General features: G+C 61.6%; 55 protein-coding genes and 1 tRNA gene (2 of these 56 cut by a window edge). 34 read left to right on the top strand and 22 right to left on the bottom strand.

Annotated elements, in window-relative coordinates:
- Positions 1 to 92 carry the beginning of a Flp family type IVb pilin gene (locus AC25BC_RS22680; protein ID WP_062943054.1) on the bottom strand. The gene continues 97 nt to the left of window position 1, outside the view, so only the first 92 of its 189 coding nucleotides appear in the window; it begins with the start codon at positions 90 to 92; the stop codon falls past the left edge of the window.
- Between the two features lie 380 nt (positions 93 to 472).
- Between AC25BC_RS22680 and AC25BC_RS22675 the strand changes: the two genes are divergently transcribed.
- From AC25BC_RS22675 to AC25BC_RS22645, 7 genes are all read left to right on the top strand, one after another.
- Positions 473 to 877 carry a pilus assembly protein N-terminal domain-containing protein gene (locus AC25BC_RS22675; RefSeq protein WP_064653455.1) on the top strand — a complete coding sequence of 135 codons (405 nt, stop codon included), beginning with the start codon at positions 473 to 475 and terminating at the stop codon, positions 875 to 877.
- 115 nt (positions 878 to 992) lie between these two features.
- Positions 993 to 1628: a TadE/TadG family type IV pilus assembly protein gene (locus tag AC25BC_RS22670; RefSeq protein WP_113546574.1), complete on the top strand. Its 636-nt coding sequence runs from the start codon at positions 993 to 995 to the stop codon at positions 1626 to 1628.
- Positions 1628 to 2209 (top strand): TadE/TadG family type IV pilus assembly protein, encoded by a 582-nt coding sequence (locus AC25BC_RS22665; RefSeq protein ID WP_113546575.1) that lies wholly within the window; start codon positions 1628 to 1630, stop codon positions 2207 to 2209. The genes AC25BC_RS22670 and AC25BC_RS22665 overlap by 1 nt, the downstream gene beginning before the upstream one ends.
- A gap of 204 nt (positions 2210 to 2413) precedes the next feature.
- Positions 2414 to 3634, top strand: coding sequence for a phosphopentomutase (locus AC25BC_RS22660; RefSeq protein WP_128438458.1), 1221 nt, complete (start codon positions 2414 to 2416; stop codon positions 3632 to 3634).
- Positions 3631 to 4599 carry an adenosine deaminase gene (locus tag AC25BC_RS22655; RefSeq protein WP_128438457.1) on the top strand — a complete coding sequence of 323 codons (969 nt, stop codon included), beginning with the start codon at positions 3631 to 3633 and terminating at the stop codon, positions 4597 to 4599. The genes AC25BC_RS22660 and AC25BC_RS22655 overlap by 4 nt, the downstream gene beginning before the upstream one ends.
- Before the next feature lie 93 nt (positions 4600 to 4692).
- Complete coding sequence (gene upp / locus AC25BC_RS22650) at positions 4693 to 5322, top strand: uracil phosphoribosyltransferase (RefSeq protein ID WP_012759721.1); 630 nt, start codon at positions 4693 to 4695, stop codon at positions 5320 to 5322.
- Positions 5323 to 5447: 125 nt separating this feature from the next.
- Entirely contained in the window at positions 5448 to 6017 is a 570-nt protein-coding gene (locus tag AC25BC_RS22645; protein ID WP_113546578.1) for a TIGR02281 family clan AA aspartic protease, read from the top strand.
- A gap of 6 nt (positions 6018 to 6023) precedes the next feature.
- Here AC25BC_RS22645 and deoA read toward each other — a convergent pair whose 3' ends face one another.
- The 9 genes from deoA to AC25BC_RS22600 form a co-directional block, all read right to left on the bottom strand.
- Positions 6024 to 7331: a thymidine phosphorylase gene (gene deoA, locus AC25BC_RS22640; protein WP_128438456.1), complete on the bottom strand. Its 1308-nt coding sequence runs from the start codon at positions 7329 to 7331 to the stop codon at positions 6024 to 6026.
- 1 nt (position 7332) lies between these two features.
- On the bottom strand, positions 7333 to 8109 hold the full coding sequence (gene deoC, locus AC25BC_RS22635; RefSeq protein WP_113546580.1) for a deoxyribose-phosphate aldolase: 777 nt from the start codon (positions 8107 to 8109) through the stop codon (positions 7333 to 7335).
- A 113-nt stretch (positions 8110 to 8222) separates the two neighbouring features.
- Complete coding sequence (locus tag AC25BC_RS22630) at positions 8223 to 9023, bottom strand: purine-nucleoside phosphorylase (protein WP_113546581.1); 801 nt, start codon at positions 9021 to 9023, stop codon at positions 8223 to 8225.
- Positions 9020 to 9409: a cytidine deaminase gene (locus AC25BC_RS22625; protein WP_128438455.1), complete on the bottom strand. Its 390-nt coding sequence runs from the start codon at positions 9407 to 9409 to the stop codon at positions 9020 to 9022. Before AC25BC_RS22625 ends, AC25BC_RS22630 begins: the two co-directional genes overlap by 4 nt.
- A gap of 1 nt (position 9410) precedes the next feature.
- Positions 9411 to 10382: an ABC transporter permease gene (locus tag AC25BC_RS22620; RefSeq protein WP_113546582.1), complete on the bottom strand. Its 972-nt coding sequence runs from the start codon at positions 10380 to 10382 to the stop codon at positions 9411 to 9413.
- 10 nt (positions 10383 to 10392) lie between these two features.
- On the bottom strand, positions 10393 to 11496 hold the full coding sequence (locus AC25BC_RS22615; protein WP_128438454.1) for an ABC transporter permease: 1104 nt from the start codon (positions 11494 to 11496) through the stop codon (positions 10393 to 10395).
- A gap of 7 nt (positions 11497 to 11503) precedes the next feature.
- Positions 11504 to 13015 (bottom strand): ABC transporter ATP-binding protein, encoded by a 1512-nt coding sequence (locus tag AC25BC_RS22610; RefSeq protein WP_128438453.1) that lies wholly within the window; start codon positions 13013 to 13015, stop codon positions 11504 to 11506.
- 88 nt (positions 13016 to 13103) lie between these two features.
- Positions 13104 to 14096 (bottom strand): BMP family lipoprotein, encoded by a 993-nt coding sequence (locus AC25BC_RS22605; protein ID WP_012759713.1) that lies wholly within the window; start codon positions 14094 to 14096, stop codon positions 13104 to 13106.
- Positions 14097 to 14391: 295 nt separating this feature from the next.
- Positions 14392 to 14709: a hypothetical protein gene (locus tag AC25BC_RS22600; RefSeq protein WP_128438452.1), complete on the bottom strand. Its 318-nt coding sequence runs from the start codon at positions 14707 to 14709 to the stop codon at positions 14392 to 14394.
- 229 nt (positions 14710 to 14938) lie between these two features.
- On the opposite strand from AC25BC_RS22600, the gene AC25BC_RS22595 reads away from it, so the two are divergent.
- Positions 14939 to 15028, top strand: a tRNA-Ser gene (locus AC25BC_RS22595).
- A gap of 103 nt (positions 15029 to 15131) precedes the next feature.
- Here AC25BC_RS22595 and AC25BC_RS22590 read toward each other — a convergent pair.
- Positions 15132 to 15608: an Lrp/AsnC family transcriptional regulator gene (locus tag AC25BC_RS22590; protein WP_128438451.1), complete on the bottom strand. Its 477-nt coding sequence runs from the start codon at positions 15606 to 15608 to the stop codon at positions 15132 to 15134.
- Positions 15609 to 15649: 41 nt separating this feature from the next.
- Here AC25BC_RS22590 and AC25BC_RS22585 point away from each other — a divergent pair, with 41 nt between their 5' ends.
- From AC25BC_RS22585 to AC25BC_RS22575, 3 genes are all read left to right on the top strand, one after another.
- Positions 15650 to 16270 carry an RBBP9/YdeN family alpha/beta hydrolase gene (locus AC25BC_RS22585; protein ID WP_128438450.1) on the top strand — a complete coding sequence of 207 codons (621 nt, stop codon included), beginning with the start codon at positions 15650 to 15652 and terminating at the stop codon, positions 16268 to 16270.
- A 246-nt stretch (positions 16271 to 16516) separates the two neighbouring features.
- Complete coding sequence (locus AC25BC_RS22580) at positions 16517 to 16726, top strand: KTSC domain-containing protein (protein ID WP_128438449.1); 210 nt, start codon at positions 16517 to 16519, stop codon at positions 16724 to 16726.
- A 413-nt stretch (positions 16727 to 17139) separates the two neighbouring features.
- Positions 17140 to 17379 carry a CrpP-related protein gene (locus tag AC25BC_RS22575; protein WP_012759709.1) on the top strand — a complete coding sequence of 80 codons (240 nt, stop codon included), beginning with the start codon at positions 17140 to 17142 and terminating at the stop codon, positions 17377 to 17379.
- Here the strand turns inward: AC25BC_RS22575 and pncB are convergent.
- The 7 genes from pncB to AC25BC_RS22540 form a co-directional block, all read right to left on the bottom strand.
- Positions 17361 to 18665 (bottom strand): nicotinate phosphoribosyltransferase, encoded by a 1305-nt coding sequence (gene pncB / locus AC25BC_RS22570; RefSeq protein WP_012759708.1) that lies wholly within the window; start codon positions 18663 to 18665, stop codon positions 17361 to 17363. The two genes, AC25BC_RS22575 and pncB, sit on opposite strands and share 19 nt — an antisense overlap.
- Positions 18666 to 18852: 187 nt before the next feature.
- Entirely contained in the window at positions 18853 to 19200 is a 348-nt protein-coding gene (locus AC25BC_RS22565; RefSeq protein ID WP_017995701.1) for a hypothetical protein, read from the bottom strand.
- Positions 19201 to 19287: 87 nt separating this feature from the next.
- A complete protein-coding gene (locus AC25BC_RS22560) occupies positions 19288 to 20247 on the bottom strand; it encodes a 2-hydroxyacid dehydrogenase (protein WP_128438448.1) in 960 nt (319 codons plus the stop codon).
- Between the two features lie 8 nt (positions 20248 to 20255).
- A complete protein-coding gene (locus tag AC25BC_RS22555) occupies positions 20256 to 21893 on the bottom strand; it encodes an ABC transporter ATP-binding protein (RefSeq protein ID WP_017995699.1) in 1638 nt (545 codons plus the stop codon).
- Positions 21890 to 23038, bottom strand: coding sequence for an ABC transporter permease (locus AC25BC_RS22550; protein WP_012759704.1), 1149 nt, complete (start codon positions 23036 to 23038; stop codon positions 21890 to 21892). The genes AC25BC_RS22555 and AC25BC_RS22550 overlap by 4 nt, the downstream gene beginning before the upstream one ends.
- Positions 23038 to 24126: a microcin C ABC transporter permease YejB gene (locus AC25BC_RS22545; protein ID WP_017995698.1), complete on the bottom strand. Its 1089-nt coding sequence runs from the start codon at positions 24124 to 24126 to the stop codon at positions 23038 to 23040. The genes AC25BC_RS22550 and AC25BC_RS22545 overlap by 1 nt, the downstream gene beginning before the upstream one ends.
- A 150-nt stretch (positions 24127 to 24276) precedes the next feature.
- The gene (locus AC25BC_RS22540; protein WP_017995697.1) at positions 24277 to 26109 is read right to left on the bottom strand and encodes an extracellular solute-binding protein; all 1833 of its coding nucleotides are present in this window, start codon (positions 26107 to 26109) and stop codon (positions 24277 to 24279) included.
- Between the two features lie 312 nt (positions 26110 to 26421).
- Between AC25BC_RS22540 and mepA the strand changes: the two genes are divergently transcribed.
- The 6 genes from mepA (at position 26422) to AC25BC_RS22510 (ending at position 32484) form a co-directional block, all read left to right on the top strand.
- On the top strand, positions 26422 to 27498 hold the full coding sequence (gene mepA, locus AC25BC_RS22535; protein WP_017995696.1) for a penicillin-insensitive murein endopeptidase: 1077 nt from the start codon (positions 26422 to 26424) through the stop codon (positions 27496 to 27498).
- 127 nt (positions 27499 to 27625) lie between these two features.
- The gene (locus AC25BC_RS22530) at positions 27626 to 28006 is read left to right on the top strand and encodes a methylglyoxal synthase (RefSeq protein WP_017995695.1); all 381 of its coding nucleotides are present in this window, start codon (positions 27626 to 27628) and stop codon (positions 28004 to 28006) included.
- Between the two features lie 17 nt (positions 28007 to 28023).
- Positions 28024 to 29049 carry a glucokinase gene (locus tag AC25BC_RS22525; protein ID WP_017995694.1) on the top strand — a complete coding sequence of 342 codons (1026 nt, stop codon included), beginning with the start codon at positions 28024 to 28026 and terminating at the stop codon, positions 29047 to 29049.
- Between the two features lie 150 nt (positions 29050 to 29199).
- Complete coding sequence (locus AC25BC_RS22520; RefSeq protein ID WP_113546588.1) at positions 29200 to 30987, top strand: ABC transporter ATP-binding protein; 1788 nt, start codon at positions 29200 to 29202, stop codon at positions 30985 to 30987.
- A gap of 15 nt (positions 30988 to 31002) precedes the next feature.
- On the top strand, positions 31003 to 31827 hold the full coding sequence (gene dapB / locus AC25BC_RS22515) for a 4-hydroxy-tetrahydrodipicolinate reductase (protein WP_017995692.1): 825 nt from the start codon (positions 31003 to 31005) through the stop codon (positions 31825 to 31827).
- Between the two features lie 21 nt (positions 31828 to 31848).
- Positions 31849 to 32484 (top strand): 2,3-bisphosphoglycerate-dependent phosphoglycerate mutase, encoded by a 636-nt coding sequence (locus AC25BC_RS22510; protein ID WP_012759696.1) that lies wholly within the window; start codon positions 31849 to 31851, stop codon positions 32482 to 32484.
- Positions 32485 to 32523: 39 nt separating this feature from the next.
- On the opposite strand, the gene phnF is transcribed toward AC25BC_RS22510, so the two are convergent.
- Positions 32524 to 33261: a phosphonate metabolism transcriptional regulator PhnF gene (phnF, locus tag AC25BC_RS22505; RefSeq protein ID WP_012759695.1), complete on the bottom strand. Its 738-nt coding sequence runs from the start codon at positions 33259 to 33261 to the stop codon at positions 32524 to 32526.
- A 118-nt stretch (positions 33262 to 33379) separates the two neighbouring features.
- Here phnF and phnG point away from each other — a divergent pair, with 118 nt between their 5' ends.
- The 14 genes from phnG (at position 33380) to phnN (ending at position 45547) form a co-directional block, all read left to right on the top strand.
- On the top strand, positions 33380 to 33856 hold the full coding sequence (gene phnG, locus AC25BC_RS22500) for a phosphonate C-P lyase system protein PhnG (protein ID WP_012759694.1): 477 nt from the start codon (positions 33380 to 33382) through the stop codon (positions 33854 to 33856).
- Positions 33856 to 34464, top strand: a complete 609-nt coding sequence (phnH, locus tag AC25BC_RS22495; protein WP_012759693.1) for a phosphonate C-P lyase system protein PhnH — start codon at positions 33856 to 33858, stop codon at positions 34462 to 34464. The genes phnG and phnH overlap by 1 nt, the downstream gene beginning before the upstream one ends.
- Before the next feature lie 4 nt (positions 34465 to 34468).
- Positions 34469 to 35575, top strand: coding sequence for a carbon-phosphorus lyase complex subunit (locus tag AC25BC_RS22490; protein WP_012759692.1), 1107 nt, complete (start codon positions 34469 to 34471; stop codon positions 35573 to 35575).
- Positions 35572 to 36447 carry an alpha-D-ribose 1-methylphosphonate 5-phosphate C-P-lyase PhnJ gene (locus tag AC25BC_RS22485; RefSeq protein WP_012759691.1) on the top strand — a complete coding sequence of 292 codons (876 nt, stop codon included), beginning with the start codon at positions 35572 to 35574 and terminating at the stop codon, positions 36445 to 36447. The genes AC25BC_RS22490 and AC25BC_RS22485 overlap by 4 nt, the downstream gene beginning before the upstream one ends.
- The gene (gene phnK / locus AC25BC_RS22480) at positions 36444 to 37220 is read left to right on the top strand and encodes a phosphonate C-P lyase system protein PhnK (RefSeq protein ID WP_003544413.1); all 777 of its coding nucleotides are present in this window, start codon (positions 36444 to 36446) and stop codon (positions 37218 to 37220) included. Before AC25BC_RS22485 ends, phnK begins: the two co-directional genes overlap by 4 nt.
- 26 nt (positions 37221 to 37246) lie before the next feature.
- Positions 37247 to 37954 (top strand): phosphonate C-P lyase system protein PhnL, encoded by a 708-nt coding sequence (gene phnL / locus AC25BC_RS22475; protein ID WP_003544411.1) that lies wholly within the window; start codon positions 37247 to 37249, stop codon positions 37952 to 37954.
- Positions 37951 to 38568, top strand: coding sequence for a DapH/DapD/GlmU-related protein (locus AC25BC_RS22470; protein ID WP_012759689.1), 618 nt, complete (start codon positions 37951 to 37953; stop codon positions 38566 to 38568). Before phnL ends, AC25BC_RS22470 begins: the two co-directional genes overlap by 4 nt.
- Before the next feature lie 117 nt (positions 38569 to 38685).
- On the top strand, positions 38686 to 39531 hold the full coding sequence (gene phnC / locus AC25BC_RS22465) for a phosphonate ABC transporter ATP-binding protein (protein WP_032996508.1): 846 nt from the start codon (positions 38686 to 38688) through the stop codon (positions 39529 to 39531).
- 86 nt (positions 39532 to 39617) lie between these two features.
- On the top strand, positions 39618 to 40523 hold the full coding sequence (phnD, locus tag AC25BC_RS22460) for a phosphonate ABC transporter substrate-binding protein (protein WP_012759687.1): 906 nt from the start codon (positions 39618 to 39620) through the stop codon (positions 40521 to 40523).
- 128 nt (positions 40524 to 40651) lie between these two features.
- Positions 40652 to 41611, top strand: a complete 960-nt coding sequence (gene phnE / locus AC25BC_RS22455) for a phosphonate ABC transporter, permease protein PhnE (protein ID WP_012759686.1) — start codon at positions 40652 to 40654, stop codon at positions 41609 to 41611.
- A 7-nt stretch (positions 41612 to 41618) separates the two neighbouring features.
- The gene (gene phnE / locus AC25BC_RS22450) at positions 41619 to 42962 is read left to right on the top strand and encodes a phosphonate ABC transporter, permease protein PhnE (protein ID WP_012759685.1); all 1344 of its coding nucleotides are present in this window, start codon (positions 41619 to 41621) and stop codon (positions 42960 to 42962) included.
- Positions 42963 to 43102: 140 nt separating this feature from the next.
- Positions 43103 to 43798 carry a DUF1045 domain-containing protein gene (locus AC25BC_RS22445; protein WP_012759684.1) on the top strand — a complete coding sequence of 232 codons (696 nt, stop codon included), beginning with the start codon at positions 43103 to 43105 and terminating at the stop codon, positions 43796 to 43798.
- A 13-nt stretch (positions 43799 to 43811) separates the two neighbouring features.
- Entirely contained in the window at positions 43812 to 44951 is a 1140-nt protein-coding gene (locus tag AC25BC_RS22440; RefSeq protein WP_026157533.1) for an alpha-D-ribose 1-methylphosphonate 5-triphosphate diphosphatase, read from the top strand.
- On the top strand, positions 44948 to 45547 hold the full coding sequence (phnN, locus tag AC25BC_RS22435) for a phosphonate metabolism protein/1,5-bisphosphokinase (PRPP-forming) PhnN (protein WP_206642361.1): 600 nt from the start codon (positions 44948 to 44950) through the stop codon (positions 45545 to 45547). Before AC25BC_RS22440 ends, phnN begins: the two co-directional genes overlap by 4 nt.
- Before the next feature lie 113 nt (positions 45548 to 45660).
- Here the strand turns inward: phnN and AC25BC_RS22430 are convergent, their stop codons facing one another.
- Both AC25BC_RS22430 and polA read right to left on the bottom strand, forming a co-directional pair.
- Positions 45661 to 48006, bottom strand: a complete 2346-nt coding sequence (locus tag AC25BC_RS22430) for a DNA translocase FtsK (RefSeq protein WP_012759681.1) — start codon at positions 48004 to 48006, stop codon at positions 45661 to 45663.
- A 254-nt stretch (positions 48007 to 48260) separates the two neighbouring features.
- Complete coding sequence (gene polA, locus AC25BC_RS22425) at positions 48261 to 51260, bottom strand: DNA polymerase I (protein WP_113546637.1); 3000 nt, start codon at positions 51258 to 51260, stop codon at positions 48261 to 48263.
- A gap of 544 nt (positions 51261 to 51804) precedes the next feature.
- On the opposite strand from polA, the gene AC25BC_RS22420 reads away from it, so the two are divergent.
- A complete protein-coding gene (locus tag AC25BC_RS22420) occupies positions 51805 to 52221 on the top strand; it encodes a MarR family winged helix-turn-helix transcriptional regulator (RefSeq protein ID WP_003544385.1) in 417 nt (138 codons plus the stop codon).
- A gap of 118 nt (positions 52222 to 52339) precedes the next feature.
- Here AC25BC_RS22420 and AC25BC_RS22415 read toward each other — a convergent pair whose 3' ends face one another.
- Positions 52340 to 54679: a bifunctional diguanylate cyclase/phosphodiesterase gene (locus tag AC25BC_RS22415; RefSeq protein WP_012759679.1), complete on the bottom strand. Its 2340-nt coding sequence runs from the start codon at positions 54677 to 54679 to the stop codon at positions 52340 to 52342.
- A 214-nt stretch (positions 54680 to 54893) separates the two neighbouring features.
- Between AC25BC_RS22415 and AC25BC_RS22410 the strand changes: the two genes are divergently transcribed.
- Both AC25BC_RS22410 and AC25BC_RS22405 read left to right on the top strand, forming a co-directional pair.
- Entirely contained in the window at positions 54894 to 56282 is a 1389-nt protein-coding gene (locus AC25BC_RS22410) for a dipeptidase (protein ID WP_012759678.1), read from the top strand.
- Between the two features lie 388 nt (positions 56283 to 56670).
- Positions 56671 to 57068 carry the 5' portion of an SH3 domain-containing protein gene (locus AC25BC_RS22405; RefSeq protein WP_012759677.1) on the top strand. It continues 277 nt past the right edge of the window, so the window shows 398 of its 675 coding nt (coding positions 1-398); it begins with the start codon at positions 56671 to 56673; its stop codon lies off the right edge, out of view.

The raw sequence follows: 57068 nt of genomic DNA, 5'->3' as shown, positions 1-57068 counted from the left end.
AGCGCTACGGAAATGAGAGCGGCGATCAGGCCGTATTCGATTGCGGTCGCGCCGGATTCGTCCTTCAGAAAACGGCTAAAAAGCTTGGTCATGGTAACTCCTAACTCCAGTTGATGTTCAGCACGTCCGCCAACTGTTTGCCGTTGATCGGATGACTGCAACCTAGCGAAGGGCCGTTTCCATCGGCTTAAGGAAAAGAGTTAACGACATGTGAACGAGACAGCAGGCCTTTGTAGAGTCAGTATTTTCTTACGCGCTTCGCTCAATATTTAACGATATTCCTGGAATAACCGCTACATTCATCCGGAAATAGCACATATTCTGCTTCCAACCGGGGCGTGCGCCGTCCTAAAGCCGTACCAAATCGGATCATTACGCTTCATCCCAGAACAGAGTGGTGAGCTTAAGGCTTCGTTCACCATTTTTTTCCATTCTATACGGATATTGCGCTGTGATTGTGAAAGAGGACCCAATGTCATCGAGCGGCAAAACCATTTTCTTTGCCGGTATGATCGCCGTTTTCGGTATTTCGGGAGTGTCCGCGGCCGCAGACGATGACATGCTGCGCGTCTATATGGATCACGCGCGCGTATTGAAGCTCGATCGCCCTGTCAGCAAGGTGATTGTCGGCAATGCCGCAGTCGCCGATGCGACGGTCGCCGACGCCAAGACCATCGTGCTCACAGGACGCAGCTTCGGCACCACCAATCTGGTCCTCCTCGATGCCGACGGCAATGCGATCCTCGACGAACGCATCCTGGTGTCGATCGACGAGGGCAATACGGTGCGTGTCTACCGGCAGACGCAGCGCTCCGTGCTGTCCTGTACGCCGAATTGCGAGCAGCATGCGCAGCAAGCGACCGCCGGCTCACCCTAACGCTCTCTTTTCAAATTCCTCGACCATTCGTTAAAATCGTCGTGTCAGGTTGAAACGGAAAATCAACGAACGGACCTTAGTCTGACGACTGGAAAATGTCGCTCGGGTCCAGGCAATGACGGTAATTGATCAGAAGACGGATAAGGGGCGCGCTTTTGCGCCGTTCCGTTTCTTACGGTTTCGCGCTCTCGCCCGCTCACGCGAGGGTGCTGCGGCGATCGAATTCGCGCTGCTCGCCATTCCCTATTTCTTGGTGATTTTCGCAATCCTGGAAACTTTCGTCGCCTTCGCCGCCGAGGAACTCGTCTCCAATGCCGTCGATACGATGAGCCGCCGGATGCGAACCGGGCAGATCACCTATAATCTTGGCCGCACGACCGACATGAACCAGGCGCAATTCCGCCAGGCTTTCTGCGATGAGATCTCGATCCTGATCCGCTGCTCGGCGACCGAAGTTGCCACGCCGAGCAAGCTTTACCTGGATGTGCAGACGTTCAGCACCTTTTCGGCCATTCCGACGACGATCCCCAAGGTTTCCACCGACAAATATGCCGACATCAACACGGCGGCCTTCAAATATGCGCCGGGCGGCGCCGGCACGATCAACATGCTGCGCGCTTACTATCGCTGGGAAATCACCGCGGACCTGGTCCGGCCTTACATCACCACCATACGTCCCACCGACGCTTCGATGCCGAGGCAATATCTGATCGTCGCGACTGCGGCCTTCCAGAACGAGCAGTATCCATAATGGCGTTGCGCAACCCGTTCACCAGATTGGTCCTGACGCTGCGGCGGCTGGCCCGCGACCGCAAGGGCGCCGGAGCGATCGAATTCGCGATCCTCTTTCCCGTGCTCGTCATGCTCTATATCGGCGCTTTCGAGATTACGGTCGGCCTTAGCGTCAGCAAGCGGGTGACACGCGCCGCAGGAACGGTGGCCGACCTCGTCACCCAGCAGCAATCCGTCACCAAGAGTGCGCTTGCGCAAATGCCATCGGTCGCAAACGCAATCTTCCTGCCCTACAACACGACGTCGCTGACGATGAAGATCACCGGGATTAGCATCGACGCTGGCGCCAATGCGAAAGTGCTCTGGTCCTGGGCTCAAGACGGGACGGTGCCCTATGCCAAGAACGCGACAGTGGCCGACGTGCCGTCCGATATGAAGACGGCGAACAGTTTCCTGGTCCGGACTGAGCTCAGCATCCCCTATACGATGTTCCTGTTTGCGCCGAACTTCATGCCGGACGGCATGCGCACGATCACCATCAGCCGCAGTTATTTCTACCGCCAGCGGCAAGGCGACTCGATCCCCTGCGGCGACTGCTGACGGCGCTTCCCGCTCTTCTGCATAACTCCCTTAATCCTAATCGATTGGGGAGTTATGCGGAAATTCAAAGTGTTGCAGCGTCCTTTGCGCGTCTGGAAAAGACGCGCGGCGCTGTAATTTGCCAAGCCGGCCGCAGCATTATATGGCTGGATCTCAGCCGCCTCCGATATTGCAGAGGCCGCGATCGGCTTTCTCGGGTGTTAAATGGCGCGTGCCTTTCTTTTCGTTCTGGATTCCTTCGGCATTGGCGGAGCGCCGGATGCGGCGGCCTATGGCGACGAGGGCGCCGATACACTTGGCCATATCGCCGAGTTCTGCGCAGCCGGAGCCGGAGACCGCGCCGGGTTGCGCGAAGGGCCGCTTTCCCTGCCCAACATGTCGGAACTCGGGCTGATGCAGATCGCGCGATCCGCCTCCGGCCGGTTTCCGCCCGGCATGCCCGTCCCGGAAAAGGTCTACGGCATTTATGGCGCCGCCACCGAAATCTCCCGCGGCAAGGATACGCCGTCGGGTCATTGGGAAATCGCGGGAACACCGGTCAGTTTCGATTGGGGTTATTTCCCGATAGAGGGCGACGCCTTTCCTGCCGAATTCATCGAGGCGCTATGCGGGGAGGCTGACGTGCCCGGCATCCTCGGCAACTGCCATGCTTCGGGAACGGAGATCATCGCCCGGCTCGGCGAAGACCATATCCGCACCGGCAAGCCGATCTGCTACACCTCCTCGGATTCCGTCTTTCAGGTTGCGGCGCACGAGGTACATTTCGGCCTCGATCGTCTGCTCGCCTTCTGCCGTTTGGCCCGGGGGCTGCTCGATCCCTACAATATCGGCCGTGTCATCGCCCGGCCCTTTATTGGCCAGTCCGCCCCTACTTTCCAGCGCACCGGAAACCGGCGCGACTTCTCCGTGCTGCCGCCGGAGCCGACGCTGCTCGACCGGCTGATCGAGCATGGCCGGCATGTGCATGCTGTGGGAAAGATCGGCGATATATTCGCGCATCAGGGCATTTCCAGGGTCGTCAAGGCGAACGGCAACGAGGCACTAATGGATGCGTCGCTCGCGGCGATCGACGAGGCTGAGGACGGCGATCTCGTTTTCACCAATTTCGTCGATTTCGACATGATCTACGGTCATCGCCGCGACGTGCCGGGTTATGCCGCGGCACTCGAAGCCTTCGATGCGCGCTTGCCTGAAGTCCACAAGAAACTGAAGCCCGGCGATCTCGTCGTGCTCACCGCCGATCATGGCTGCGATCCGACCTGGCGCGGCACGGACCATACGCGCGAGCGTGTGCCTGTCATCGCCTATGGCCCCGGCATCCGGTCGCGTTCGATCGGCGTGCGCCGCAGCTATGCCGATATCGGCGAGAGCATCGCCCGGCATCTCGGCATCCCGGCTGGACCGCACGGAAGGAGTTTTCTGTGACATCGCATTTGAAGAAGGTCGAGCTGCACTGCCATCTGGAGGGTGCGGCACCGCCAGCTCTGACCGCGGCGCAGGCGCGGAAATACGGCGTCGACATCAGTGCACAGCTTCGCGACGGCGCCTATGTCTGGCATGATTTCGCAAGCTTCCTCGAATGTTACGACAAGGTTTCCGAGGTCTACAAGACCGAGGAGGACTATGCGCTTCTGACCGAAACCTATCTCGACGAACTCGCCGGCATCGATACGATCTACAGCGAGCTCATCGTTTCGCCCGACCACGGCAAGCGCATCGGGCTCGGCGCCGATGCCTATATATCCGGTATCTGCGAAGGCATCCGGCGGGCCAAGGAAAAGAACGGCATCGAGGCCCGGCTGATCGTCACCGGCGAGCGGCATTTCGGTCCTGAGAGCGTGATTGGTGCTGCCGAATATGCGGCAAAGGCTGGCAATCCTTTGATTACCGGCTTCAACCTTGCCGGCGAGGAGCGCATGGGCCGCGTCGCCGACTATGCCCGCGCCTTCGATATCGCCCGCGACGCCGGCCTCGGGCTCACCATCCATGCCGGCGAGGTCTGCGGCGCCTTCAGCGTCGCGGATGCGCTCGATGCTGTGCGCCCATCGCGCATCGGCCACGGGGTGCGCGCCATCGAGGATGTCGATCTGGTGACGCGGCTTGCCGATCTCGGCACCGTGCTCGAGATCTGCACGGGCTCCAATATCGCGCTCGGGGTCTTTCCCGATTTCGCCTCCCATCCGCTGCGCCGGCTGAAGGACGCGGGCGTCAGGGTGACGATCAGCTCGGACGATCCGCCTTTCTTTCAGACTTCGCTCAAGCGGGAATACGAACTTGCCGCCGGGACCTTCGGCTTCAGCGACGCCGAGATCGATGCCATGACGCGCACGGCGATCGAAGCCGCCTTCGTCGACGATGAGACACGCAAGGCCCTGCTCGCCCGAATTTGAGGGCGAGAGGCTGGGGAAGATTGGCCGCCACTCTTGCGGTCGGGCCGATTTCCGTGAAAGAAACATTCGATAGAAAGAATGAAAGGCTTCCCCATGGACGGCGTCACGGTCATCGATCATCCGCTTGTGCAGCACAAGCTCACCATCATGCGGCGCAAGGAGACATCGACGGGAAGTTTCCGGCGCTTGCTGCGCGAAATCTCGACGCTGCTCTGTTACGAGGTGACCCGCGATCTCGAACTGACGATGGAAACGATCGAGACGCCGCTGCAGACGATGGAATCGCCGATCCTCGAGGGCAAGAAGCTGGTCTTCGCCTCGATCCTGCGCGCCGGCAACGGACTGCTCGAAGGCATGCTCGATCTCGTGCCGTCCGCGCGCGTCTCGCATATCGGCGTCTACCGCGACCACGAGACGCTGCAGCCGGTCGAATATTACTTCAAGGCGCCGGAGGACGTGGCCGAACGGCTGATCATCGTCGTTGACCCGATGCTTGCGACCGGCAATTCCTCGATCGCGGCAATCGACAAACTCAAGGAACGCGGCGCCCACAATATCCGCTTCCTCTGCCTGCTTGCCGCCCCGGAAGGCATCCGCAACTTTCGCGCCGCGCATCCCGATGTTCCGGTCTTCACCGCGTCGATCGATAGCCATCTCAACGAGAAGGGCTATATCGTGCCCGGTCTCGGCGATGCCGGCGACCGCATGTACGGCACCAAGTAATTTCAACCTTCTTTTACCAAATCGAAAGACTTTGCGGCCCGGTGGTTCAAGCCGGGCCTTTTGTCGTCGATATTAGCAACTTATCAGCACTTGAGGTTTAGGAAGCCTGAAGCATGAGGCCCTGCATGATGCCGGGTTTATACAGGAAGGATTTCTGTTTCATGCTCGTGCGTACCGTCCTATTCGCCAGCATCGCCGCGGTGCTCGCCACACAGGTGCCTTCCTTCTTCGGAAGCACCAGCCAGCAGCCTGCTGACGCTCTCTCCGCCAATTACGTATCGACCGAAAGCGATGAGGCCGCAGTACCCGCGCCCGTCTCTGGCAGCAATGCGATCCGGCTGCAGGCCGATGCGCAGGGCCACTATACCGGCAGCTTCAAGATCAACGGCAAGCCGGTGCAGGGCCTGATCGATACCGGCGCCACCTATGTGGCGCTCAACGAGACGCTGGCCCGCCGGCTGGGCTTCACCGCCAACCAACTCGATTTCCGTTACGGGGTGAACACTGCGAACGGCCAGACGAAGGCCGCGCATGTGACACTCGACCGGGTCGAAATCGGCGGCATTCGCGTGCGCGATGTCGAAGCCTTCGTCCTGAGGGACAATGCGCTGACGACGGCGCTGGTCGGCATGAGTTTCCTGCAGAAGCTCGCCTCCTATTCCGTCGCCGACGGTTCGCTCAGCCTCAAGCAGTAAACCGCGTCAGATCAGGCCCGCAATCACCGGTGTCAGCTCCGGCTTGTCCTCGGTGATGCGGTAATGCATGGCAAGTGCCGCAGCCGCCCTCTCCGCCGCTGCGTCGTCGGCGGCGTGAACCAGCGCGATCGGTTCGCCGGCATTGACGCGGGTGCCCAGCGGCAGGAGTTCGGAAAAGCCGACGCGATGATCGATCCGGGCCGCCGGATGGCGTCTTCCGCCGCCGAGATCGATGACACTGACGCCGATACCGCGCGCATCGCAGGCGGCAAGCCAGCCGGACCGGGCGGCCGGGACAGGCTTTTCCACAGGCGCCCTGACTAGATATCGGTCGGGATTTTCGATGAGATCGGCCGGGCCGCCGAGCATCGATACCATACGCGCGAAGACTTCCGCCGCCTTTCCCGACGACAAGGCCCGCCGCGCCATTCCTTCAGCTTCATCAGGCGAAGCGGCGATACCGGATTTCACCAGCATCTCGGCGGCGAAGGCAAAGACGACGATATCAAGCCGCGTGTCTCTTTTCCTGCCTGCCAGGAAGTCCAGGCAGTTGCGCATCTCGACCGCGTTGCCGGCACTGTCGGCGAGCGGCTGGTTCATGTCGGTGATCAGGGCCGAGGTCTTCACGCCTGCACCATTGGCCACCTCGACCAGCGACTGCGCGAGGATCTCCGCCTGGCCGCGATCGGCCATGAAGGCGCCATTGCCGACCTTGACGTCGAGCACCAGCGTCTCGAGCCCCGCCGCAAGTTTCTTCGAGAGGATCGAGGCGGTGATGAGGGGAATGGAATCGACCGTGGCGGTTACGTCGCGCACGGCATAGAGCCTGCCGTCGGCGGGCGCCAAGGTGCCGGTCTGGCCGATGATGGCGCATCCCGCCTCCTTCACGACCTTGTGGAACAGGTCAGCATCCGGGGTGATCAGATAGCCGGGAATGGATTCGAGCTTATCCAGCGTGCCGCCGGTATGGCCGAGGCCGCGCCCGGAGATCATCGGAACGGCGAGGCCGCAGGCAGCGGCGATCGGCGCCAGCATCAGCGAAACATTGTCGCCGACGCCGCCGGTCGAATGCTTGTCGGCGATCGGGCGGTCGATATCGGCCCATTGCAGCCTGTCACCGGAATCGGCCATCGCCAGCGTCAAGGCCACGATTTCGGCCCGCGACATGCCCTTGAACCAGACGGCCATGGCGAATGCGCCGATCTGGCCTTCCGACAATCGACCGGCAGCGAGTGCCGCGATGAAGGAGCTGATATCGGCGGCGGCGAGTTCGTCGCCATCGCGCTTACGCCGAATGATCTCCTGCGGAATCATTTCAGTAGCTCGACGCTGCAGCCGGTGCCGACTGTGTTCCACTTAGAACCGCCAGGATATCGTCGAGCAGGTCGGAAGCGCCGAAGCGGAACGTCGACGGCATCGCCCAGTCCGGTGTCATGATGGTTTCGGCAAGGCTCAGATAGAGTGCGGCATCGGCCACCGAGCCGATACCGCCTGCCGGCTTGAAGCCGACCTTGCGGCCGCTTTCGCGGATAGCGCGGATCATGATGTCGGCGGCTTCGAGCGTCGCGTTGACGGCGACTTTGCCGGTGGAGGTCTTGATGAAATCGGCGCCGGCTTCGATGGCGAGTTCGGAGGCACGGCGGATCAATGCCGCATCCTTCAGCTCGCCAGTCTCGATGATGACCTTCAGAAGAACGGGGCCAGCGCATTCGGCGCGCACGGCCTTGACCATATCGGTCACCGCCTTCTCGTTGCCGGCCAGCAGCTTGCGGTAGGGGATGACTAGATCGATCTCATCGGCGCCATCGGCAATCGCCTCGCGGGCTTCAGCGGCGACATCGGCGACTTCCATATCGCCGGAAGGGAGGTTGACGACGGTCGCGATACGCACGGCGTGCCCGGTGCCAAGGATATTGCGGGCCTGAGCGACGAACCGCGGCCAGATGCAGATCGCAGCGCTGCTGCCGTAGGGCGTCTGCGCACGGGCGCAGAGCGCGTCGATCTGCGCCTCGGTGCAATCATCCCTCAAATTGGTAAGATCGAGAAGAGAAAGGGCGACAGCCGCCGTCTCCCGGTTGGAATGGCTATTCATCTTCGCTTCCTCTCGAGCATGATGCCGAAAAGTGTGAGCGGTTTCGGACGACATCATGCTCTCACGATATAATGTAGAACAGGATTCAGATTTTAGGCCGACCCGGCCTAAAATCATCCTGTTCCAGCCGCAATCATGTCTTTCAATATGGCGGCGAGACGGGCGCCGCCGATGGGCGCCATGTCCTTGGTTTCTTCATGGCTGAGCTCATTGCCGGTCATGCCTGCCCCATAGTTGGTGATAACAGAGGCGGCTGCAACCCTCAGGCCCAGCATTCTTGCGATGATGACCTCGGGCACCGTCGACATGCCAACGGCATCGGCGCCAAGGATGCGCGCCATGCGGATTTCCGCCGGCGTTTCAAAGCTTGGACCGGAGAACCACATATAGACACCCTGCGCCAGCTCGATTTTAAGCTTTGCCGCTGCCCTCTGCATCGCTGCGGCAAGCCCTGAATCATAGGCATTGGTCATGCCGACGAAACGGTGATCGCTTTCCTCGCCGATCAGCGGGTTCATGCCGGAATAGTTGATGTGATCGGTGATCTGCATCACCGAACCGGGCGGCATGTCGTCGCGCAGCGATCCGGCCGAATTGGTCAGAATCAGCGCTTCGACGCCGAGCGCCTTCAGCACCTCAATCGGCAGGCGCATAGCGTTGGCATCGCCCTTCTCGTAATAATGCACGCGGCCGGAAAGCATGATAACGGGCACGCCGCCGAGGCGGCCGGCGACGACTTCGCCGGCATGTCCGGAGACGGCGCTAACGGGAAAGCCCGGCAGGTCGCGATAGGGAACACGAACGGCGCCGTCGAGCGCACCGACGAGAGAGCCGAGACCGGAGCCGAGCACGATGCCGTGGCGCGGCTTGATCCCGCCGAGCAGTGCCGCGAGCAGGTTGACCGTCGCCTTCATCCGAGTTCAGTCTCGAAGCTGAAGGGAAGAAGCTCTTCCATCGTCATGGTCTTCTTGACGCCCGCTTCATCGCAAAGGTAGATCTTCGTCTCCTTGGAGGCGAATTCGGAGATCTTCTGACGGCAGCCGCCACAGGGCGGGCAGAGCGGCAGTTTCTCGGAAATGACCGCCATTTCGACGATCTTCTTCGCGCCGCCCATGATCATCGCGCCGATCGCCGTCGGCTCGGCGCACCATCCTTGCGGGAAGGAGAGATTTTCGATGTTGGCGCCGGTATAGACCTTGCCGTCTTCGGCGCGGATCGCCGCGCCGACCGGGAATTTCGAATAGGGCGCATGGGCAAAGGCCATGGCGCCGCGGGCGGCTTCGAACAGATCGTGAGACATATCAACGCTCCTTCGTATAGGGCACGCCACCGGCTTTCGGCGGGGTCGCGACGCCGATGAAGCCGGCAAGCAGGACGCAGGTCAAGACATAGGGCAGCGCCTGGAAAACCTGAACCGGCACTTCGCCGATCAGCGGCACCTGCTTGCCCTGCATGAAATTTGCCAGCGCATCGAGGAAGCCGAAGAGTAGGCAGGCAAACATGACGGGTACCGGCTTCCACTTGGCGAAGACGAGAGCTGCGAGCGCGATATAGCCCTTGCCGGCCGACATGTCCTTGATGAAGGCTGCGGACTGGGCGATGGCCAGATAGGTGCCGGCAAAGCCGCAGAGGATGCCGGCGCACATGACGGCACGGTAACGCAGCCAGGCGACCGAGATGCCGGCCGTATCGACCGCGCCCGGATTTTCGCCGACGGCGCGCAGCCGCAGGCCGAAGCGTGTGCGGTAAAGCACCCACCAGGAAAACGGCACGGCGAGAAAGGCGAGGTAGGTGAGGACATTGTTGCCCGATATGACATTGGCATAGAGCGGGCCGATGATCGGTATGTCGCGGGCGGCATCGGCGCCCGGCAGGATGATCGGCGCAAAGCGCGACTCCGGCGCCAGCTGCGGCGTGCGTCCGCCCTGGCCGAACCAGGCCTGACCGAGCACGATGGTGATACCGGCGATGAAGAAGTTGATGGCGACGCCTGAGACAATCTGGTTGCCGCGGTTGGTGATCGAGGCGAAACCGTGCACCAGGCTCAGCGCCACCGAGCAGAGGATGCCGGCACCGAGGCCGAGCCAGGCCGAATCGGTGAGATAGGCAACGCAGGCGGCGGCAAAGGCCGAGCCCAGCATCTTGCCCTCCAGGCCGATATCGAAGATACCGGCGCGCTCCGAAAACAGACCGGCAAGGGCGGTGAAGATCAGCGGGATCGACAAGCGGATGGTCGAACTCAGAACGCTGATGAAGATGTCATAATAATCCATCGCCCGCTCCTTAACCGCGCTTGAACTGTTGGTAGAGACGCACCATCGCCGGTCGGAACATGTATTCCAGTGCGCCGGCAAAGAGGATTACCAGACCCTGGATGACGAGGATCATCTCGCGGGTGATGTTCGGCATTTCGAAGGAAATCCAGTCGCCGCCCTGGTAGAGGATACCGAAGAGGATCGCGGCCATGATGATGCCGAGCGGATGGTTGCGTCCCATCAGCGAGACGGCGATGCCGACGAAGCCGGCACCACCGACGAATTCCACCTGCAGACGGGCCGACGAACCCATGACCGGGTTGAGCGCCATCATGCCGGCGAGCGCGCCGGAGAGCAGCATGGCGATGATCACGGTGCGGGCATAGGGAATACCGGCATAGGCCGCCGCCGTCGGGCTGACGCCCAGCGTGCGCATCTCGAAACCGAGCTTGGTGCGCCAGACGAGCAGCCAGACGAGGTAGCCGACGACGAGCGCAATGATGAAGGAGACGTTGAACGGGGCAGCCCCCAGCTTGGCGCCGAACAGCTGCATGACCCAGCCGAGCTTCGGCAATTGGCCGCCCTCCAGGAAGGTGCGGGTTTCCGGCGCCATTTTGCCCGGCACGATCAGCACATGCACCAGAAGGTACACCATCAGTGCCGCACCGATATAGTTGAACATGATCGTCGTAATGACGATGTGGCTGCCGCGTTTTGCCTGCAGGAAGGCCGGGATGAAGGCCCAGGCCGCGCCGAACAGGCCGGCGCCGATGACGGCGATCGGCATCGTTACATACCATGGCACGTAACGATCGAGCGCCAGCGCCACCAGAGCGCAGCCGAGGCCGCCGACATAGGCCTGGCCTTCGGAACCGATGTTGAAGAGGCCGGCATGGATCGCCACCGCGACGGAGAGGCCGGTGAAGATGAAGCTCGTCGCATAATACAGCGTGAAGCCGATTCCTTCGCCATTGCCGAGCGCGCCCTGGATCAGCAGCGACAGTGCATCGAGCGGGCTCTCGCCAATCAGCCAGACGACGAAGCCGGAGATCAGGAAGGCGACGGTGAGGTTCAAAAGCGGGATGAGGCCGTAGTTGATCCAGTTTGGTAGCGGAACGGAAGCAGTGCTCATAAAGGCCTCACGCGGCAATGCCGGCCATCATCAGGCCGAGGGTCTGTTCACCGGCATCGGGCGTCTTCTCGCCGACGACATGGCCGGCAAACATGACAAGGATACGGTCCGAAAGGGAGCGGATTTCATCAAGTTCGACGGAGACGAGCAGAATCGCCTTGCCCGCGTCGCGCATTTCGATGATCCGTCGGTGGATGAATTCGATGGCGCCGATATCGACGCCGCGCGTCGGCTGGCCGATGATCAGCATCTTCGGATCGCGTTCGATCTCGCGGGCGACGACGATCTTCTGCTGATTGCCGCCGGAAAAATTCGCCGTCTTCAGCCGCGGGTTCGGCGGGCGGATGTCATATTTCTCGATCTTCTCCATCGCATCCTTGCGGATCGCTTCGAGATCGAGCAGCGGGCCTTTGCTGTAGGCCGGGCGGCGATGATAGCCGAGCACGGAATTTTCATATTCCTCGAATTTCAGCACCAGGCCCATATGGTGCCGGTCCTCGGGAATATGCGCGAGGCCGAGATCCCGCAGGCGGGCGGGATCGGCCTTGTCGATCGTCTGTCCATCGAACAGGATTTCACCGGAGGTCGGCTTGCGGATGCCGGCAATCGCCTCCAGCAATTCGGACTGGCCATTGCCGGCGACACCGGCGATGCCGACGATCTCACCGGCGCGCACGTCGAAGGAGACGTTGTCGACCATGGTGACGCCGCGATTGTCCTTGACCGTCAGGTTGCGGACGGACAGCACGGCGGCCCCAGGGTTCGCCTCGCCCTTCTGCACGCGCAGCAGCACGCGGCGGCCGACCATCAGTTCGGCGAGTTCCTCCACCGTCGTCTCCGACGTCTTGCGGGTCGCGACCATTTCGCCGCGGCGCATGACCGAAACCGTATCGGTGATCGCCATGATCTCGCGCAGCTTGTGGGTGATGAGGATGATCGTCTTGCCCTGATCGCGCAGCACCTTGAGGATGCGGAAGAGATGATCGGCCTCCGCCGGCGTCAGGACGCCCGTCGGCTCGTCGAGGATAAGGATCTCGGCGCCGCGATACATGGCTTTCAGGATCTCGACACGCTGCTGCAGGCCGACCGGCAGCTCCTCGATCAGCGCGTCCGGATCGACCTCCAGGCCATATTCCGTTTCCAGCCGCTTGAGCTCGGCGCGGGCCGAGGCGACGCCCCTGGCCAGCAGCATGCCGCCTTCGGCGCCAAGCATGATGTTTTCAAGCACCGTGAAATTGTCGACCAGCATGAAATGCTGGTGCACCATGCCGATGCCGGTGGCGATCGCCGCCTGGCTGTCACGGATGGTGACGGGATTGCCGTTGACGCGGATCTCGCCGCTGTCGGCATGGTAGAAACCATAGATGATCGACATCAGGGTCGACTTGCCGGCGCCGTTTTCGCCGATGATGCCGTGGATCGTCCCCTTGGCAACGGTAAGGTTGATGTCCTTGTTGGCGTGGACGGCACCGAATTTCTTGTCGATGCCGACAAGCTCGATAGCGGGCTTATCTGTCACTGCAGACTCCAAATAAGAAAAGGGCGTATGGCGAAAATCCCCTCCGCCATACGCCCGATCTCAATCGTCGATCACATTCGGGCGCGGATCACTTCGGGCAAGCGCTGTCCGAGGTGTAATCGTGAACCTTGACGGTTCCCGCGATGATGTCGGCCTTGGCCTTGTCGACAGCAGCCTGCATTTCCGGCGTGATCAGCGATTTGTTATGCTCGTCGATCGCAGCGCCGACACCGTCTTCCTTGACGCCGAGCGCCTGGACACCACCGGTGAACTTGTCGTTCTTGGTGTCGTTGTAGGCATTGTAGACGGCGAGGTCGACGCGCTTGACCATCGAGGTCAGGACCGAGCCCGGATGCAGATAGTTCTGGTTGGAGTCGACGCCGATCGACAGCTTCTTGTTGTCCGCAGCCGTCTGCAGAACGCCGAGACCGGTGGCACCGGCTGCCGCATAAACGACGTCGGCGCCCTGGTCGATCTGGTTCTTGGTGAGCTCGCCGCCGCGGACCGGGTCATTCCAGGCAGCGCCCGTGGTGCCGGTCATGTTCTGGAAGACCTCGATATCAGCCTTGACGGAACGTGCGCCCTGCTCGTAGCCACATTCGAACTTGCGGATCAGCGGAATATCCATGCCGCCGACGAAGCCGACCTTGCCCGACTTCGACGCCATGCCGGCGAGAACGCCGACGAGGTAGGAGCCTTCTTCTTCCTTGTAGACAACCGAGCGGACGTTCGGCTTGTCGACGACGGAGTCAACGATGATGAACTTGGTATCGGGGAATTCGGCTGCAACCTTCTCGATGGCCGAGGTCCAGGCGAAGGAAACGGCAACCACCGGATTGAAACCGCGGCTGGCGAAGTTGCGGATGGCCTGTTCGCCCTGGGTGTCGCCCGTCGGCTCGAAGTCGCGATAGGCAATGCCGGTCTCGGCCTTGAACTTCTCGGCGCCGTTATAGGCCGCCTCGTTGAAGGACTTATCGAACTTCCCGCCGGTGCCGTAAACCAGCGCCGGCTTGACGTCGGCAGCAAGCGCCGTCGTCGACATGGCAGCCACGGCAAAGAGAGTGAGAAGGGATTTTTTCATTGTGCAGCCCTGTTGTTGCTATTCGTTAGGGGTCCTCCCGCAAGCCCTTTTCGGGCATGTCTGCGGAACCACCGACCTCCCCCCGGAGGCCTGGCTGCGTGCATCCTTGCATGGCTCACGGAAAAATTCACCAGAAATTTTTCAGCTGGTAAAGATTTGCAGCGATTGCCGAAAATCAGCTCTTCGGGGCTGATTTTTGGACATTCTCTCCATCAGAATGCGGATTTTCTAGCCAATCCGACGGCAAATGCCGACGCAGCAGAGGGGTGACAGCCAACCGGATTAACTGCGTTTTTTATGCGGTGAAGCGACCGGCCACCGGCGGCTTCTTGTAGCCGATCATCCACAGAAGCAGCGCGATCACCAGGAAAACGGCAAAGGCCGGCTGGAGCATCAGCCACTGGAAGATGACGGTGTAGAACCGCGGGTGGATATAATAGGAAAGGGAGGATTGCAGTGACGTCAGGGTTGTCGGGCTGACATCCTGCCAGGCATCGGAGATCGGCGTCGTCACCACGGAGGACGCCGCAACCGATTGGATCGAATCGATGGTCCCGGCAATAACGGCCGCCGCAAGCGCGACAAGACTCGCCAGACGCAACAGGAAACGCATCAATTCCTCCGACGCTCGATATGCCGGACAATTCCGGCCGGCCGCGCCATTCTCCACCTTAGAGAATTACATAGTCGTCGATGAGGTGAAGCACAATGGAGTGGCCGAGGCGAGTTTTATCGCAAGAAGTCAAAAAACTGTTAGATTTCGGTTGATCGACAAAAATTCATCGGTATATATCGCGCCGTTCCGACGATTTGCTCCTATCCGGGCGCGAACGCCAAAAAAAGGACAGGTGGCCGAGTGGTTTAAGGCGCACGCCTGGAACGCGTGTGTACGTGAAAGCGTACCGTGGGTTCGAATCCCACCCTGTCCGCCATATCCCTCGTTTTTCAATATTGATTCAAACCGTATCGAGAGCGGGACGCGGAAGCATTTTTGGCGGCACGCTTCGATAGAACAAGCCGGTCGTCCGCATATTCTCAAACTCGCTGCAGCAGGGCGCGTCCAATCGGCTTCGGATTCTCGCCGCGCAACACCAGAGATGTCGTCACGGCTCCAAAACGCGCGATCGTGTCAACGATCGTTTCCAGCTCTCCCGGCGACGGAACCAGCACCTTCAAGAGAAAACAATCCTCTCCGGTGAGGCGCAATACTTCCATGACCTGCGGCATCTCCGCGAATTGTTTCAGACAGGGTTTGATATGCTCATGCGTCGTGCGTAGGCGAAGCACTGCCGTCATTCCAATTCCCAAAGCGGTGGGGTCGATACGGGCGGAGTAACCGACAATGATGCCGCGGTCTTCCAGCCGCTTGACCCGTTCTGATGCTGCCGGCTGAGAGAGCCCGACCCGTCGCCCGAGTTCGGAAATCGCAATGCGTCCATTTTCCTGCATCGCTTCGATAATCGAAATATCGGTTGGATCGAGCAGTACCCGATTGTTTTCCTGAAAAGCCATGGGATCACCTTGAAATCATCGGAGAGGGACGCGGTTTTCCGATGATCATTTATTCCGAAACAAATGAAAATGCATCATTTTCACCGGCATGGATGATCAGAGGAAAAGACATGAAGGACATCATCATATTGCCGGGGATTGGCGGTTCGGGCGAGGCTCATTGGCAAACACGCTGGGAAAGGTCGAACCCGGACATGCGGCGTTTTCAACCAGCCGATTGGGAAAAACCCGACCTGGCGGACTGGATTTCAGCCCTGGAGCGCGCCGTCGGCGCATCGGCAACGCCTCCCCTGCTGGTCGCCCACAGCCTTGCCTGTCTGCTGGTCGCTCATTGGCAGCAGGTTTCTTCGCTTGCCGTTGCCGGAGCGTTTCTTGTGGCGGTCCCGGATCCGCAGTCAGCGTCATTCCCTGCGGAGGCGGCCGGCTTCGCAGACGCGCCATCGCAAAAGATGCGCTTCCCCACTCTGATCATCGCAAGCGCCGATGATCCCTTCGGCACGCTCGACCATGCGCATGCGCGAGCGGATCTGTGGGACAGCGGCCTTGTCGCGATCGGTCCTTTCGGCCATATCAACGGGCAAAGCGGCCTTGAGGACTGGGTCCCAGGAAAGGCCTTGCTGACGGCCTTCTCTGCCGGATTGGCGAAATCTGATCGGGCTTGATCTTGTTTTCGAGTTCACGATCAAATGGCTCAAACAGGCCTTTGCCTGTGCCGGACGTGTCAAGACGTGGAAACGAACTGCCTGCTCGCAAGCGTGCGAACCGAGGCCCATCGAACCCGTCGCTCCGGCGGCGCGGCGAGGTTCAAAGCGTCGAAAGATTCCTGAATTTTTACCATGCGGCTTCACCGCGTCTTTGCACGTTTGGGTTTACCGTCTGCCAAAATCAAAAAGCAGAGGTAAAAACAGGTGGAAGAACTTTCGGTAACGTCGAAGATCATCAAATCCGTCTATTTCAGCCAGGACGACGGACGGCTCAGGATTTGTTTCAAGAATGGCGAGGAACGTCTATTTGCAGGTGTTCCCTCCTCGGAAGTGCACGCGATGACGGTGGCGCCGTCTCCCGGCCATTATTATCTCGACCGGATCAGAACCCGGTTTCGCAGATTGGCAGCCTGAAAAACCCGAAGGATAGCTTGTGCGAAATCGGGACATGGCCGGTGGATATTAACCGGCTGTTAGCCCTCGGTATCATCTGGGTTGGATCGCCTCTGCCGGAAAGCGGCAACCTGTCGGCGCTGCCGGCCTGTTCAAGGTCGGCCAGCCGGGAGGCTCGGCGGCGGACCCCAGCCAGGAAGTCGAGCCTCCCCGTCACGGGTGCTAGTGGACCGTGATGGTGAAAGGCATGGACGGCTCTCGGACGCCGCCATGCTCTGCTTGTCTGATGAAATGCCCCGGAACGGCTGCGACCTCATCATCCCCTCAACTAGCGAATTGGGGCTAATCCTGTGAACAACCCGAATTGCCGCATCCGGACTCGACAATGCTTTATTAGCATGATTGCATAAATCGGGATAAAGACGGGGGTAATGATGTTCGAGAATCTGCTTGAGATGCAGGAGCGTGGCGCACGGGATCGTGCGCGTGGCCGCAGCCTGGCCGACAATCCGATGTCGAAGCCGGATATCCTGCCGATCACTGATTTTCAGGAATGGTACTCGATGTTCGACGCCTGGCGCTTCGGTTGGTCGATCGAGGATGCGATGGCGGGGCACATCAATATGCCCCGGGATAGCGGCACATTGGCCCAGACCTACACCAGAACCGTCTGATCAATCCTGTCCTCGGCGCCGAAGAATTTCAGGTAGCGTTCGACCTCGGCCGGGTCGCCGGTCGCCTTCTGCGGGTTGTCGGAGAGCTTCACCGCCGGACGGCCGTTGGCGTCGCTGACCTTGCAGACGACGGAGATTGGGTTGAGGCCGGAGATCTCGATCGGCGCGCAGCCGGAAAAATCGTTCGTCAGGTTCGTGCCCCAGCCGAAGCTCATGCGCACGCGGCCTTCGAAATGCCGGTAGGTATCGATGATGGCGTCGACATCGAGGCCGTCGGAGAAGATCAGCAGCTTCTGGCGCGGATCGCGGCCCATCTTCTTCCACCAGTCGATAATCTTCTCGCCGCCTTCGATCGGCGGGGCGCTGTCCGGGCGGAAACCGGTCCAGTCCGCGACCCATTCCGGCGCATCGCGCAGGAAGGCGGCGGTGCCGAAGGCATCCGGCAGGACGATCAGAAGGTTGCCGCCATAGAGCTTGTTCCAGTCACGCAGGATCTTGTAGGGCGCGTTGCGCAACTGCTCATCGGTTTCGGCAAGGGCGGCGGCCACCATCGGCAGCTCGTGGGCATTGGTGCCGACGGCCTCGAGATCGGAATCCATCGCCAGCAATACATTGCTTGTACCGGCAAAGGCCGGGCCGATGCCTTCCTTCAGTGCCTCGACGCACCAGCGTTGCCAGAGGAAACTGTGACGGCGACGGGTGCCGAAATCGGAGATGCGCAGGCCCGGCAATTCTTTCAGCCGTTCGACCTTCGACCACATCTTCGCCTTGGCCCTGGCATAGAGCACATCGAGGGTGAAGGGACCGAGCGCCTTCATCGCCGAGCGCGACCGCAGCTCGTTGACGATGGCGAGCGCCGGGATTTCCCACATGGTGGTTTCCTTCCACGATCCGTGGAAATCCAGCACATATTGCCCGTCCTTCTTCGACAGCTCGTATTCGGGCAGCTGGAAGTTGGAAAGCCAGGCAAGGAATTCCGGCTCGAAGATCTGGGCGCGGCCGTAGAAGCTGTTACCCGCAAGCCAGATCATCTCCTTCTTGGAGAGCCTCAGCGTGCGGGCATGATCGAGCTGCTCGCGCAATTCGCCTTCATCGAGCTCATCGGCGAGACGCACCCGTTTGGTGCGGTTAATCAGGGTGAAGGATGCGTTCACATCAGGATAAAGCTTCCAGATCATCTGCAGCATCAGGAGCTTGTAGAAATCGGTATCGATCAAGCTGCGGATGATCGGATCGAGTTTCCAGGCGTGATTGTAGACGCGTCTTGCGATATCGGTCCTGGCCATGAAATTCCTGCCCCTGTCCACTCCGGTCAGGTGCCGCCAAAATCCCGGGTATTACCAAGTGCCGGGCCGGCGCACGAAACCGGCTCGTGCGCCTTCTTATCGAAAAATCGACGGACAAAGTCCAGACAAAACAATAAACGCCCCGCCGCAGTATGGCGGCGGGGCGTGAATATAGTTTTGGCGACGATTATTGGGCCGGAGCTGCGGGCGCCACATTCGGAGCGGCCGGCGTGGTGTTCGGCGTTTCGGTTGGAACGGCAGTGCCGTTCTGTAGCGCCGGCGCGGGGGCCGGAGCGGGCTGCTGCGACTGAAGCTGCTGGCCTGGCTGCTGCGGCGCCACCTCGTTCGCCTCGCGCTTACCCCAAATCTCGACCGGTATCCACACCACGAAAGCAAGCACCAGCGCGACGATCAGCACCGTCAGGATGCGATAGCCCGTGCGTCCCTGCCTTGCCTTCACGGGCGGGATCAGCTCTTCCTTGTGAAGCTTGCCGTCGGACTTTTCCCAGCGTGTTTCCGTCTGATGCGCCATCATCGTCTCCTTCCGCTGTCTTAACCGGCCTCGCCGGCCGCAAGAATTTCCGCAAAGGAAACGGGTGACTGTCTGGAAGGTTCCGAAAGCTCAATAGCCGGCGGCGCGGTCGACCATAAATTGCAGCGGCTCGCCACGCTCGAAACGGGCGATCTGCGTCTCGACATGACGGAACAGCGCGTTTTCTTCGGAGACGGCCGCGTCGTGCGGCGTGAGGAAGATGTTCTGCAAGTCCCACAATGGGTTGTCTGATGCAAGCGGCTCCGCCTCGAAGACATCGAGCGAAGCGCCGCCGAGGATACCGTTACGGATGGCGGAAACGATATCGGCCTCGACCTGGCTCTTACCGCGGCCGGCATTGATGAAGACCGGTTGCCCGAGCGCACCGTTGCGGCGCAGCTTCGCAAACAGCCCGGCGTCATAGAAGCCTGATGTTTCAGGCGTCAACGGCAGCAGGCCGACGAGGATGTCGGTGCTTGCGAGAAAGCTGTCCAATTCGCTGGCGTCGAAGGTTTCGACGCCGTCGATCTGTTTGCGGCTGCGCGACCAGCCGATGACGTTAAAACCAATCACTCTCAGCTTGGCGACCGCATCCTGCCCGAGAATGCCGAGACCCATGACGCCGACCGTCACCTCAGCCGCCTCCGGCGCGATCAGCTTGGCCCATTCACGTTGCCGCTGGTGGCTGTCATGGGCGTATTGCCCGCGCAGATGCATCAGGCATTGCATGACCACCCATTCACTCATGCGGGTCGTCAGGCTGCGGTCGACAAAGCGGACGATTGGGATCTCGGGCAGGCCGGCCATGCCGATGATGTGGTCGACGCCGGCGCCGCCTGAGAAGATCACTTTCAGGTTCGGCGCCCGCGCGAAAAGGTCGGCATCCGGTTTCCACAGAAGCGCGTATTCGACCGCGCGGAGATCGCGTGCCTGATTGGCCGGATCGGCGAGATTGATGCTGCCGCGGTCGGCAAAGGCCGTCTTCAGCACGCGGGCGACGCCTTCGTGATTGAACTTGATATCGACGAGAACGGGAGGGCTTGCGGGCATGATCTTCTTTACTGCTGCACGGCGAGCGTCGGCACCGCCTCGATGTTGAAAGCGGCGGCCATCAGCGCCCTGGTGTAATCGTCCTTCGGCGCGCGGAAGATGTCCGCTGACGGGCCCTGCTCCACCACCTTGCCGAACCGCATGACGATGACGTCGTTGGCGAGCGCCTTCACCACTTTCAGGTCGTGGCTGATGAAGAGATAGGCAAGGTCGTGCTTCTTCTGCAGATCGCGCAGGAGATCGACCACCTGCGCCTGGACGCTCATGTCGAGCGCGGAGGTCGGCTCGTCGAGCATGACGAAGCGCGGCTTCAGCACCATGGCCCGGGCGATGGCAATGCGCTGGCGCTGGCCGCCGGAGAATTCGTGTGGATAACGCCAGCGGGTCAGCGGATCGAGACCCACCTCCTCCAGCGCCCAGCAGACACGCTGGTCGCGTTCTTCTGCAGTCAGGGAGCGCTCATGCACTTTCAGCCCCTCGGCGACGATATCGCCGACCGACATGCGGGGGCTGAGCGATCCGTAGGGATCCTGGAAGACGACCTGCAGCTGGTTGCGCAACGGCCGCATCTCATTGAATGAATAGCCAGCTATGTCCTTGCCGACGAAGGCGATCCGCCCTTGCGAGGAAATCAGCCGGGTGAGCGCCAGGCCGAGCGTGGTCTTGCCCGAGCCGGATTCGCCGACGACGCCGAGCGTCTGGCCGGCGCGCAGCGAAAGATCGATGCCGTCGACCGCCTTGACGTGATCGACGACACGGCGCATCAGCCCAGCCTTGATCGGGAACCAGACACGGATATCCGAACCTTCCATCACCATCGGTTTCGACGGATCGGCGAGCGGCGGCTCGCCGCGCGGTTCGGAGGCAAGGAGATGCCGGGTATAGTCATGCTTCGGATTGGCGAAGACGTCCTCGACGGTGCCGGTTTCGACGATCCTGCCCTTGGTCATGACGCAGACGCGATCAGCGAATTTGCGGACGATGCCGAGATCATGAGTGATGAACAGCATCGACATGCCGTGGACGGCTTTTAACTGCCGGAGCAATTCGAGGATCTGCGCCTGCACGGTGACGTCGAGGGCGGTGGTCGGCTCGTCGGCGATCAGCAATTCCGGCCGGTTGGCGAGCGCCATGGCGATCATGACGCGCTGGCGCTGGCCGCCTGACAGTTCATGCGGATAGGCCTTCAACCGCCTCTCCGGCTCGCGGATGCCGACCTGGTTCAGCAATTCCAGCACGCGCTCACGCGCCGGCTGACCGGTAAGGCCCTGATGCAGGGCGAGGATCTCGGCGATCTGCTTCTCGATCGTATGAAGCGGATTGAGCGAGGTCATCGGCTCCTGGAAGATCATGGTGATGTCGTTGCCGCGCACTTCCCGCAGTTCCCGCTCCGACGCCTTCAAGAGGTCCTTACCCTTGAAGAGGATTTCGCCGGAGGGATGGCTTGCCGAGGGATAAGGCAAAAGTCGCAGGATCGAGTTGGCCGAGACCGACTTGCCGGAGCCGGATTCGCCGACGAGCGCCACGACCTCGCCTTTGGCGATATCGAAGGAGATGTGATCGACGGCGAGCGAGGTCTCGCCGCCCTGATGAAAGGCAACCGAGAGATCGCGGACGGAAAGCAGCGGTTCTGTCATGTCACTCATTGAAACGTCTTCCTCGGATCGAAGGCATCGCGCACGGCTTCGCCGATGAAGATCAGCAGGGAAAGCATGATCGACATGGCAAAGAAGGCCGTCAGCCCGAGCCACGGCGCCTGCAGATTGGTCTTGCCCTGGGCGATCATCTCGCCGAGCGAGGGGGAGCCCGGCGGCATGCCGAAGCCGAGGAAATCGAGCGAGGTCAGCGTCGTGATCGAGCCGGAGAGGATGAAGGGCAGGAAGGTCAGCGTCGCGACCATGGCGTTCGGCAGCAGGTGCCGCCACATGATGGTGCGATTGTTGACGCCGAGCGCGCGGGCGGCGCGGACATATTCGAAATTGCGGGCGCGCAGGAATTCGGCGCGCACGATGCCGACGAAACCGACCCAGGAGAACAGCAGCATGATGCCGAGCAGCACGAAGAAGCCGGGCGGCAGGAGTGCGGCGATGATCAGCAGGATGTAGAGCACCGGCATCGACGACCAGATCTCGATGAAGCGCTGCAACAGCAGATCTGTCCAGCCGCCGAAATAGCCTTGCACCGCACCGGCCGTCACGCCGATGACCGCCGAGCAGATGGTCAGCACCAGGCCGAAGAGCACCGATATGCGAAAGCCGTAGATAACGCGCGCCAGCACGTCTCGCGCCTGGTCGTCAGTGCCGAGCCAGTTGAGATTGCCGAGGGTGCAATCCGGATCGTTCACCCCTTGCGGATAACCGGCGCAACGCTCCTCCTTCGTCATCAGCCAGAAGGGAGCGGTGGGGGCCGAATGCGGAATGTTGGAATTGACCGAGCGGTAGGAATAGCGGATCGGCGGCCAGATCATCCAGCCATTGGCATTGATCTCGTCCGTTATGACCGAGGAACGGTAGTCGGTTTCGGCCAGGAAGCCGCCGAACTTCTCCTCGGGATAATCGACGAGGACAGGGAACAGGATCTCGCCCTTGTAGGAAGCGATGATCGGCCGGTCGTTGGCGAGGAACTCGGCAAACAGGCTGAGGATAAACAAGACCATGAACAGCCACAGCGCCCAGTAACCGCGGCCGTTCGCGCGGAAATTCTGCCAGCGGCGAATGTTGGTCGGCGAGAGCAGGCCTTTGCGCGGCGGCTTGACGGGCGTCGTGACAGCGGGATTTGCGGCGGCGTCCATCAGACATCCCTCCGCTCGAAATCGATGCGCGGATCGATCCAGGTGTAGATCAGGTCGGAAACCAGGCTGACAACGAGGCCGAGCAGCGAGAAGATGTAGAGCGTGGCGAAGACGATCGGATAATCCCGGTTGATGACCGAGAGATAGCCGAGACGGCCGAGGCCATCGAGCGAGAAGATGTTTTCGATCAGCAGCGAGCCGGTGAAGAAAGCGGAAATGAAGGCGCCGGGAAAACCGGCAATGATGATCAGCATGGCGTTACGGAAGACATGGCCATAGAGCACCTGCCGCTGGTTCAGGCCCTTGGCGCGGGCGGTGACGACATATTGCTTCTTGATCTCCTCGATGAAGGAATTCTTGGTCAAAAGCGTCGTCGTCGCAAAGGCGGACAGGGAAAGCGAGATCAGCGGCAGAGTGAGGTGCCAGAAATAGTCGAGCGGCTTCTGCCACCAGGTAAGCTGGTCGAAATTGTCGGAGACCAGGCCACGCAACGGAAACCAGTCGTAGAACGAGCCGCCGGCGAAGAGCACGATCAGGAGAATGCCGAACAGGAAGCTCGGGACGGCATAGCCGACGACGATGACGCCTGACGTCCAGACGTCGAAGGTCGATCCGTCCTTGACCGCCTTGCGGATGCCGAGCGGGATGGAAATGGCATAGGAGAAGATCAGGATCCAGATGCCGAGCGAGATCGACACCGGCAGCTTTTCTTTAACGAGTTCGAGCACGGAGGTGTTGCGGAAGAAACTCTCGCCGAAATCGAAGCGGATGTAATTCCACATCATCTCGCCAAAACGGGTCAGCGGCGGCTTGTCGAAGCCGAACTGCTTTTCGAGCTTGGCGATCAGTTCCGGGTCGAGCCCCTGGGCACCGCGATATTTCGAGCCTTCATCGCTGCCGCCGCCGCTGAGAAGATCGCCACCGCCAGACAGGCGCTGGTCGGCACTGTCGGCCTGACCGGTCAATTGGGCGATCACCTGCTCGACGGGGCCGCCGGGCGCGAACTGGATGACGATGAAGGAAATCGCCATGATGCCGACGATGGTCGGGATCATCAGAAGCAGGCGGCGAAGGATATAGGCGCCCATCAGCCTTCAGCCTCCGGCAATGTTTTTCCTGTCTGCCTGCCGTCCAGTCTCATGCCGCTCAATCCGTCAGCCTTCCCTTGCCGGCCCTGCCGGCTTGTCGTGATTCGCTCGTGCCATTTGGAGCCGAGGGCCCCTGCATTGCAAGCCCGCTCATTTTGCCGAGGTCGACCACCAGGCATCGGGGAAGCCAAGGCTGTAGGCCGGAAACTCGGCCGGATGCGTGACCGTGTTCCAATAGGCGATGTTATAGGTATCGCGGTAGAACAGCGGGATGACGTAGTGATTTGCAAGCAAGACCCGATCCATGGCCTTGATTGCTGCGATCTGCTCGCCGCGGTTCGGCGCGAAGATAATCATGCGAATGAGCTCATCAACGGCTTGGTTGGCAATGCCGGCATAATTGCGGGAACCCTGCTGATTGACCGAACCGGATCCCCAATAGTCGGCTTGTTCGTTGCCCGGATTCATGGTCTCCGCCCAGACATTCCAGATCATATCGTAGTCGAAGCTGCGTTCACGATTGACAGATTGCGACGCATCGACTGTCCGGATCCGCGCATCGATGCCGATTTTCCTGAGATTGTTGGCATAGGGCACCGCCCAGCGCTCCAGCATGGGGCTAGACAACAGGATCTCGAAACTCATCGGCTGGCCAGTCTTGGTATTGACCATGCGATTGCCCTTGAGCTCCCAGCCGGCTTCTTTGAAAAGCGCAATCGCCTTGCGGAGGTTGTCGCGGCTCTTTTGCGGATCGCCGCCGACGGGATTGGTATAGGGCGTGGTGAAGACTTCGGGCGGAACCTTATCCTTCATGCCCTGCAGAATTTCCAGTTCTTTACCCTGCGGCAGGCCGGAGGAGGCGAGTTCGGTATTCCAGAAATAGCTGTCGATGCGTTTGTAACTATTAAAGGCAACGGTGCGGTTCAGCTCCTCAAAATCCAGACCGTAGTTCAGCGCCTCGCGGACCCTGATGTCCTTGAAGAGGTCACGTCGCATGTTGGGCACGAGAGCTTGCATGATGCCGGTGGCGCGCAGGGGGTTTGCAACCTCCTCTTTTTTGACACGTCCTTCCTTCACCGCGGGAAAATCATATCCCGTCGCCCAGCGGGCAGCCGTGGTTTCCTGCCAGTAGTCGCTGTTGCCAGCGCGAAAGGCCTCGAACTCGACATCCCGATCACCGAAATAGGTGTAGTTGACGTTGCGGAAATTGTTCTGGCCGACATTCACATTGAGGTCCTTGCCCCAATAGTCGTCACGCAATTCATAACGGATCGTTGCGCCAGGCGAGAAGGAAGCGATCTTGTACGGCCCCGAACCCATCACGGGCTCCAGCGTCGTTTTAGAAATGTCGCGCGGCTTGCCATCCGGTCCGGGCGCTTCCCACCAATGCTTCGGCACGACCATCAACTGGCCGAGAATATTCGGCAGTTCGCGGTTGTTCTTCTCATCGAAGGTGAAGGTGACGTCACGCTCGCCGGTCTTTTCCGCTTTGACAACGTGGTGGTAATAGTTCGAGGCGAGGGGATTTAATTCCTTGGTCTTGTCCAGACTGAAGATGACGTCTTCCGGCGTGACCGGCTGACCATCCGCCCATTTTGCTTCCTTGCGCAGGCGGAAGGTCGCGCTCGAGACGTCCGCGGGAAAAGACAATCCCTCGGCAAGCAGACCGTAGGAGACGAGCAGCTCGTCGTCGGCGGGCTTCATCAACGTGTCGTAAACGAGCGTCAGGCCCACTGCCGCCTGGCCTTTGGCAAGCAGCGGGTTGAAGGTGTCGAAGGCGCCGCTTGCGGAGAGGCGCAGGTCTCCGCCTTTTGGTGCATCGGGATTGACGTGGTCGAAATGCGCAAAACCCGGCTTGTACTTCATCTCGCTGATGACCGAGCTTCCGATCTGAAAGGGCTGGTCCTGACCCGTTGCCGACATTGGCGCCAGAGCACCCGCAAGCGATAGAAACAAACCGATCTTCGACCACAGAGCCGCCATTCACGCTTTCCCCTGATTATTGATGGGTTCGACAATACGAAAAATACCGGCGAAAAACAGGAGAGAGTTTGGCTTTTGCCGGGCGCGCGCAATTTTGAGCCATCGGGACCTTTCACGGCGTCGCCTCTGCGAGCCGCCTTCGCAACATGCGGCGCAACTCGTCGACGAGGGATCGTAGGCGGCGGCACCGACGATGCGGCAATCCGCCACCACCGCTTGCCCGCACCGCCAGCCAAAACATCGATTCACCTAAATTGCTTTTCACGATAGGTTCGATCGCAAATCACTTCGGCAGCGGTTCAAGGGAACAGTATGGCTTTCGGCTTCGCTCAGGCTTTCAGGACATTCGGCAAACTGACGCTTGCCGGCGCAATCGGCGCAAGCCTTGCCGCCGACGACGTCGGCGCCCAGCAGAAGACGCCGAGCCCGGGCAGCGCCAAGGGGCAATTCGGCGCCGTCGGCCTGCCGACGCAGGGACCGGCACAGCCGATCGGTTTTTACGCAAAGGGCTGCATGACGGGTGCGGTGGCGCTGCCGACCGATGGGCCGACCTGGCAGGCGATGCGACTTTCGCGCAATCGCCGCTGGGGCAATCCGGCGATGATCGCGCTGCTCGAACGTCTTTCTGAGGACGGGGTCAAATATGCCGGCTGGCCGGGCATTCTCGTCGGCGACATTGCGCAGCCGCGTGGTGGGCCGATGCTGAACGGCCATGCCTCGCACCAGATCGGTCTTGATGCCGACATCTGGTTTACGCCGATGCCCACGCGCCGCATGACGGCCGAGGAGCGCCAGGATCTGCCCTTCACCACCATGCTGCAGAAGGGCAAGTTCCTGACCGTCGACCCCAAGGTGTGGACGCAGTCGCACGCGCGGCTGCTGATGCTGGCGGCAAGCTATCCCGAGGTGGAGCGTATCTTCGTCAATCCGGCGATCAAGAAGAAGATGTGCGATACGTGGACCGGCGACCGCACCAATCTTGGCAAGCTCCGGCCGGAATATGGCCATGACTCGCATTTCCACATCCGCATCAAGTGCCCGCCAGGAGCCAAGGGATGCACGCCGCAGGCCCCGGTCGTTGCCGGCGACGGCTGCGACAAGTCACTCGCCTGGTGGTTCACGCCGGCGCCCTGGGCACCGCCGAAACCGCCGAAGCCCGGCGCCAAGCCGCCGCAGCCGCCGCGCGAGATGATGGTCTCCGACCTGCCCAAGGCCTGCGCCGCCGTGCTCGATGCTACTTCCGCCGCCTCGATGCAGGCCGCCACCTATGGCGGACCTTCCGCCGCCAGCGCACTCACCGCCGCGCCGGCCGCAGCGCCTGCCGCCGACGCCGATGGCGCTCTGCCCGATGTCGGCCCGGTTCCGAACGACAAGCCGGCGATACAATGATCGAGGTCATGGGACCGCGCCTTCAGACCAAACCCGGGGACGGAGACCCCGAATGCGCTGTCTTTCAAATCGGAAATTCTTGGTATAAAGCGGTCAAATCGATTGAATTGTTCGGGCGGAGAGGTTGATGGCCGGCGGCAAATGCCTTGCATTGATTGCGCATGACCAGAAGAAAGACGATATGGCGGATTTCGCCCGCGCCCACAGGGACGTTCTCTCCCGTTGGAAGATCGTCGCCACCGGCACCACCGGCGGGCGCGTGCTCGACGCTGCCCCCGACCTCAACGTCACCAGGCTGAAAAGCGGGCCGCACGGCGGCGACCAGCAGATCGGCGCCTTGATTTCGACCGGCGAGGTCGACGCCCTGATCTTCTTCGTCGACCCTTTGACGCCGATGCCGCACGATGTCGACGTGAAGGCGCTGATGCGGCTGGCGATCGTCTATGATATTCCGATGGCGCTCAACCACGCGACCGCTATAAAACTTCTTCCCACACTCGAAGCCTGATCAGCACGGAACCGGCCATGCCAAAACTGAACAACAGCACCGCTCCGATGCCTTTCCCGATCCTGATCGGCGATATCGGCGGCACGAATGCCCGCTTCTCCGTCCTGAGCGATGCCTATGCCGAGCCGAAGCAGTTTCCGAACGTGCGCACGGCGGATTTCGCCACGATCGACGAAGCGATCCAGCAAGGCGTTCTCGACAAGACCGCCGTGCAGCCGCGCTCGGCGATCCTCGCCGTCGCCGGCCCGATCAGCGACGACGAGATCCCGCTGACCAATTGCGACTGGGTGGTGCGGCCGAAGACGATGATCGAGGGCCTCGGCATAGAGGATGTGCTCGTCGTCAACGATTTCGAGGCGCAGGCGCTGGCGATCGCCGCGCTTTCGGATGAAAACCGCGAGCGCATCGGCGACGCCACCGGCGACATGATCGCCTCCCGCGTCGTGCTCGGACCCGGCACCGGCCTCGGCGTCGGCGGGCTCGTGCATGCCCAGCACAGCTGGATCCCGGTTCCCGGCGAAGGCGGCCATGTCGATCTCGGACCGCGCAGTAAGCGCGACTATGACATCTTCCCGCATATCGAGACGATCGAAGGCCGCGTTTCGGCCGAGCAGATCCTCTGCGGCCGCGGCCTCGTCAACCTCTACCATGCCATCTGCATTGTCGACGGCATCCAGCCGACGATGAAGGATCCGGCCGACATCACCTCGCACGCGCTTGCCGGCAGCGACAAGGCGGCCATCGAGACTGTCTCGCTGTTTGCCACCTATCTCGGCCGCGTGGCGGGCGACATGGCGATGGTGTTCATGGCGCGCGGCGGAGTCTATCTCTCCGGCGGCATCTCGCAGAAGATCATCCCGGCGCTAAAGAGACCGGAATTCCGCATCGCCTTCGAGGACAAGGCACCGCATACGGCGCTGCTTCGCACCATCCCGACCTATGTGGTGACGCATCCGCTGGCAGCGCTCGCTGGGCTTTCCTCCTATGCGCGCATGCCGGCGAATTTCGGCGTCTCGACCGAGGGCCGCCGCTGGCGCCGTTAGGCCCGGCACGCAAAGCAAATAGAGCGTCCTTGGCGCGTCCTATCCGGGCGCGCGGCGCTCTAGCCAAACCGCTCCCAACTCTTTATAGACCCCGGCAAATGTGCGCGTCGCCTTCGCGGGGCGCTTGGTCCGAGACAGGAAACCTCATTTTTGGAAGCGGCGGAAAGCAGAACGCAGAGCGTCAGCAGCGATACCGTAACCGGCATCCTGAAGCGCATCATCGCTGAAAACGGCCGCGACCATCTGTGGGGCTATGTCTTTGCGATCGCCTGCCTCATCGTGGTGGCGCTTTCGACGGCGTTCACCGCCTGGATCATGCGAGCGATCATCGACGAGGCCTTCGCCAATCGGCGCGCCGACGTCGTCTGGATCATCTGTCTTTCGATCTTCATCGCCTTCGTGCTGCGCGGTTTTGCGAGCTACGGTCAGGCGGTGGCGCTGTCCAAGGTCGGCAACGATATCGTCGCCCGCTACCAGCGCCGGCTCTATGCGCATCTGATGACGCTTTCGGTCGGCTTCTTCAGCGAGGCGCGCTCTGCCCATATCGCCGCGCAGGTGAGCCAGAACGTCAGCGGCATCCGCGACGTGCTCAACCTGACGATCACCTCGACAGTGCGCGACCTGCTGACCTTCGTTTCGCTGCTCGCCGTGATGATCCTCCAGGATCCGCTGCTCAGCCTTGCCGTGTTCATCATGGCCCCGCCGCTGCTTTATGCGCTGCGTTATGTTTCCAAGCGGCTGCGCTCGGCGACGCGCGAGGCCGTGCATCTGAACAGCCACGTTCTCGGCGCCATGCAGGAAACGATCCAGGGTATCGCCATCGTGAAAGCCTTCACGATGGAAGAAGAACTGGAAGGCAAGGTCAACAAACTCATCAAGGGCGCCGAAAGCCGGGCGAACCGGATTGCCCGGCTTTCCGAACGCACTTCTCCTCTGACGGAAAGTTTCGCGGGCTTTGCCGTCGCCAGCGTGCTTGCCTATGCCGCCTACCGCTCGATCTATAACAATGTGCCGCCAGGCGCCTTCTTCTCCTTCGTCACGGCGCTGCTGCTTGCCTATGATCCGGCCCGCCGGCTTGCCCGCCTGCAGGTGCAGATGGAGCGCGCCGTCGTCAATGCGCGGATGATCTATGAATTGCTCGACATGGAACCGCGCCAGCGCGACCTGCCGGATGCCCGGCCGCTGACGGTGACGCAGGCAAGGATCGAATTCCGCAATGTGTCCTTCGCCTACGGCAATGAGAGCGTGCTCAGCGGCGTCAGTTTCATCGCCGAGGGCGGTGCGACCACCGCACTTGTCGGTCCCTCCGGCGCCGGCAAATCCACCGTCATCAGCCTCATTCCGCGCTTCTACGATCCGCGCGAGGGCGAGATCCTCATCGACGGGCAGGACATCGCCCACATCACCAAGAAGTCGCTGCGCCAGCAGCTCGCCTATGTCTCGCAGCAGCCCTACCTGTTCGAGGGCACGATCCGCGACAATATCCGCTATGGCCGGCCGGAAGCGACCGATGCCGAGGTGGAAGAAGCGGCGCGGCTTGCCTATGCGCATGACTTCATCTCAGCACAGCCGCAGGGTTACGAGACGGCGGTCGGCGAAAACGGCGTGACGCTTTCCGGCGGCCAGCGCCAGCGGCTGTCGATCGCACGCGCCCTGGTGCGCAATGCGCCGATCCTGCTTCTCGACGAGGCGACCTCGGCCCTCGACACCGAATCCGAAGCAGCCGTGCAGAAGGCGCTCGACGAAGCGATGAGCGGACGCACCGTCGTCGTCATCGCCCACCGGCTTTCGACCGTGGTGCGCGCCGACAAGATCGTCGTCATGCAGCAGGGCCGCGTCGTCGAGGAAGGCAATCACGAGACGCTTGCGAAGGTCAGCGACGGTCTTTACGCTCGCCTCAACAATCTGCAGAGGCCTTCGGCCTCCGATTCAAACTGACCTGGCGAGACTGACATGAGCGATGCTGCGATGAAACTGGTGGTAGTTGGCGCAGCCGGACGCATGGGGCAGACGCTGATCCGGCTCATCCATTCCATCGAACGTGTCACGCTACATGCCGCGGTCGAGCGTGCCGGCTCGCCCTTCGTCGGCAAGGATGCCGGCGAGATCGCCGGTCTCGGCCCGACCGGCGTCATCATCGGCGACGATCCGCTCAATGCCTTTCTCGATGCCGAAGGCGTGCTCGACTTCACCTCGCCCGCTGCAACAGTAGAATTCTCAGGCCTCGCCGCGCAGGCCCGCATCGTCCATGTCATTGGCACGACGGGCTGTTTACCCGACGACAATGCCAAGATCGCCGCAGCGGCCCGCCATGCCCGCATCGTCAAGTCGGGCAATATGAGCCTCGGGGTCAATCTGCTCAGCGTGCTCGCAGAGCAGGCAGCGCGTGCGCTCGATCCTGATGACTGGGATATCGAGATCCTGGAAATGCACCACAAGCACAAGGTGGATGCGCCTTCCGGCACCGCCCTTCTGTTCGGCGAGGCCGCGGCAAAGGGGCGCAGCATCGATCTGGCCGCGAAGTCGGTCCGGGTGCGCGACGGCCATACCGGCGCCCGTGAAGCGGGCACGATCGGCTTTGCGACGCTGCGCGGCGGCTCCGTCATCGGCGAGCATTCCGTGCTTTTTGCCGGCGAAGGTGAAATCGTCACCCTATCGCACAGTGCGGCCGACCGCTCTATCTTCGCGCGTGGCGCCATCAAGGCGGCCCTTTGGGCACGCGACAAGAAGCCGGGTCTCTATTCCATGCTCGACGTGCTCGGGCTTTCTTCCTCATAACGATACTACGGAGGCATATTCATGAGCGGTACCCTCGTCCTCGTTCGCCACGGCCAGAGTGACTGGAACCTGAAGAATCTCTTCACCGGCTGGAAGGATCCCGATCTGACCGAGCTCGGCGTCCAGGAAGCTAATGCAGGCGGGGCTGCGCTCGCCGAATACGGGATTAAATTCGACGTCGCCTATACCTCGGTGCTGGTGCGCGCGCAGCACACGCTGAAGCTCATCCTCGACAAGGTCGGCCAGCCCGATCTCCAGACGATCCGAGACCAGGCGCTGAACGAGCGCGACTACGGCGACCTCTCCGGCCTCAACAAGGATGATGCACGCGCCAAGTGGGGCGAGGAACAGGTGCATATCTGGCGCCGTTCCTATGACGTGCCGCCTCCCGGCGGTGAAAGCCTGCGCGACACCGGCGCCCGCGTCTGGCCCTACTACCTCACCGAAATCCTGCCGCGCGTCCTCAGAGGCGAAAAGGTGCTGGTTGCCGCACACGGCAATTCGCTGCGCTCGCTGGTGATGGTGCTCGACAAGCTGAGCAAAGAAGGCGTGCTCGCCCTCAATCTCGCCACCGGCGTGCCCATGGTCTACACGCTGAAGGCGGATTCCACCGTCGCTTCCAAGGAAGTGCTCGGCGACATGTCCGGCGCACATTGATCTCAGCTGATCTTTCCCCGCTTCGGCGGGGAAAGGCGCTCAATTCTCGATGGTGAACTGTACCCGGTCGGCCGCGAAGCGGCTGATCGAATATTGCACCGGCACACCTTCAAGATCGGTATTCATCGCCTTGGCGATCAGCAGGATCGCGCCGGGAGTGAGTTCGAGGTCGGCCATATCGGCTGCACTCGCATGGGCGGCCGTCACTTCGGTCGTCGCCCGGACATAATCCGGCAGGCCGAGTTCGGCGAAAGCCTTGGTGATCGATTCCGCCGTCCGGTAAGCCGCACCGATACCGGCAAAGCGTTCGGCGGGAAACCAGCTCGTCGCCCTTGAAACCGGCCGCTTGTCTGCCTGGCGCAGCGTTTCCAGGCGGATCACCTGATCTCCTTGCTTCAGGCCCAGCCAGCGGGCGATCTCGGCACTCGCTTCCTCCTTTGCCTCATCGAGCAGAAGGCCGCGCATTTCACGCGCCTGATCGCCGATGCCGGCGGTGAAACGCGTGCGCCGCGTGATCGGGAAATTCAGCCGCTCCTTGCGCTCGATCAGCGTGCCGCGACCTTGTACCGCGCGGACGATACCCTCCTGCGCCAGCGCCGCCAGCGCACTGCGCACGGTATGCCGGTTGACGCCAAATTGCAGCGCCAGCATGGTTTCCGGCGGCACCATTCCCGTTTCGTCATAGGCGCCGCTGCTGATCGCCTCGCGAATCCGATCGGCGATCTGGCGCCAGAGCGCCACGCCGGTTTGCCTTTGCACCTGCTTCAATCCCGCCATTCCGCCCCTGCCCACCCATTTACACTCACGATGTCACACGCTTGTCACGACATCGATTTAGAGCTAAATGTATCTTGTATGGTTGTCTATATCAATAGACATTTTAAGGGAAGCGGCGATGATATCAGCTGACAGCAAAGCCCCTGCGTCACAGACGGCATCCGGGCGCAAACGCGCCGCCGATCTGCTGGCGCGCGCGGAACGCAGCGAACTCTTGGCGGTCTTCGATGCGTTGCCGGAAAAGCCTGTGGCTCATCAGGTGCGCGGACCGGAGACCGGGCTGGTGATGGTGCGCGGACGCATCGGCGGCGGCGGCGCTCCCTTCAATCTTGGCGAAGTGACGGTGACGCGGGCGACGGTCCGGCTCGACTCCGGTTCGGTCGGCCATGCGCAGGCGCTCGGCACCGACCGCGAGAAGGCCAGGCTTGCGGCGATCTTCGACGCGCTCTGGCAGGAGGAAGCGACGAAGGACTTCGTCGAACAGGCCCTGCTTTTGCCGATCACTGAGCGGATCGCCGATGCCGAACGCCGCAAGGCGGACGAGACGGCGGCAACCCGCGTCGATTTCTTCACCATGGTGCGGGGAGACAACTGATGGGCCTGAAGACAGAAGCTTTGACCGGCGGCTTTGCCGAGCCGGTCTTCCATGCCCAAAGCGTCTTCAAGATGCTGATGGACGGTATGGCCCGCCCCGGCACGATCCAGACTGTTCAGCCCGATGTCGCTCCGCCGGCACCGCTCGGCATCGCCGCCGGCACGATCGCGCTGACGCTTTGCGACCACGACACACCCGTCTGGCTTTCCCAGGGACTGGCGAAATCGGCCGTGCCGGAGTGGCTCGGCTTCCACACCGGCGCGCCGTTGACCAGCGAAAAGGCCGAGGCGCGTTTTGCCTTCACCGAGGCCGGCACCGCACTTTCCTCCTTCGGCCTCTTTGCATCCGGCACGCAGGAATATCCCGACCGCTCGACGACCCTCATCATCGAGCTCGCCGAACTTGAGGGCGGCCGCAGGCTGGCGCTGATGGGTCCGGGCATCCAGAGCGTAGCGGAGATGACGCCTATCGGCCTGCCGGAGACTTTCCTGCGGCTCTGGACTGAGAACCGTGCGCTCTTTCCGCGCGGCGTCGACATCGTGCTGACATCGGGCAGACGTTTCCTCTGCCTGCCGCGCACCACCAAGATCACAGCAACGGAGATCTGAGCTCATGTATGTTGCCGTCAAGGGTGGCGAGGCCGCCATCGCCAATGCCCACCGCCTGCTCGCCGACCGCCGCCGCGGCGACCGTTCGCTGCCGGCGATCGGCATCGAACAGATCGTGGCGCAGCTGGCGCTCGCCGTCGACCGTGTCATGGCCGAGGCCTCGCTTTTCGATCGCACGCTCGCAGCCCTTGCCATCCGCCAATCGCGCGGTGACATGATCGAGGCGATCTTCCTGCTGCGCGCCTACCGAACGACGCTGCCGCGTTTCGGCTATTCGAAGCCGCTCGACACGGCTGATATGACGATCGAACGCCGCATCTCGGCGACCTACAAGGATCTGCCGGGCGGCCAGCTTCTTGGGCCTACCTTCGACTATACCCACCGCCTGCTCGATCCCTCGCTACTTTCGGACGAGGCGGTCGAGACGCCCGCTCAGCGCGCCGCCGAGACCGGCCGCGTCATGCGCGTCTCCGAGATCCTCGGCGAGGAAGGCCTGATCGAGGCCGACGGCGACATGCCGGAAGACCACGAGATCGGCGACTTGACCCGCGAGCCGATGGAATTCCCGATGACCCGCGATCTGCGCCTGCAGGCGCTTGCCCGCGGCGACGAGGGCTTCCTGCTGGCGCTCGGTTATTCCACCCAGCGCGGCTACGGCCGCAACCACCCCTTCACCGGTGAAATCCGCATCGGCGACGTCGAGGTGGAATTCGACGTGCCGGAACTCGGTTTCGCCGTCTCGCTCGGCACGATCCAGATCACCGAATGCCAGATGGTCAACCAGTTCAAGGGTTCGGCCAAGGCGCCGCCGCAATTCACCCGCGGCTACGGCCTGGTCTTCGGCCAGAGCGAGCGCAAGGCGATGGCGATGTCGCTGGTCGACCGGGCGCTTCGCGCCGAAGAGCTCGGCGAGGATATCACCGCACCGGCACAGGATGAGGAATTCGTTATCTCGCACTCCGACAACGTCCAGGCGACGGGCTTCGTCGAGCACCTGAAGCTTCCGCATTATGTGGACTTCCAGGCCGAACTCGATCTCGTCCGCCGTATGCGCCGCGAATTCGAAGCCGCCCGCAACGGTGGCGAAGACATGAAGGAAGCCGCCGAATGACCGATCTGGCCAGCTACAACTTCGCCTATCTCGACGAACAGACCAAGCGGATGATCCGCCGCGCCATCCTGAAGGCGATCGCCATTCCGGGTTACCAGGTGCCCTTCGCCTCGCGCGAAATGCCGATGCCCTATGGCTGGGGCACCGGCGGCGTGCAGGTGACGGCCTCGATCATCGGACCCGATGACGTGCTGAAGGTCATCGACCAGGGCGCCGACGACACGACCAACGCCGTTTCCATCCGCGCCTTCTTCCAGAAGGTCGCCAATGTCGCGGTGACGACGCATACCAAGGATGCGACGATCATCCAGACGCGCCACCGCATTCCCGAAGAAAAGCTCGGGGTCGGGCAGGTGCTCGTCTACCAGGTGCCGATCCCCGAGCCGCTGCGCTTCCTCGAGCCGCGCGAAACCGAGACGCGCAAGATGCACGCTCTCGAAGAATACGGCCTCATGCATGTGAAGCTGTACGAGGATATCGCCCATAACGGCCGCATCTCACGGACTTACGCCTATCCGGTGAAGGTCCACGGCCGCTATGTCATGGACCCGTCGCCGACGCCGAAATTCGACAATCCGAAGATGCATATGTCGGATGCGCTGCAGCTCTTCGGCGCCGGGCGCGAGAAACGCATCTATGCGGTTCCGCCCTATACCGACGTCGTCAGCCTGGATTTCGAGGATTATCCCTTCGATATCCAGCGTTTCGATAAACCCTGCGCCCTTTGCGGTGCGGAGGAAGTCTATCTCGACGAGGTGGTTCTCGACGACAAGGGCGGGCGGATGTTCGTCTGCTCCGACACCGATCATTGCGAAGACCGCCGCGCGCACGGACATGCCGGCGAGATGCTGGCCCGGGAGGCTGCAGAATGAGTGATACCCCGCTTCTCAAAGTTCACGACGTTTCAAAATTCTACGGCAACCGCATCGGCTGCCGCGACGTCTCCTTCGAGCTCTGGCCCGGCGAAGTGCTCGCCATCGTCGGCGAGTCCGGCTCCGGTAAGACGACGCTGCTCAACTGCCTCTCCACCCGGCTGCTGCCGAGCACCGGCAGCGTCGAATATCACATGCGCGACGGCAGCTACCGCGATCTCTACCGCATGAACGAGGCCGAGCGACGTTTCCTGATGCGCACCGACTGGGGCTTCGTGCATCAGAACCCGGCAGACGGCCTGCGCATGACCGTTTCTGCCGGCGCCAATGTCGGCGAACGGTTGATGGCGATCGGCGACCGGCATTACGGCAAGATCCGCGCTTCAGCGATCGACTGGCTCGAACGCGTCGAGATCGACGCCGACCGCATCGACGACCAGCCGCGCGCCTTTTCCGGCGGCATGCGCCAGCGATTGCAGATCGCCCGCAACCTCGTCACCGGCCCGCGCCTCGTCTTCATGGACGAGCCGACCGGCGGCCTCGACGTCTCGGTGCAGGCGCGCCTGCTCGATCTCGTGCGCGGCCTCGTCAACGATCTCGGCCTCTCGGCCATCATCGTCACCCACGATCTCGCCGTCGCCCGCCTGCTTTCGCACCGGATGATGGTGATGAAGGACGGCTACGTCATCGAACACGGGCTCACCGACCGCGTGCTCGACGACCCGCGCGAACCCTATACGCAGCTGCTCGTCTCCTCGATCCTGCAAGTCTGAGGCCCAAAACCAAGGAAGAAGAAATCATGGCAACGCCCCTCGTCGTTTCCGAAGTCTCGAAGAGCTTCACCATGCATCTGCGCGATGGCATCAAGTTGCCCGTCGTCTCCGATGTCGCCTTCTCGGTCGCATCGGGCGAATGCGTCGTGCTCGGTGGCCCATCGGGCATCGGCAAGAGCTCGCTGCTCAAGATGATCTACGGCAATTATGCCGTCGACACCGGCCAGATCCTCATCCGCCACGACGGACGCATCGTCGATCTCGCCTCCACCGATCCGCGCACCGTGCTCAACGTCCGCCGCAATACGCTCGGCTATGTCAGCCAGTTCCTGCGCACCGTGCCGCGCGTCGCGGCGATCGACGTGGTTGCCGAACCGCTGGTGGCACGCGGTGAGGACGCCGTCACGGCACGGGAAAAGGCGGGCGCCCTGCTCGCCAGGCTCAATCTGCCGGAAACGCTCTGGCAGCTTCCGCCCGCCACCTTCTCCGGCGGCGAGCAGCAACGCGTCAACATCGCGCGCGGTTTCATCACTGAGCATACGATCCTGCTTCTCGACGAACCCACAGCCTCGCTCGACGCCAGGAACCGCGCCGTCGTCGTCGGCATGATCGCGGAAAAGAAGAAGGCGGGTGTGGCCCTTCTCGGCATCTTCCACGACGAAGAAGTGCGCGAAGCCGTCGCCGACCGCATCCTCGACGTCCAGCAATTCTCACCCAGAAAGATCGCCGCATGAGCCGCAAGCTGGGTATCGAGCCCTATTTTCATGAGACGGCAACCGTCAGCGATTCCACCTTCGGGCGCTATACCGAGGTTTCCGAACGCTGCCGCATCAGCGAGGCCACGTTCGGCGACTATTCCTACATCATGCAGGATGGTTCCGTCTGGTGTGCGACGATCGGCAAATTCGTCAATATCGCCGCCGCCGTGCGCATCAACGCCACCAACCATCCGACCTGGCGCGCGACGCTGCATCATTTTACCTATCGCGCCGCCGACTACTGGCCGGACGGCGACATGGAGACGGACTTCTTCGCCTGGCGGCGGGCAAACCGCGTGACGATCGGCAACGACGTCTGGATAGGCCACGGGGCGACGATCCTGCCCGGCGTCAACGTCGGCAACGGCGCGGTGATCGGAGCCGGCGCCGTCGTGTCTAAGGACGTCGCGCCCTATGCGATCGTCGGCGGCGTACCGGCCAAACTCATCCGCGAGCGCTTTCCAAGAGAGGTCGGCGAACGGATGGACAGGCTTGCGTGGTGGGACTGGGAGCACGACCGGCTGCGCCAGGCACTCCAGGATTTCCGCAACCTGAACGCGGAAGATTTCCTGTCCCGTTACCACGGTTAAACCCCCGATATAGGGGCGGAGAATTGTGACAGGACTTACACAAAAACGACATGCGAGGTTCATCAAGCGGGACTAATGCGATGCTGACCAAAGCCTGGATCGCAAGGGAAGAGCATGATGTTCGAGCTGAAGAATGTCACACGTCGTTTCGGAAAAAAGCTCGCCGTCGATTCCGTCACGCTCGCCATTCCCCAGGGCCAGATGGTCGGCATCATCGGCCGCTCCGGCGCCGGCAAGTCGACGCTGCTGCGCATGATCAATCGCCTTCAGGAGCCGAGCTCCGGCTCCGTTCATTTCGCCGGTGTCGAGGTCTCCGGGCTTCGCGGCCAGGCGTTGCGCAACTGGCAGCGCGACTGCGCGATGATCTTCCAGCAGTTCAACCTGGTGCCGCGCCTCGACGTTCTCACCAATGTCATGCTCGGCCGCCTCAACCACCGCTCGACGCTGATGAGCCTGCTCAACATCTTCACCCGCGAGGAACGTGTGCATGCCATCGCGGCACTCGAACGTCTCGGCATCGAGCAGACGGCGCTGCAGGCAGCCGGCACGCTTTCCGGCGGCCAGCAGCAGCGCGTGGCGATCGCCCGGGCGCTGTTGCAGAACCCGAAAATGGTTCTCGCCGACGAGCCGATCGCCTCTCTCGACCCGCTGAACGCCAAGATCGTCATGGATGCGTTGCGCGACATCAACGAGCGCGAGGGCATCACCGTCATCACCAACCTTCACACGCTCGACACCGCCCGCAACTATTGTGAGCGCATCGTCGGCATGGCCGGCGGCCGCGTCGTCTTCGACGGCAAGCCCGCGGAACTGACCGCCGAAGCGGTGAAGGAGATCTACGGGACGGACAAGGACGGCGCCGGCATCGATGAAACGGTGACCTCGACATCAATCAATATCGCCCCTGAGCGGGCAGACAATCAATCCGCCGGCACACAGCCGCTGGCGCTGGCCGGCCTCTGAGAGAGGCAGCCGCGATCGAGCGCCCGCGTCAAGGGCACACTTCTTCGTAACGGGAAGGCCGGGGACACCGGTCAATAGGAGAGAACATGTTGAAGAAAGCACTCTTTGCGGCAACGGCGCTCTTCGCGCTCGCCGGCGCTGCCCACGCTGCAGACCTCAAGGAATTCCGCATCGGCATCCTCGGCGGCGAAAACGAAACCGACCGCCTGCGCAACTATGCCTGCCTTGCCGACCACCTGAAACAGGAATTCGGCTTCGAGAAGGTTTCGCTCTTCCCGGCCGCCGACTATGACGGCGTGATCCAGGGCCTGCTCGGTGGCACGCTCGACTTCGCCGAACTCGGCGCCTCCGGCTATGCCGCCGTCTACATCAAGGAGCCGAAGGCTGTCACGCCGATCCTGACGACGCAGCAGAAGGACGGCTCGACGGGCTATTACTCGATCGGCCTCGCTCTGAAGTCCTCCGGCATCAAGTCCATCAAGGACGCCAAGGGCAAGAAGCTCGGCTACGCCGATCCTGATTCCACCTCCGGTTACCTCGTTCCGCTGACGCAGATCCCGAAGGACACGGGCATGCCGAACGACAAGTTCTTCGCCTCGACCCAGTTCAACGGCGGCCACGAGAACAACCTTCTCGCTGCCTATGACGGCAAGGTCGACATTGCCGTCGACGATAGCTCCGGCATCGGCGACTTCAAGGACGGCTACACCTCCGGTACCTTCCGCAAGGAAGTCGACAAGGGCGCCGTCGATCCGAACAAGCTGGTCGAAGTATGGCGTTCGCCGCTGATCCCGAACGGCCCGCTCGTCGTTCGCAACGCTCTCGGCGAAGAGTGGCAGACGAAGCTTGCAGCCTTCTTCACGGCTCTGCCGGAAAAGGACCACAAGTGCTTCGCCGCTGTCGAAGGCGGCGACTACAAGGGTTACGCCCCCGTCAAGCACGACTTCTACAATGCCGTCGTCGACGTCCGCAAAGCTGCCATCGGCGGCTGATGGGGTTTTTCGAATGCAGGGCGGCCGGAAACGGCCGCCCTTTATCTTGTGACTAGAACTGTGCGCGTCCTTTCGAGAGCCGCAAAGGACGCTGAAGCACTTTGAATTGCGCAGTAGGCGAGGCGTTGATGACTATTGCCAATACACAGCCGCAGATGCAGAGCACCAAGGAGATCGGCACCGCCTGGGACCGGATGGTCGCCAAGCGCCGCTTCTATACCGTTCTCGGCCTGGTTATCCTGATTGCGGCTTTCGTCAGCTCTGTCCGCTTCGCCGATGAGAGCAATGCCGGCCATTTCTTCGACCGCCTGCCGCATCTCTTCGACTTCCTGAGCTGGCTCATCCCCAAGGATTGGCACGACGTCTGGCGCGCGCTGTTTGATATAGCGAGCGTCAACGACAAGGGCGGCGAGGAATTCAATTTCGACAGGGGCCGCGTCTATGTCTGGGGCGCCTTCTACATTCCCGAATATTTCGAGCTAATGATCGTCACGATCAACGTCGCGTTGATTTCGACCATCATCGCCTTCGTCTTTGCCGTCCCCTTGAGCTTCTTTGCCGCTCGCAACCTGACAAATTCATGGCCGCTGCGCATCGTCACCAAGCGGCTGATGGAATTCCTGCGCGCCTTCCCGGAAATCGTCATTGCCGGGCTGTTTTCGGCGATCCTGTCGATCGGGCCGGTCGCCGCCATCATCGCCATCACCCTGCACACGATCGGCGCGCTCGGAAAACTCTTCTACGAAGTGGCCGAGAATATCGACATGAAGCCGCATGAGGGCATGAAGGCCGTCGGCGCCAACTGGTGGGAGCGTATCCGCTTTGCCGCCCTGCCGCAGGTGTTGCCGAATTTCACCTCCTATGCGCTGCTGCGCCTTGAGATCAACGTGCGCGCCTCGACCATCATCGGCGCCGTCGGCGGCGGCGGCATCGGCGAGGAGCTGAAGCTTTCGATTTCGCGCGGCTTCGGCGCCAAGACGGTGGCGCTCGTTCTCCTGCTGTTCGTGACGATCGTCGCCGTCGACCAGTTCTCCGCATGGCTGCGCCGCCGCCTTGTCGGCGAGCACGCCTTCCTCCTGCAACATTGAGGCCGCCATGACGGTGATCGACGCAAACCGCATGCACGAGATAGAAACGCGCTATCCGGAATATTTCCACCGGTCGTTCCGCCAGCGTTTCGGCGGGCTGATGATCCTCATCGCAACGCTGCTCTACAGCCTCTATGCCGTCTGGTTCTTCGACTTGCCCAAGCTTTTCGCCGAAGCGCATTGGGAGCGCGTCGGCATCTATCTCAGCCAATGGGTGAGCTACGATGTCCAGCCGGAATTCCGCATCGAGGATGACGGCTCGATCGACATCCGTTATCCGCGTTTCTCGCCGCTCGGCGACAATCCGCATCCGGACTGGCTGGTCAACAACCCCGACGGCAGCATCACCGTTTCGATCAGCGGCACCAGCCGCAGCGTCACCGTCTCGAAGAGCGAGACGATCGTGACCGCGCATGGCGTCAGCGTCCCGGTGGACGTTTCGAGCGGTGCGCCGAAAGTCGTCGGACCCGTGCCCGGCTGGATGACTGTTTATGACGACAACGTGCTGGCCGATCTCGGCTTTGCCGGCAATGTCAGCATTTCCGTCGACCGGGTGAAGATCCGCAAACGTTTCATCGGCTGGGCGAATTTCATCTTCGACACGCAATCATCCTTCTTCGACAAGCCGGTCGGCGAGGTCGTCAGCCTCATCGTCTCCGGTCCGCGCATCAAGCCCGACCAATCCAACCTGTCGCTCGCCTTCGACGATATTTGGAACAACAGCGAATGGCAGCACGGCGACGTCTGGACCAAGCTTTTCCAGACGATCGTCATGGCATTCCTCGGCACGCTGCTCGGCTCGCTTACCGCCTTCCCGCTCGCCTTCCTGGCAGCGCGCAACATCACGCCGAACCGCCTGTTGAACCAGATCCTGAAGCGCTTCTTCGATTTCCTGCGCTCGGTCGACATGCTGATCTGGGCGCTGTTCCTGACGCGCGCCTTCGGGCCCGGCCCGCTTGCCGGCAGCGGTGCGATCTTCCTCACCGAGACCGGCACGCTCGGCAAGCTCTATTCCGAAGGCCTCGAGAATATCGACAACAAGCCGCGGGAAGGCATCAAATCAACAGGCGCTCAGACCGTGCTCGTGCATCGTTATGGCATTATGCCGCAGATCGTTCCCGTCTTCGTCAGCCAGACGCTCTACCAATGGGAATCGAACGTGCGCGGCGCGACTATTATCGGCGCTGTCGGCGCCGGCGGCATCGGCCTCAAACTGTGGGAGGCCATGCGCACCAATGCCAATTGGGAAAACGTCGCCTACATGGTCATTCTGATCCTGATCGTCGTCTTCATTTTCGACACCGCCTCGAACGCGTTGCGCCACCGGCTGATGGGCACGAAAGCCCACTGATCCATCCGTCAAAGCAGTGTCGGCGTTGCCGCCATCATCATTCTGTCACGGAAATCTTTTAGCCGGGAGCCTGCTTGCGGTTCGCCGCCAAATCACTGCACAGTGCCCTCCCCGTTTGGACGATCTCCAGGATAAAAGCCTTGCGCTACGCTCTCTATTTCTCGCCGCCGAAGGATGATCCCCTGACCGGCGCGGCCTCGCTCTGGCTCGGCCGCAATGCTTTCACCGGCGAGACCTATCCGGCACCGGAATATGAGCAACTGGGTGCTGCAGAACAGTTCGAGCTGACCGCCGACCCCCGCCGCTACGGCTTTCATGCCACGATCAAGGCGCCGTTTTCGCTCGCCTCTTCCGTCACCGAGAAAGATCTCATGACCGTTGCCGAGGATTTTGCCCAGCGCACGCAAGCCTTCGAGATTCCTGAACTCGTACTTGGCCAGCTCGGCCGTTTTTTTGCCCTCGTTCCCGGTTCTCTTCATCAACCTCTTCAGGATTTCGCCGCGAAGGTGGTAAGGTCCTTCGAACCGTTCCGCGCAGCGCTTTCCGAGGCCGATATGGCGCGGCGCAATCCGGAGAAGCTCAGCGACAGCCAGCGCGCCCATCTGCAGCGCTGGGGTTATCCTTACGTCATGGAGGATTTCGGCTTTCACATGACGCTGAGCGGCCAAGTGCCCGAGACACGCGCCGCAGTGATGAAAGCGATCCTGACCGAGCGGTTTGCCGATTTCACCGGCCGGCCGCTTTCGATTTCCGGCCTTGCCGTCTTCATCGAGGAGACGCGCGGCGCCCCATTCAAAGTTCATTCCTGGCTGCCGCTTGCCGGCGCCAAAAGCTGAAAGACCTGACGACATGAGCAAAGAGACCGTGTTTTCCAACGCCCGCATCGTTCTCGAGGACGACATCCTCTCGGGCTCGATCCTCATCCGCGACGGGAAGATCGCCGACATCTCCGGGGGTAACTCGGTAGCCGGCGAAGATTTCGAAGGCGACTACGTCATTCCCGGCCTCGTCGAGCTGCACACCGATCATCTCGAAGGCCATTATCAGCCGCGCCCCGGCATTCGCTGGAACAAGACCGCCGCCATCCAGGCGCATGACGCCCAGATCGTCACCTCAGGCATTACCACGGTGTTCGACTGCCTGCGCATGGGTGCGGACGAGGACGGCGGCTTCGAACATGGCGAGATGCGCGAGATGGCCGATGCCATCCAGTCGGCAGAGACGGAAGGCAGGCTGCGTGCCGAGCACCTGCTTCATTTGCGCTGCGAGGTCTCGGCCGACAATGTGCTCGAACATTTCGCCGACTTCGAAAACGACCGGCATGTGCGGCTCGTCTCGCTGATGGATCATGCGCCCGGCCAGCGTCAGTTCCAGACGATGGATCAATATATCTTCTACTACCAGAAGAAGCGGGGCCTCAGCGACGAGGCCTTCGCCCGTTTCGTCGCCAAGCGCCAGGCAGAATCGGCGCGTAATTCGACGCCACACCGCAACGCCATCGCCAAGGTCTGCGCCGAGCGCGGTATCACCGTGGCAAGCCATGACGATGCGACGCTCTCGCACGTCGACGAGGCGATCGACAACGGTGTGCGCTTGGCCGAGTTCCCGACCAGCTTCGACGCCGCCCGGGCGTCGCACGGACATGGCATGAGCGTGCTGATGGGCGCGCCGAACATCGTGCGTGGCAAATCCCATTCCGGCAATATCGCCGCCCGCGACCTTGCCGAGATGGGGGTGCTCGACGTGCTTTCCTCCGACTACGTACCGCTCAGCCTGCTGCATGCGCCGTTCATCCTCGCCGACGAGGTCGAGAGCATCAGCCTGCCGAAGGCGATCGCCATGGTGACGTCGACGCCCGCCCGCACCGTCGGCCTCGATGACCGCGGCCGGATCGCGACGGGGCTGCGCGCCGATCTCGTCCGCGTCCACCGTTCGCACGGCGTGCCGGTGACACGCTCCGTATGGCGCCAGGGACGCCGTGTCGCATGACGATGTCGCACGAACCCCACGCAGGAGCCGGAGCCGAGCGCGGCATCATGGTCGTCGTCGTCGGACCGAGCGGCGCCGGCAAGGACACGCTGATGAACCTCGCGGCCCGGCGTTTCAAGGGCCGCGACAATGTGCACTTCGTCCGCCGCGTCATCACCCGTCACCGTGACGCCGGCGGCGAAGACCATCTTTCCGTCTCCCTCGAAGGTTTTGCCGCCATGGAGCAGTCAGGCTCCTTCGCCGTCTGGTGGGAAGCGCACGGGCTGAAATACGGCATTCCGGCCGAGGTCTCGGTGGCGCTGTCGAGAGGCCATGTCGTCGTCGCCAACGGCTCGCGCTCGGCACTTCACCGGTTCCAGGCAGCCTTCCCGCGGCTGAAGGTCATCAATGTCACCGCCCGCCCTGAGGTGCTCGCCGGCCGGCTGGAGGCGCGCGGCCGCGAGACGCATGAAGATATCATGGCCCGGCTTGCCCGCGGACCGCTGACGGTGCGCGGCGAATACGACGTGGTGGAGCTCGACAATAGCGGCTCGCTCGAAGAGGCCGAGCAGAAGATGATCGAAATCCTCGACGGATTGCTGACCAAGGCGCCCTGACGAGCGGCTGCAGACATTCACGAGGTGCCAGGAGCCCCCTCACCCTGCCCTCTCCCCGAGGGGAGAGGGGATGTCGGAGCAAGCGGCGTACTCCTTCCGCGCCTTCGCCAGAATTACTCGCCGTCGCCCCGTCCCGAGACGATCTCGCGCTTGCCGACATGGTTGGCCGGGCCGACGAGGCCTTCTTTTTCCATGCGCTCCACCAATGAGGCGGCACGGTTGTAGCCGATGCCAAGGCGGCGCTGGATGTAGGAGGTCGAGCATTTCTTGTCGCGCATGACGACCTTGACAGCCTGCTCGTAGAGCTCGTTGCCATCCTCGGAGGCCATGGCGCTCTTGTCGAAGACGGCGCCGGCTTCTTCCTCTTCCGTCTCTTCCTCCTCATCGGCGGTGACGGTGTCGAGATATTCCGGGCGGCCCTGGGTTTTCAGGTGGGCAACGACCTTTTCGACCTCGACATCCGAGACGAAGGGTCCGTGGACGCGGGAAATCCGCCCGCCGCCCTGCATGTGCAGCATATCGCCCTGACCGAGCAGCTGCTCGGCGCCTTGTTCGCCGAGAATGGTGCGGCTGTCGATCTTCGACGTCACCTGGAAGGAAATGCGGGTCGGGAAGTTTGCCTTGATCGTGCCGGTGATGACGTCGACCGACGGACGTTGTGTCGCCATGATCAGGTGGATGCCGGCGGCGCGCGCCATCTGGGCGAGGCGCTGGATCGCACCTTCGATGTCCTTGCCGGCGACCATCATCAGGTCGGCCATCTCGTCGACGATGACGACGATATAAGGCATCGGCGTCAGGTCCAGCGCCTGGCTTTCCTCGATCGGAGTGCCGGTTCCTTTGTCGAAGCCGACCTGGACCATGACATGGATGGTCTCGCCCTTTTCGCGGGCCTGTGCCATGCGATCGTTGTAACCGTCGATGTTGCGGACACCGAGGCGCGACATCTTGCGATAGCGCTCTTCCATTTCGCGCACGGCCCATTTCAGCGCCATGACCGCCTTCTTCGGATCGGTGACGACTGGCGTCAGCAGATGCGGGATGCCGTCATAGACGGACAGTTCGAGCATCTTCGGGTCGACCATGATCAGGCGGCACTGTTCCGGCGTCATGCGGTAGAGCAGCGACAGGATCATCGTATTGATGGCGACCGACTTGCCGGAACCGGTGGTGCCGGCGACAAGCAGATGCGGCATCTTGGCGAGCTCGGCAATGACAGGCTCGCCGCCGATGGTCTTGCCGAGGCCGAGCGCCAGCTTGTAGCCGCTCTTCTCGAAATCCTGGCTCTCGATCATCTCGCGGAAATAAACGGTTTCGCGCGTGACATTCGGTAGTTCGATGCCGATGACGTTGCGGCCGGGCACCACGGCAACGCGAGCCGAGAGCGCCGACATTGAGCGGGCGATATCATCGGCAAGGCCGATGACGCGCGACGATTTCACGCCCGGCGCCGGCTCGAATTCATAGAGGGTGACGACAGGGCCGGGGCGGACATGGATGATTTCGCCCTTGATGCCGAAATCTTCCAGCACGCTTTCCAGAAGCCCGGCATTCTGCTCCAGCGTCTCTTGCGACATGATCTCGCCAAGGCGTTCCGGCGGTTCCTGCAACAGGGCACGCGGCGGGAATTCATAGCCGGATGCGTCGATCCTTTCGGGCCTCACGGCCAGCCGCGGCGACGGCAGGACCGCGGCGACGGGCGGCGTGCGCTGCGGCGCCGGCGCTGCCTGAGGGGCTGATGCAATTTGAGGGGCTGGCGCGACCTGAGTGGCTGGCGCAGCCTGAGGTGCCAGCATGACCGGTGCCTCGACAATAATGCGCCTGGGCTTTTCCAGGGACGGGGCGGCCGCAGGGCGCGCGGCAACCTTCACGGAGACCGCGGCGGGCTGCGGGGCCGGGCGGGAGACGACGGGAGCGGGGGCCGGCCGGCCGGGGCGCCATTCCATAATCCGGAACAGCGACGTGATCGATTCGGGCGAGGTCTCGGTCTTCGGGAACGATATCAACGGCGGCGCGCGAACCGGCTCTGCCTCTTCGAAGGCCATAACTTCCCAGAAGGCGAAATCCGAAATGGAGGAAAGCTCGGCGCTGGCGCGGAAAGCCGGCGCGCCGGCCTCATCAAGCAAAGGTGACTGCTGCAGTTCGATCCTGTGCGGTGCTGCGGAAATTTCGTCCGGCTCCGGCAGATAGATATCGAACGGCACGTCGACGGCAACCGGCTCTATCCGTATTGCCTGCTGTCCAATCTGCGAATCATCGCGAACGGGCTCATTCGGCGCACGCCGCCTGCTGATCAGCGTTTCCGGCGTGCGGGTGAAACGCACATTCGGCGCGAGGGAAAAGTTGCTCTGCCAGATGGGTGCCGCCGGCTTCTCCCCTGGGTTTTCCTCCGGAAGGTCCGTTTCAATCTCGCTGGAAAAATCTCCGGCATCCGTCAAATTGGTTCTAGGAAAACGCATGCGTCCGCTACTCACTCATGCTTTGCAAATTACGACCCTACCGGGATAGAAAAGGAAGGTTAATAAGTTCCTTCCTGCCGTATCGTTCCGATACGCCCCCTTGGGATAAATCGCTGCAGTTTCAATGAGTTCTGGCAGTGAGAAAAATCTTTGCCAATTTTGGGGAGGTGCTCTGATCGCTCCTCGCGCTTTAGGCTTTATTTCCGCGCAAGTCGTTGTCGCAAAGACCGCCGCACAGTTTTGCGCGACATGCTTTAGTGCGCCTCGTCCCAATTGGTGGCGGCGCGGGCATCGACCCTCAGCGGCACGCGCATTTCCAGCGCCGGCATGGTGGCGTTTTCCATGACCGAGACGATGACCGGCATCGCCTTTTCGACATCCTCGTCCTCGACCTCGAAGATGAGTTCGTCATGCACCTGCAGCAGCATGCGGACGCGATCGGCAAGGCCGACTTCAACAAGCGCCGGCTCTATCTTGATCATCGCCCGGCGGATGACGTCGGCAGCCGAGCCCTGGATCGGCGCGTTGATCGCCGCACGCTCGTTAAAGGCACGCACGGATGGATTGGAAGAGCGGATTTCGGGATAGTTGATGCGGCGACCGAAGATCGTTTCGACATAACCCTTGTCGCGCGCCATGGCCTTTCGGCTTTCCATATAATCGCGGATGCCGGGGAAACGCTCGAAATACTTCTTGATGTAGTCGCCGGCTTCCGAACGCTCGATCGAAAGCTGATTGGCAAGCCCGAAGGCCGAGATGCCGTAGATGATGCCGAAATTGATCGCCTTGGCGCGGCGGCGCACCTCGCCCGGCATGCCTTCCACCGGCACGCCGAACATTTCCGACGCCGTCATGGCATGGATGTCGACGCCATCTTCGAAGGCCTTGGTCAGCTGCGGGATTTCGGCCACATGGGCAAGCACGCGCAGTTCGATCTGGCTGTAGTCGGCGGAGATCAGCTTGTGGCGGGGCGTCGAGATGAAGGCGGTGCGGATCTTGCGGCCTTCTGCGGTGCGCACCGGAATATTCTGCAAGTTCGGCTCGGACGATGACAGGCGTCCCGTGGTCGTCGATGCCAGCGAGTAGGAGGTGTGGACCCGCTTTGTCTCGGGGTGAACGTAACCCGGAAGCGCGTCGGTATAGGTGGATTTCAGCTTGGTGACCTGGCGCCAGTCGACGATCTTGCGCGGCAATTCGAAACCGGCGGCGGCCAGATCCTCGAGCACCTGGGCGGAGGTGGACCATTGGCCGGTCTTCGTCTTGCTGCCGCCGGAAAGGCCCATCTTGCCGAACAGGATATCGCCCAGCTGCTTCGGCGAACCGATATTGAAACGCTCGCCGGCCAGCACGTAGATCTCGTCCTCCAGCCTTGCTGCACTCTGGGCCAGCTCGCCGGAGAGGCGCGACAGGATCTGCCGGTCGACGGTGATGCCGCGCGCTTCCATGCGCGCCAGCACCGGCAATAGCGGCCGCTCCAGCCGTTCATAGACGCTGGTCAATCCCGCCGCCGCCAGCCGGGGCTTCAGCACCAGCCAGAGGCGCAACGTCACCTCGGCATCTTCGGCGGCATAGTGGGTGGCGCGGTCGATATCGACCAGATCGAAGGTGACGTTCGCCTTGCCGCTGCCGGCCACGTCCTTGTAGGGAATCGGGGTATGGCCGAGGAATTTTTCCGAGAGCGGGTCCATGCCATGCGCGCCGGTGCCGGCATCGAGCACGTAGGAGATCAGCATCGTGTCGTCGAAACTCCTGGTCTCGATGCCGTAGCGCTTCAACAGCAGGTAGTCGTATTTCAGGTTCTGGGCGACCTTGAGAACCGCTTCGTCCTCCAGCAATGCCTTCAGTCGTGGCAGAGCATCGCGCATCGGGATCTGGTTTTCGGCAAGGCCGCCGCCGAGCAGATCGCCGACGCCGTTCTTGTGGACGAGCGGCACATAGGCGGCACGGATCTTCGTGCCGGTGGGATCGGCGGTATTGTCGGCGATCGCCAGCGAAAAGCCGACAAGTTCGGCCTGCATCGCATCCAGCGACGTGGTCTCGGTATCGAAAGCAACGAGGCCGGTGACGCGTGCATCGGCAATCCATCGGTCGAGTGTCGCCAGGTCGCGGATCGTGACATAGGCCGAATGATCGAAGGGCAGCGTCGCAAAGACCTCGGCCCGCGCCTTGGCAAGATCGGCGGGCGAAAAGGCGCCTTCGACCGCGGTCTTCGCCTTTGCACGCGGCGGCACCGGCACGGATTCGCCGGAAACGTCGGGGATGCCGCCGGCAACAGGCTCGGGCGCGGCCGCATCGAGATCCGGGCCGCGGGCCGTCTCACCCCATTCGACACGGACGATCGCCGGTTCGATGGCGCCGGCATCGCAATTGCAGGCTTCGGCGACGCGGCGCGTCAGCGTGGTGAATTCCATCGTCTTGAGGAAGCCGATCAGCTTCGGACCGTTCTGCGGTTCCAGCACCAGCGCGTCGAGATCGAGATCGAGCGGCACGTCTATGCGCAACCGCACGAGGTCGCGCGAGAGCCTGGCCATGTCGATATTGGCGAGGATCGTCTCACGGCGCTTGACCTGCTTGATCTCGGTGGCGCGTTCGAGCAGCGTATCGAGATCGCCGTATTCCTCGAGCAGCTGGGCGGCGGTTTTCGGACCGATGCCGGGAATGCCGGGAACATTGTCGACTGAATCGCCGGTCATCGCCTGCAGGTCGATCATCTTTTCCGGCGGCACGCCCCATTTCTCGATGACATCGGGAATGCCGATCTGCTTGTCCTTCATGCTGTCATACATATGGACATTGGGGCTGACGAGCTGCATCAGATCCTTGTCGGAGGAGACAATGGTGACATCGGCGCCGGTCGCTTCGGCCTGGCGGGCATAGGTGGCGATGATGTCGTCGGCCTCGAAGCCTTCGGTCTCGATGCAGGGCAGATTGAAGGCGCGGGTCGCCTCTCTTATAAGGCCGAATTGCGGGATGAGCTCTTCAGGCGGGGCGGAGCGGTTCGCCTTGTAAGCGTCGTAGAGATCCTTGCGAAACGTCTTGGCGGAATAATCGAAGATGACGGCAAGATGTGTCGGCGTGACGCCGACATCGGTATTGCGCGCATCCCTCAGCAGTTTCCACAGCATGTTGCAGAAACCGGACACGGCGCCGATCGGCAGGCCGTCGGTCTTGCGGGTCAGCGGCGGCAATGCATGAAACGCCCGGAAGATGAATCCGGAACCATCGACTAGGAAGAGGTGATCGCCTTTTTTCATGCGTGCATGGATAGCGCGGGCATGGGACGAGGTCCATATGGAGTTCGGCATAAAGTTCGGCGCGCGAAAAGGTTTATGGCGCTCGGAGCGTCACACAGCGCCGCGCGTCTTTTCGGACGTGCAAAGGACGCTGAGCACTTGGCTTTGCTGCATAATTTTATCCTTCCATCGATTCCGATCTCAGGAATTGTGCGGCAGGAATTCCGGCTCACCAAACTGTTACCGATTTGTAACGATCGCCCTCCCTTGAAAAACCACATTCTGAGCCACAAATCCATGTCACCGGCGCTTGATCGCGTCGCGGGTCTGATTACCGGCTTGTCCCCCGCCGCGTCAGGCTTGGACAAAGGCCTTATCCCCCTCTCCGGGCCTTTGTCCCCACTTTAAAGTCGCCATGGCCAACCTCCAGGCCATGGCGACTTTTGTTTTTCCAGGCACTCGCAATTATCATCACGGCTTGCATGTTTAGGAGCATCGTATGCGATTTGTTGCATTGTCTCCGGCATGGTTTTGAGCCTAATTTGCAATCATGGGATTTAACCGCATGGATTCGGGAGCCTACCTTGCCAGCCAGCTGGCGAAGGGTTTTGCCCGCTCGCTGCACCAGCGCGCGGTCGGGCTCGGTTTTTCTCCGGGCCAGTTCCCCATTCTGCTGGAACTCTGGGCCGAGGACGGGCTGACCCAGAAACAGCTTCTCGAGCGAGTCGATATCGAGCAGGCGACCATGGCCAATACGCTTTCGCGCATGGTCCGCGACGGGCTGATCGAGCGCCGGCCGCATCCATCCGACAAGCGGGCGCAACTGCTCTTCCTGACGCCGAGGGCGCGCGCCATGGAGGCCGAGGCGATTGAGACCGCGCGTGAGGCCGATCTTGCGCTGTTTAAAGGTTTCCGGGTTTTCGAACGCGAGCTGACGCTTGAATATATCCGCCGGCTTCTGGAAAACGCCAAGGCGCTCTGACCACTGCATAATTCCTTAAATCGGAATCGACAGCGTCCTTTGCGCGTCTGAAAAGACGCGCGGCGCTGTAAGATCACTCGCCAGCACCCTGTGCGCGTCGCAGCGACGGCACGCCGGTTTAGATCTGCGCGGTCAGCACGTTTTCGTGGGCGGCAAGCTTGATGCTCGGCTCGATATCCGGCTTGCCGAGTAAAAGGCCCTGTACTTGCGTGCAGCCTTCCTCGACGACGATCCGGCGCTGCATCTCGGTTTCCACGCCCTCCGTCACGACAGGCATGCCGAGGCTATGACCAAGGCCGATGATGGCGCGCACGATCGAGCGCGCCGCCGCATCATGTTCCAGCACGCCGGTGAAACTGCGGTCGACCTTGATCTTGTCGAAAGGGAATGAACGCAGGTTGGAAAGCGAGGAAAAACCGGTGCCGAAATCATCCATGACGATGTGCACACCGAGCTTGTGCAGCCGCAGCAGCGTCGTCATTACCCGGTCGCGATCGCGAATGAGGGCCGCCTCGGTGATCTCGAGCTCCAGCCGGCTGGGCGCAAGCCCGGTTTCGGCGAGAATCGCCTCGATCCGCTCGCAGAGGTTCGGCAGCATGAATTGCACCGGCGAGAGATTGACGGCGATCATCAACGGCAGCGGCCAGCGCACAGCCTCCCTGCAGGCCTGCTGCAACACCCATTCGCCGAGTTGGACGATCGAGCCGCTTTCCTCGGCGATCGGGATGAAGATATCGGGCTCGGTCAAGCCGTGACCTGGCCGGTTCCAGCGCATCAGGGCCTCGTAGCCACCGATCTCGCCGCTCAGCGCATCGAGGATCGGCTGATAGCTGACATGGATCTGGTTGCGGACGATCGCATGGCGCAGTTCGCTTTCGATCTGGCGGCGGTTCCGTGCCGCCTTATCCATTTCCGCGTCGAAGAAACAGACCTTGCCGCGACCGTCATGCTTGACGCGGTAGAGTGCAGTATCGGCATTGTTGCAGAGTTCTTCAGCAGCCATGCCATCCGCGGGATAGAGTGCGATGCCGACACTGACGCCGACGGCGGTCGGGTCACGTGCCGTGTCCATCTCGGCGGCGAATTCGCCGAGGATATCAGCCGCAAGCTTTTGCGCCGCCGCCGGCTGCTGCCCGGCGAGCTGAATGATGGCGAATTCATCGCCGCCGAGGCGGGCGATCGTATCGCTCTCATCGGCCACGCGGCGCAGGATCGAGGCGACCTTACGGAGAATGCGGTCGCCTTCAGCATGACCGAAGATATCGTTGACGGCCTTGAAGCGATCGAGGTCGAGATAGAAGAGGGCAACCTCGCTGTTCTTTCGTTCGGCCATCTGCAGTGCCTGCCGGATGCGGGTATCGAACAGCGACCTGTTCGGCAAATCGGTGAGCACGTCGTGGTGGGCGAGATGCTCGATCATCTCCTCGGCCTGCCTGCGCTCGGTGAGATCACGCACCGCCAGCACCTCACAATTATGCCCGCGATAGACGATCCTGCTCGTGGTCACTTCGACGGCGATCTCCCTGCCGTTCCTGGTGTTGAGCAGCGTCTCGCTGGATCTGTTCTGCCCAGTCCCCTGAACAGCGGTCAAAACAGCCGAGGGCGCCTTACCGGCAAGACCGGCAAGCTTCCAGCCGGAAAGCCCCTGGAAGCGTTCATTGGCATCGATGATCCGGCCTTCCCGCAGAATCAGCAGCCCTTCCTGCGAGGCATTCGCGAGCCCCCTCAGATCCGTCAGGTGGCTTTCGACAAAGACCACGGCGAGCGCAATCAGAATGAGCATCGTTGCCGCCACCACGACGATCGCAGCAAGCAGGCTGGCGTCGAGCACCGTTGCCGGAACCTCTTTCCCGAGATCCGGCACGAGCGTGATGCTAGCCATCGAGATGAAATGGAGCGCGCAGATCGCAAGGACGAAAGTGATTGACGAGGCGAGGAGCCGCCGCAGTCCCTTCAATTGGAAAAAGGTGTGGAAGGCGGCGCTCGACAACAGCGCTCCTGCGAGAACCGCACTCAGCGTCATGAAGGGATCATAAAGGATGACCGCCTGCGTTTCGATCGCCTGCATGCCGGTCAGGTGCATGGAGGCGATGCCGAGCGCCATCAGGACCCCGCCGCGGATACGAGAAAACCTGCCGCGGCTTTCCGAAGCGACGAGGATCGCCGCCCACGAACCGACAACCGACAGGAGGAAAGAAAGCGTCGTCAGGCCCAGTTGGTAGCCGATCGGCATGCCGCCGTCATAGGCCAGCATCGCGATGAAGTGCGTTGCCCATACGCCGGTGCCAAAAGCGAAGGCCGAGGCGCCGATCCAGAGCTTGCGCCGCCCGGCATCGCATTCCTGGGCACGGGAAAGCAGCAGCATAGCCGCCATAGCGCCGACCAGGCAGACGGCGGCCGCCGCAAGCACCAGCCGCCAATCGTGGTTGTCCCGAATACATGTAATGACCGAAAACATCTGCCCCTCGCACAGCTGAATTCGGTCAGGCTATTTAGCTTGTGCTAAATAACGGTAAATTGAATTAGAATTCTCGTTTATATTATCCAGCAAATCTTCTTGATATTAGTCTATGCCCCGCCGGTCTTTCGCGCCGCCGATTTTTTGTTTTTCCGCCTCGCCTGCCTTTCTGGTTTGGTCTATCGTCCGGCCGAATTTCAAAAAGGAGTCGAAAATGACCGATGTACGTCAGGTGCTTGCGCGCGCGGATCAGAACCTTCCATCGAGCCTCGACAAGCTGTTCGAGCTTCTGCGGATCCAGTCGATATCCACCGATCCCGCTTTTAAAGCCGAATGCCGAAAGGCTGCGGAATGGCTCGTCGCTTATCTCGGGACGCTCGGCTTTATGGCCTCGGTGCGCGATACGCCAGGCCATCCGATGGTCGTCGCCCATCATGCTGGCGCGTCCGCCGATGCGCCGCATGTTCTCTTCTACGGCCATTACGACGTTCAGCCGGTCGACCCAATCGAACTCTGGGAAAACGACCCCTTCGAGCCATCGATCAAGGATGTCGGCGAGGGCCGCAAGATCCTGACCGGCCGCGGCACCTCCGACGACAAGGGCCAGTTGATGACCTTCGTCGAGGCTTGCCGGGCCTATAAGGAGATCAACGGCGCGCTTCCCTGCCGCGTCACCATCCTCTTCGAGGGCGAGGAGGAGTCCGGCTCGCCGTCCCTGAAGCCCTTCCTCGAAGCCAATGCCGCCGAGCTCAAGGCCGATTATGCGCTGGTCTGCGATACCGGCATGTGGGACCGCGACACGCCGGCGATCGCCGCAGCGCTGCGCGGCCTCGTCGGCGAGGAAGTGGTCGTGACGGCCGCCGACCGCGACCTGCATTCCGGTCTCTTCGGCGGCGCGGCCGCCAATCCGATCCATATTCTCGTCGAGGCTCTTGCCGGCCTGCATGACGAGACGGGCCGCATTACGCTTGACGGTTTCTATGAAGGCGTCGAGGAAACGCCTGAAAACATCAAGGCGTCATGGGAGACGCTCGGCAAGACCGCGGAGAGCTTCCTCGGCGAAGTCGGCCTCTCCATTCCATCCGGCGAAAAGGGCCGTTCGGTGCTGGAACTCACCTGGGCGCGGCCGACCGCCGAAATCAACGGCATCTGGGGCGGTTATACCGGCGAAGGCTTCAAGACGGTGATCGCCGCCAAGGCTTCGGCCAAGGTTTCGTTCCGTCTCGTCGGCACGCAGGATCCGGCCGCCATTCGCGAGGCCTTCCGCAGCTATATCAGCGCGAAGATTCCCGCCGATTGCTCGGTCGAGTTCCATCCGCATGGCGGCTCGCCGGCGATCCACCTCTCCTATGATTCACCTGTTCTGACCAAGGCCAAGAACGCGCTTTCCGACGAGTGGCCGAAACCCGCCATTGTCATCGGCATGGGTGGGTCGATCCCGATCGTCGGAGATTTCCAGAAGATGCTCGGCATGGAATCGCTGCTCGTCGGCTTCGGCCTCAGCGATGATCGCATCCACTCGCCGAACGAGAAATACGAACTCGTCTCCTACCACAAGGGCATCCGCTCCTGGGTGCGGATTCTTCAGGCGCTCGCCGCCTGAACAGACGTGGCTCGCCTTGCAAGCCGGCGCTCTAGCAAAATCGCAAGAAACAAAAAGGCCGGTTCGACCCGGCCTTTCGTCATCCGCTCACCTCAGTGCCAGTTCATCCGTGGTCAAAGAGCAAGCGGGTATTGCAACGAGATTGCCGCCGAAAGGTTAACGAACCGTTAACAAAGCCCGACAGCACCACTCGCGGCTCCAAGGCGCTGACAGACATTCGCCGTTCAAGCTGCGTTCATCGCGAGCGACATATAAGCCATTGAAAGATAAGGTGAATGATAGCCCCTTACACCTGCGGGCGATCGCTCTGTCTTTTGTTTCAATGGCATATGCCAAGGAAACGCGGCCAAGCGCTGCCTGAAAAACGTGCCAACAAGGACTGAGAAGCGTGAAAAATCTCATCGTTAAAATCGCAGCCGCCGGCATGCTTATGCTGGCTCCCGCCATAGCGCAGGCTGCCGAGGGCTATTCGACGGCGAACGTCAACATGCGTGCCGGTCCGAGCACCCGATATCCTGCCGTTACCGTCATACCCGCCGGTTCCTCCGTCGAGATCCGCGGATGCCTTTCCGACGTCAACTGGTGCGACGTGGAATTCTACGGCGGCCGCGGCTGGGTTTCCGGCCAGTATGTGCAGGCCCTCTACCAGCAGCGCCGCGTCTATGTCGGCCCGCAATATTACCGTCCGCTCGGCATTCCGATGATTCGCTTCAGCGTCGACAATTATTGGGACCGTTACTACCGCAACCGCGATTTCTATCGCGACCGTGACCGCTGGAGCCGCGG

The organism is Rhizobium sp. WSM409, assembly GCF_057653825.1.
Note: the sequence above shows the minus strand (reverse complement) of the source record. Positions and strands in the feature narration are given on the sequence as shown.

Bases quoted from the DNA above. Each gene is read 5' to 3' on its own strand.
- phnC (WP_032996508.1), top strand. From the start codon at position 38,686: ATGTTCGAGCTGAAGAATGTCACACGTCGTTTCGGAAAAAAGCTCGCC.
- AC25BC_RS22590 (WP_128438451.1), bottom strand. From the start codon at position 15,608: ATGGCTTTTCAGGAAAACAATCGGGTACTGCTCGATCCAACCGATATT.
- phnN (WP_206642361.1), top strand. From the start codon at position 44,948: ATGACGATGTCGCACGAACCCCACGCAGGAGCCGGAGCCGAGCGCGGC.
- AC25BC_RS22620 (WP_113546582.1), bottom strand. From the start codon at position 10,382: ATGGATTATTATGACATCTTCATCAGCGTTCTGAGTTCGACCATCCGC.
- mepA (WP_017995696.1), top strand. From the start codon at position 26,422: ATGGCTTTCGGCTTCGCTCAGGCTTTCAGGACATTCGGCAAACTGACG.
- AC25BC_RS22645 (WP_113546578.1), top strand. From the start codon at position 5,448: ATGATGCCGGGTTTATACAGGAAGGATTTCTGTTTCATGCTCGTGCGT.
- pncB (WP_012759708.1), bottom strand. From the start codon at position 18,665: ATGGCCAGGACCGATATCGCAAGACGCGTCTACAATCACGCCTGGAAA.
- phnE (WP_012759685.1), top strand. From the start codon at position 41,619: ATGACGGTGATCGACGCAAACCGCATGCACGAGATAGAAACGCGCTAT.
- AC25BC_RS22555 (WP_017995699.1), bottom strand. From the start codon at position 21,893: ATGAGTGACATGACAGAACCGCTGCTTTCCGTCCGCGATCTCTCGGTT.
- AC25BC_RS22665 (WP_113546575.1), top strand. From the start codon at position 1,628: ATGGCGTTGCGCAACCCGTTCACCAGATTGGTCCTGACGCTGCGGCGG.
- AC25BC_RS22670 (WP_113546574.1), top strand. From the start codon at position 993: ATGACGGTAATTGATCAGAAGACGGATAAGGGGCGCGCTTTTGCGCCG.
- phnG (WP_012759694.1), top strand. From the start codon at position 33,380: ATGATATCAGCTGACAGCAAAGCCCCTGCGTCACAGACGGCATCCGGG.
- polA (WP_113546637.1), bottom strand. From the start codon at position 51,260: ATGAAAAAAGGCGATCACCTCTTCCTAGTCGATGGTTCCGGATTCATC.
- AC25BC_RS22490 (WP_012759692.1), top strand. From the start codon at position 34,469: ATGTATGTTGCCGTCAAGGGTGGCGAGGCCGCCATCGCCAATGCCCAC.
- dapB (WP_017995692.1), top strand. From the start codon at position 31,003: ATGAGCGATGCTGCGATGAAACTGGTGGTAGTTGGCGCAGCCGGACGC.
- AC25BC_RS22660 (WP_128438458.1), top strand. From the start codon at position 2,414: ATGGCGCGTGCCTTTCTTTTCGTTCTGGATTCCTTCGGCATTGGCGGA.
- phnH (WP_012759693.1), top strand. From the start codon at position 33,856: ATGGGCCTGAAGACAGAAGCTTTGACCGGCGGCTTTGCCGAGCCGGTC.
- AC25BC_RS22525 (WP_017995694.1), top strand. From the start codon at position 28,024: ATGCCAAAACTGAACAACAGCACCGCTCCGATGCCTTTCCCGATCCTG.
- AC25BC_RS22545 (WP_017995698.1), bottom strand. From the start codon at position 24,126: ATGGGCGCCTATATCCTTCGCCGCCTGCTTCTGATGATCCCGACCATC.
- AC25BC_RS22540 (WP_017995697.1), bottom strand. From the start codon at position 26,109: ATGGCGGCTCTGTGGTCGAAGATCGGTTTGTTTCTATCGCTTGCGGGT.
- AC25BC_RS22625 (WP_128438455.1), bottom strand. From the start codon at position 9,409: ATGTCTCACGATCTGTTCGAAGCCGCCCGCGGCGCCATGGCCTTTGCC.
- AC25BC_RS22565 (WP_017995701.1), bottom strand. From the start codon at position 19,200: ATGATGGCGCATCAGACGGAAACACGCTGGGAAAAGTCCGACGGCAAG.
- AC25BC_RS22410 (WP_012759678.1), top strand. From the start codon at position 54,894: ATGACCGATGTACGTCAGGTGCTTGCGCGCGCGGATCAGAACCTTCCA.
- AC25BC_RS22585 (WP_128438450.1), top strand. From the start codon at position 15,650: ATGATCATTTATTCCGAAACAAATGAAAATGCATCATTTTCACCGGCA.
- AC25BC_RS22550 (WP_012759704.1), bottom strand. From the start codon at position 23,038: ATGGACGCCGCCGCAAATCCCGCTGTCACGACGCCCGTCAAGCCGCCG.
- AC25BC_RS22430 (WP_012759681.1), bottom strand. From the start codon at position 48,006: ATGCGTTTTCCTAGAACCAATTTGACGGATGCCGGAGATTTTTCCAGC.
- AC25BC_RS22470 (WP_012759689.1), top strand. From the start codon at position 37,951: ATGAGCCGCAAGCTGGGTATCGAGCCCTATTTTCATGAGACGGCAACC.
- AC25BC_RS22600 (WP_128438452.1), bottom strand. From the start codon at position 14,709: ATGCGTTTCCTGTTGCGTCTGGCGAGTCTTGTCGCGCTTGCGGCGGCC.
- AC25BC_RS22530 (WP_017995695.1), top strand. From the start codon at position 27,626: ATGGCCGGCGGCAAATGCCTTGCATTGATTGCGCATGACCAGAAGAAA.
- AC25BC_RS22575 (WP_012759709.1), top strand. From the start codon at position 17,140: ATGTTCGAGAATCTGCTTGAGATGCAGGAGCGTGGCGCACGGGATCGT.
- AC25BC_RS22605 (WP_012759713.1), bottom strand. From the start codon at position 14,096: ATGAAAAAATCCCTTCTCACTCTCTTTGCCGTGGCTGCCATGTCGACG.
- AC25BC_RS22440 (WP_026157533.1), top strand. From the start codon at position 43,812: ATGAGCAAAGAGACCGTGTTTTCCAACGCCCGCATCGTTCTCGAGGAC.
- AC25BC_RS22510 (WP_012759696.1), top strand. From the start codon at position 31,849: ATGAGCGGTACCCTCGTCCTCGTTCGCCACGGCCAGAGTGACTGGAAC.
- AC25BC_RS22420 (WP_003544385.1), top strand. From the start codon at position 51,805: ATGGATTCGGGAGCCTACCTTGCCAGCCAGCTGGCGAAGGGTTTTGCC.
- deoA (WP_128438456.1), bottom strand. From the start codon at position 7,331: ATGATTCCGCAGGAGATCATTCGGCGTAAGCGCGATGGCGACGAACTC.
- phnL (WP_003544411.1), top strand. From the start codon at position 37,247: ATGGCAACGCCCCTCGTCGTTTCCGAAGTCTCGAAGAGCTTCACCATG.
- phnE (WP_012759686.1), top strand. From the start codon at position 40,652: ATGACTATTGCCAATACACAGCCGCAGATGCAGAGCACCAAGGAGATC.
- AC25BC_RS22630 (WP_113546581.1), bottom strand. From the start codon at position 9,023: ATGAAGGCGACGGTCAACCTGCTCGCGGCACTGCTCGGCGGGATCAAG.
- phnD (WP_012759687.1), top strand. From the start codon at position 39,618: ATGTTGAAGAAAGCACTCTTTGCGGCAACGGCGCTCTTCGCGCTCGCC.
- deoC (WP_113546580.1), bottom strand. From the start codon at position 8,109: ATGAATAGCCATTCCAACCGGGAGACGGCGGCTGTCGCCCTTTCTCTT.
- upp (WP_012759721.1), top strand. From the start codon at position 4,693: ATGGACGGCGTCACGGTCATCGATCATCCGCTTGTGCAGCACAAGCTC.
- AC25BC_RS22675 (WP_064653455.1), top strand. From the start codon at position 473: ATGTCATCGAGCGGCAAAACCATTTTCTTTGCCGGTATGATCGCCGTT.
- AC25BC_RS22560 (WP_128438448.1), bottom strand. From the start codon at position 20,247: ATGCCCGCAAGCCCTCCCGTTCTCGTCGATATCAAGTTCAATCACGAA.
- phnK (WP_003544413.1), top strand. From the start codon at position 36,444: ATGAGTGATACCCCGCTTCTCAAAGTTCACGACGTTTCAAAATTCTAC.
- AC25BC_RS22615 (WP_128438454.1), bottom strand. From the start codon at position 11,496: ATGAGCACTGCTTCCGTTCCGCTACCAAACTGGATCAACTACGGCCTC.
- phnF (WP_012759695.1), bottom strand. From the start codon at position 33,261: ATGGCGGGATTGAAGCAGGTGCAAAGGCAAACCGGCGTGGCGCTCTGG.
- AC25BC_RS22485 (WP_012759691.1), top strand. From the start codon at position 35,572: ATGACCGATCTGGCCAGCTACAACTTCGCCTATCTCGACGAACAGACC.
- AC25BC_RS22415 (WP_012759679.1), bottom strand. From the start codon at position 54,679: ATGTTTTCGGTCATTACATGTATTCGGGACAACCACGATTGGCGGCTG.